The 53572-nt window shown below is 50.2% G+C and carries 67 protein-coding genes (2 of these 67 running past the window's edge); 37 read left to right on the top strand and 30 right to left on the bottom strand.

The genetic code is table 11. From position 1 onward, the window contains the following. The 9 genes from dnaX to CWI70_RS04125 all read left to right on the top strand — a co-directional run. Positions 1 to 1223 carry the 3' portion of a DNA polymerase III subunit gamma/tau gene (gene dnaX / locus CWI70_RS04165; protein ID WP_126770827.1) on the top strand. The gene continues 703 nt to the left of window position 1, outside the view, so the window shows 1223 of its 1926 coding nt (coding positions 704-1926); its start codon lies beyond the left edge, outside the window; its stop codon occupies positions 1221 to 1223. Between the two features lie 19 nt (positions 1224 to 1242). Beyond that, complete coding sequence (locus CWI70_RS04160; protein ID WP_126770825.1) at positions 1243 to 1572, top strand: YbaB/EbfC family nucleoid-associated protein; 330 nt, start codon at positions 1243 to 1245, stop codon at positions 1570 to 1572. A gap of 11 nt (positions 1573 to 1583) precedes the next feature. Further along, positions 1584 to 2192, top strand: a complete 609-nt coding sequence (gene recR / locus CWI70_RS04155) for a recombination mediator RecR (protein ID WP_126770823.1) — start codon at positions 1584 to 1586, stop codon at positions 2190 to 2192. A gap of 75 nt (positions 2193 to 2267) precedes the next feature. Next, positions 2268 to 4169: a molecular chaperone HtpG gene (gene htpG / locus CWI70_RS04150; RefSeq protein ID WP_126770822.1), complete on the top strand. Its 1902-nt coding sequence runs from the start codon at positions 2268 to 2270 to the stop codon at positions 4167 to 4169. Positions 4170 to 4287: 118 nt separating this feature from the next. Next, positions 4288 to 4932, top strand: a complete 645-nt coding sequence (gene adk / locus CWI70_RS04145) for an adenylate kinase (protein ID WP_126770820.1) — start codon at positions 4288 to 4290, stop codon at positions 4930 to 4932. Positions 4933 to 5008: 76 nt separating this feature from the next. Beyond that, the gene (locus CWI70_RS04140; RefSeq protein ID WP_126770818.1) at positions 5009 to 5413 is read left to right on the top strand and encodes an MAPEG family protein; all 405 of its coding nucleotides are present in this window, start codon (positions 5009 to 5011) and stop codon (positions 5411 to 5413) included. Next, the gene (locus tag CWI70_RS04135) at positions 5410 to 6237 is read left to right on the top strand and encodes an alpha/beta fold hydrolase (protein ID WP_126770817.1); all 828 of its coding nucleotides are present in this window, start codon (positions 5410 to 5412) and stop codon (positions 6235 to 6237) included. The genes CWI70_RS04140 and CWI70_RS04135 overlap by 4 nt, the downstream gene beginning before the upstream one ends. After that, complete coding sequence (locus CWI70_RS04130; RefSeq protein WP_157980861.1) at positions 6230 to 7465, top strand: aminotransferase class V-fold PLP-dependent enzyme; 1236 nt, start codon at positions 6230 to 6232, stop codon at positions 7463 to 7465. Before CWI70_RS04135 ends, CWI70_RS04130 begins: the two co-directional genes overlap by 8 nt. 23 nt (positions 7466 to 7488) lie before the next feature. Continuing rightward, positions 7489 to 8901, top strand: coding sequence for an MATE family efflux transporter (locus CWI70_RS04125; protein ID WP_126770813.1), 1413 nt, complete (start codon positions 7489 to 7491; stop codon positions 8899 to 8901). Here CWI70_RS04125 and hisIE read toward each other — a convergent pair. The 8 genes from hisIE to hisG are packed head-to-tail and all read right to left on the bottom strand — an operon-like array spanning position 8898 to position 16020. Beyond that, positions 8898 to 9515 carry a bifunctional phosphoribosyl-AMP cyclohydrolase/phosphoribosyl-ATP diphosphatase HisIE gene (gene hisIE, locus CWI70_RS04120; RefSeq protein WP_126770811.1) on the bottom strand — a complete coding sequence of 206 codons (618 nt, stop codon included), beginning with the start codon at positions 9513 to 9515 and terminating at the stop codon, positions 8898 to 8900. The genes CWI70_RS04125 and hisIE overlap by 4 nt on opposite strands. Before the next feature lie 14 nt (positions 9516 to 9529). Further along, positions 9530 to 10303 carry an imidazole glycerol phosphate synthase subunit HisF gene (gene hisF / locus CWI70_RS04115; protein ID WP_126770810.1) on the bottom strand — a complete coding sequence of 258 codons (774 nt, stop codon included), beginning with the start codon at positions 10301 to 10303 and terminating at the stop codon, positions 9530 to 9532. After that, positions 10285 to 11022 (bottom strand): 1-(5-phosphoribosyl)-5-[(5-phosphoribosylamino)methylideneamino]imidazole-4-carboxamide isomerase, encoded by a 738-nt coding sequence (gene hisA / locus CWI70_RS04110; RefSeq protein ID WP_126770808.1) that lies wholly within the window; start codon positions 11020 to 11022, stop codon positions 10285 to 10287. The genes hisF and hisA overlap by 19 nt, the downstream gene beginning before the upstream one ends. Next, positions 11003 to 11611, bottom strand: coding sequence for an imidazole glycerol phosphate synthase subunit HisH (gene hisH / locus CWI70_RS04105; RefSeq protein WP_126770806.1), 609 nt, complete (start codon positions 11609 to 11611; stop codon positions 11003 to 11005). Before hisH ends, hisA begins: the two co-directional genes overlap by 20 nt. Beyond that, positions 11608 to 12684 (bottom strand): bifunctional histidinol-phosphatase/imidazoleglycerol-phosphate dehydratase HisB, encoded by a 1077-nt coding sequence (hisB, locus tag CWI70_RS04100; RefSeq protein WP_126770804.1) that lies wholly within the window; start codon positions 12682 to 12684, stop codon positions 11608 to 11610. Before hisB ends, hisH begins: the two co-directional genes overlap by 4 nt. Beyond that, a complete protein-coding gene (gene hisC / locus CWI70_RS04095; RefSeq protein ID WP_126770802.1) occupies positions 12681 to 13781 on the bottom strand; it encodes a histidinol-phosphate transaminase in 1101 nt (366 codons plus the stop codon). The genes hisB and hisC overlap by 4 nt, the downstream gene beginning before the upstream one ends. Then, the gene (gene hisD / locus CWI70_RS04090) at positions 13778 to 15106 is read right to left on the bottom strand and encodes a histidinol dehydrogenase (protein ID WP_126770800.1); all 1329 of its coding nucleotides are present in this window, start codon (positions 15104 to 15106) and stop codon (positions 13778 to 13780) included. Before hisD ends, hisC begins: the two co-directional genes overlap by 4 nt. 5 nt (positions 15107 to 15111) lie before the next feature. Continuing rightward, positions 15112 to 16020 carry an ATP phosphoribosyltransferase gene (gene hisG, locus CWI70_RS04085; RefSeq protein WP_126770799.1) on the bottom strand — a complete coding sequence of 303 codons (909 nt, stop codon included), beginning with the start codon at positions 16018 to 16020 and terminating at the stop codon, positions 15112 to 15114. 365 nt (positions 16021 to 16385) lie between these two features. On the opposite strand from hisG, the gene CWI70_RS04080 reads away from it, so the two are divergent. The 10 genes from CWI70_RS04080 (at position 16386) to CWI70_RS04035 (ending at position 25804) form a co-directional block, all read left to right on the top strand. Beyond that, positions 16386 to 18320, top strand: a complete 1935-nt coding sequence (locus CWI70_RS04080; protein ID WP_126770797.1) for a DNA repair helicase YoaA — start codon at positions 16386 to 16388, stop codon at positions 18318 to 18320. After that, positions 18317 to 19039 (top strand): tRNA (adenosine(37)-N6)-threonylcarbamoyltransferase complex dimerization subunit type 1 TsaB, encoded by a 723-nt coding sequence (gene tsaB, locus CWI70_RS04075; RefSeq protein WP_126770796.1) that lies wholly within the window; start codon positions 18317 to 18319, stop codon positions 19037 to 19039. Before CWI70_RS04080 ends, tsaB begins: the two co-directional genes overlap by 4 nt. 14 nt (positions 19040 to 19053) lie before the next feature. Further along, positions 19054 to 19620 (top strand): Slp family lipoprotein, encoded by a 567-nt coding sequence (locus CWI70_RS04070; protein ID WP_126770794.1) that lies wholly within the window; start codon positions 19054 to 19056, stop codon positions 19618 to 19620. A 2-nt stretch (positions 19621 to 19622) separates the two neighbouring features. Next, positions 19623 to 20528 (top strand): alpha/beta fold hydrolase, encoded by a 906-nt coding sequence (locus tag CWI70_RS04065; RefSeq protein WP_126770792.1) that lies wholly within the window; start codon positions 19623 to 19625, stop codon positions 20526 to 20528. 61 nt (positions 20529 to 20589) lie between these two features. Then, positions 20590 to 22284, top strand: coding sequence for a long-chain-fatty-acid--CoA ligase FadD (gene fadD, locus CWI70_RS04060; RefSeq protein ID WP_126770790.1), 1695 nt, complete (start codon positions 20590 to 20592; stop codon positions 22282 to 22284). Then, positions 22281 to 23438: a ribonuclease D gene (gene rnd, locus CWI70_RS04055; RefSeq protein ID WP_126770788.1), complete on the top strand. Its 1158-nt coding sequence runs from the start codon at positions 22281 to 22283 to the stop codon at positions 23436 to 23438. Before fadD ends, rnd begins: the two co-directional genes overlap by 4 nt. A gap of 3 nt (positions 23439 to 23441) precedes the next feature. Then, complete coding sequence (locus tag CWI70_RS04050; RefSeq protein WP_126770787.1) at positions 23442 to 23705, top strand: YcgL domain-containing protein; 264 nt, start codon at positions 23442 to 23444, stop codon at positions 23703 to 23705. Further along, the gene (locus CWI70_RS04045; RefSeq protein WP_126770785.1) at positions 23702 to 24685 is read left to right on the top strand and encodes a lytic murein transglycosylase; all 984 of its coding nucleotides are present in this window, start codon (positions 23702 to 23704) and stop codon (positions 24683 to 24685) included. The genes CWI70_RS04050 and CWI70_RS04045 overlap by 4 nt, the downstream gene beginning before the upstream one ends. Before the next feature lie 11 nt (positions 24686 to 24696). Beyond that, on the top strand, positions 24697 to 25350 hold the full coding sequence (locus CWI70_RS04040; RefSeq protein WP_126770783.1) for a fumarylacetoacetate hydrolase family protein: 654 nt from the start codon (positions 24697 to 24699) through the stop codon (positions 25348 to 25350). Then, a complete protein-coding gene (locus tag CWI70_RS04035; protein WP_126770781.1) occupies positions 25343 to 25804 on the top strand; it encodes a YcgN family cysteine cluster protein in 462 nt (153 codons plus the stop codon). The genes CWI70_RS04040 and CWI70_RS04035 overlap by 8 nt, the downstream gene beginning before the upstream one ends. On the opposite strand, the gene dsbB is transcribed toward CWI70_RS04035, so the two are convergent. Further along, the gene (dsbB, locus tag CWI70_RS04030) at positions 25801 to 26319 is read right to left on the bottom strand and encodes a disulfide bond formation protein DsbB (RefSeq protein WP_126770779.1); all 519 of its coding nucleotides are present in this window, start codon (positions 26317 to 26319) and stop codon (positions 25801 to 25803) included. The genes CWI70_RS04035 and dsbB overlap by 4 nt on opposite strands. A gap of 166 nt (positions 26320 to 26485) precedes the next feature. On the opposite strand from dsbB, the gene fadR reads away from it, so the two are divergent. Continuing rightward, a complete protein-coding gene (gene fadR / locus CWI70_RS04025) occupies positions 26486 to 27196 on the top strand; it encodes a fatty acid metabolism transcriptional regulator FadR (RefSeq protein ID WP_126770778.1) in 711 nt (236 codons plus the stop codon). Between the two features lie 64 nt (positions 27197 to 27260). Here fadR and sodB read toward each other — a convergent pair whose 3' ends face one another. Further along, positions 27261 to 27842: a superoxide dismutase [Fe] gene (gene sodB, locus CWI70_RS04020; RefSeq protein ID WP_126770776.1), complete on the bottom strand. Its 582-nt coding sequence runs from the start codon at positions 27840 to 27842 to the stop codon at positions 27261 to 27263. Positions 27843 to 28106: 264 nt separating this feature from the next. Between sodB and CWI70_RS04015 the strand changes: the two genes are divergently transcribed. Beyond that, positions 28107 to 28445: a Grx4 family monothiol glutaredoxin gene (locus tag CWI70_RS04015; protein ID WP_126770774.1), complete on the top strand. Its 339-nt coding sequence runs from the start codon at positions 28107 to 28109 to the stop codon at positions 28443 to 28445. A 52-nt stretch (positions 28446 to 28497) separates the two neighbouring features. Continuing rightward, a complete protein-coding gene (locus tag CWI70_RS04010; RefSeq protein WP_126770773.1) occupies positions 28498 to 29103 on the top strand; it encodes a peroxiredoxin in 606 nt (201 codons plus the stop codon). Between the two features lie 78 nt (positions 29104 to 29181). On the opposite strand, the gene CWI70_RS04005 is transcribed toward CWI70_RS04010, so the two are convergent. Continuing rightward, a complete protein-coding gene (locus CWI70_RS04005) occupies positions 29182 to 29871 on the bottom strand; it encodes an aspartate/glutamate racemase family protein (RefSeq protein WP_126770771.1) in 690 nt (229 codons plus the stop codon). Positions 29872 to 29960: 89 nt separating this feature from the next. On the opposite strand from CWI70_RS04005, the gene CWI70_RS04000 reads away from it, so the two are divergent. The 3 genes from CWI70_RS04000 (at position 29961) to CWI70_RS03990 (ending at position 32139) form a co-directional block, all read left to right on the top strand. Next, positions 29961 to 30479: a GNAT family N-acetyltransferase gene (locus tag CWI70_RS04000; protein ID WP_126770769.1), complete on the top strand. Its 519-nt coding sequence runs from the start codon at positions 29961 to 29963 to the stop codon at positions 30477 to 30479. A gap of 17 nt (positions 30480 to 30496) precedes the next feature. Next, complete coding sequence (locus CWI70_RS03995; protein ID WP_126770767.1) at positions 30497 to 30958, top strand: GNAT family N-acetyltransferase; 462 nt, start codon at positions 30497 to 30499, stop codon at positions 30956 to 30958. Between the two features lie 62 nt (positions 30959 to 31020). Next, positions 31021 to 32139, top strand: coding sequence for a serine hydrolase domain-containing protein (locus CWI70_RS03990; protein WP_157980860.1), 1119 nt, complete (start codon positions 31021 to 31023; stop codon positions 32137 to 32139). On the opposite strand, the gene soxR is transcribed toward CWI70_RS03990, so the two are convergent. Continuing rightward, positions 32120 to 32551 carry a redox-sensitive transcriptional activator SoxR gene (gene soxR, locus CWI70_RS03985; protein ID WP_126770763.1) on the bottom strand — a complete coding sequence of 144 codons (432 nt, stop codon included), beginning with the start codon at positions 32549 to 32551 and terminating at the stop codon, positions 32120 to 32122. The two genes, CWI70_RS03990 and soxR, sit on opposite strands and share 20 nt — an antisense overlap. 205 nt (positions 32552 to 32756) lie before the next feature. Further along, complete coding sequence (locus tag CWI70_RS03980) at positions 32757 to 33104, bottom strand: VOC family protein (protein ID WP_126770761.1); 348 nt, start codon at positions 33102 to 33104, stop codon at positions 32757 to 32759. Positions 33105 to 33185: 81 nt separating this feature from the next. On the opposite strand from CWI70_RS03980, the gene rluF reads away from it, so the two are divergent. After that, the gene (rluF, locus tag CWI70_RS03975) at positions 33186 to 34118 is read left to right on the top strand and encodes a 23S rRNA pseudouridine(2604) synthase RluF (RefSeq protein ID WP_126770759.1); all 933 of its coding nucleotides are present in this window, start codon (positions 33186 to 33188) and stop codon (positions 34116 to 34118) included. 13 nt (positions 34119 to 34131) lie between these two features. On the opposite strand, the gene dbpA is transcribed toward rluF, so the two are convergent. Next, complete coding sequence (dbpA, locus tag CWI70_RS03970; RefSeq protein ID WP_126770757.1) at positions 34132 to 35547, bottom strand: ATP-dependent RNA helicase DbpA; 1416 nt, start codon at positions 35545 to 35547, stop codon at positions 34132 to 34134. A 147-nt stretch (positions 35548 to 35694) separates the two neighbouring features. Here dbpA and CWI70_RS03965 point away from each other — a divergent pair, with 147 nt between their 5' ends. From CWI70_RS03965 to CWI70_RS03955, 3 genes are read left to right on the top strand one after another with little or no spacing between them, the layout of a single operon-like run. Continuing rightward, positions 35695 to 36312, top strand: a complete 618-nt coding sequence (locus CWI70_RS03965; protein WP_126770755.1) for an FMN-binding negative transcriptional regulator — start codon at positions 35695 to 35697, stop codon at positions 36310 to 36312. Between the two features lie 33 nt (positions 36313 to 36345). Further along, positions 36346 to 36783: a nucleoside deaminase gene (locus tag CWI70_RS03960; protein WP_126770753.1), complete on the top strand. Its 438-nt coding sequence runs from the start codon at positions 36346 to 36348 to the stop codon at positions 36781 to 36783. A gap of 16 nt (positions 36784 to 36799) precedes the next feature. Further along, positions 36800 to 37132: a YnfA family protein gene (locus CWI70_RS03955; RefSeq protein WP_126770751.1), complete on the top strand. Its 333-nt coding sequence runs from the start codon at positions 36800 to 36802 to the stop codon at positions 37130 to 37132. A gap of 12 nt (positions 37133 to 37144) precedes the next feature. Here CWI70_RS03955 and CWI70_RS03950 read toward each other — a convergent pair whose 3' ends face one another. From CWI70_RS03950 to CWI70_RS03930, 5 genes are all read right to left on the bottom strand, one after another. Beyond that, a complete protein-coding gene (locus CWI70_RS03950) occupies positions 37145 to 37837 on the bottom strand; it encodes a hypothetical protein (protein WP_126770749.1) in 693 nt (230 codons plus the stop codon). Positions 37838 to 37972: 135 nt separating this feature from the next. Continuing rightward, positions 37973 to 38821 (bottom strand): acyl-CoA thioester hydrolase/BAAT C-terminal domain-containing protein, encoded by an 849-nt coding sequence (locus CWI70_RS03945; RefSeq protein ID WP_126770748.1) that lies wholly within the window; start codon positions 38819 to 38821, stop codon positions 37973 to 37975. Between the two features lie 38 nt (positions 38822 to 38859). After that, positions 38860 to 39573: a LytR/AlgR family response regulator transcription factor gene (locus CWI70_RS03940; protein ID WP_126770746.1), complete on the bottom strand. Its 714-nt coding sequence runs from the start codon at positions 39571 to 39573 to the stop codon at positions 38860 to 38862. Further along, entirely contained in the window at positions 39566 to 40561 is a 996-nt protein-coding gene (locus CWI70_RS03935; protein WP_126770744.1) for a sensor histidine kinase, read from the bottom strand. Before CWI70_RS03935 ends, CWI70_RS03940 begins: the two co-directional genes overlap by 8 nt. A 102-nt stretch (positions 40562 to 40663) precedes the next feature. Continuing rightward, positions 40664 to 41272: a Kelch repeat-containing protein gene (locus CWI70_RS03930; RefSeq protein ID WP_157980859.1), complete on the bottom strand. Its 609-nt coding sequence runs from the start codon at positions 41270 to 41272 to the stop codon at positions 40664 to 40666. A gap of 128 nt (positions 41273 to 41400) precedes the next feature. Here CWI70_RS03930 and CWI70_RS03925 point away from each other — a divergent pair, with 128 nt between their 5' ends. Beyond that, a complete protein-coding gene (locus CWI70_RS03925; protein ID WP_126770740.1) occupies positions 41401 to 42006 on the top strand; it encodes an HAD family hydrolase in 606 nt (201 codons plus the stop codon). On the opposite strand, the gene CWI70_RS03920 is transcribed toward CWI70_RS03925, so the two are convergent. Genes CWI70_RS03920 through CWI70_RS03910 form a run of 3 tightly spaced genes read right to left on the bottom strand, consistent with a single transcriptional unit; the run spans position 41990 to position 43334 of the window. Next, positions 41990 to 42283, bottom strand: coding sequence for an addiction module antidote protein (locus tag CWI70_RS03920; protein ID WP_126770738.1), 294 nt, complete (start codon positions 42281 to 42283; stop codon positions 41990 to 41992). The two genes, CWI70_RS03925 and CWI70_RS03920, sit on opposite strands and share 17 nt — an antisense overlap. Beyond that, a complete protein-coding gene (locus CWI70_RS03915) occupies positions 42273 to 42581 on the bottom strand; it encodes a type II toxin-antitoxin system RelE/ParE family toxin (RefSeq protein ID WP_126770736.1) in 309 nt (102 codons plus the stop codon). The genes CWI70_RS03920 and CWI70_RS03915 overlap by 11 nt, the downstream gene beginning before the upstream one ends. Before the next feature lie 54 nt (positions 42582 to 42635). Next, positions 42636 to 43334 (bottom strand): CPBP family intramembrane glutamic endopeptidase, encoded by a 699-nt coding sequence (locus CWI70_RS03910; RefSeq protein WP_126770734.1) that lies wholly within the window; start codon positions 43332 to 43334, stop codon positions 42636 to 42638. Between the two features lie 105 nt (positions 43335 to 43439). Between CWI70_RS03910 and CWI70_RS03905 the strand changes: the two genes are divergently transcribed. The 6 genes from CWI70_RS03905 (at position 43440) to CWI70_RS03880 (ending at position 48131) form a co-directional block, all read left to right on the top strand. Next, a complete protein-coding gene (locus tag CWI70_RS03905; protein ID WP_126770732.1) occupies positions 43440 to 44348 on the top strand; it encodes a LysR family transcriptional regulator in 909 nt (302 codons plus the stop codon). 148 nt (positions 44349 to 44496) lie between these two features. Then, positions 44497 to 45303: an alpha/beta fold hydrolase gene (locus CWI70_RS03900; RefSeq protein ID WP_126770730.1), complete on the top strand. Its 807-nt coding sequence runs from the start codon at positions 44497 to 44499 to the stop codon at positions 45301 to 45303. Positions 45304 to 45451: 148 nt separating this feature from the next. Further along, positions 45452 to 45793, top strand: a complete 342-nt coding sequence (locus CWI70_RS03895) for a DUF4258 domain-containing protein (protein ID WP_126770729.1) — start codon at positions 45452 to 45454, stop codon at positions 45791 to 45793. A 9-nt stretch (positions 45794 to 45802) separates the two neighbouring features. Then, positions 45803 to 46243, top strand: a complete 441-nt coding sequence (locus CWI70_RS03890) for a helix-turn-helix domain-containing protein (RefSeq protein ID WP_126770727.1) — start codon at positions 45803 to 45805, stop codon at positions 46241 to 46243. Positions 46244 to 46347: 104 nt separating this feature from the next. After that, positions 46348 to 46755 (top strand): GFA family protein, encoded by a 408-nt coding sequence (locus tag CWI70_RS03885; RefSeq protein ID WP_126770725.1) that lies wholly within the window; start codon positions 46348 to 46350, stop codon positions 46753 to 46755. Between the two features lie 110 nt (positions 46756 to 46865). Next, positions 46866 to 48131, top strand: coding sequence for an MFS transporter (locus CWI70_RS03880; protein WP_126770723.1), 1266 nt, complete (start codon positions 46866 to 46868; stop codon positions 48129 to 48131). A gap of 11 nt (positions 48132 to 48142) precedes the next feature. Here the strand turns inward: CWI70_RS03880 and CWI70_RS03875 are convergent, their stop codons facing one another. Both CWI70_RS03875 and CWI70_RS03870 read right to left on the bottom strand, forming a co-directional pair. Continuing rightward, entirely contained in the window at positions 48143 to 48460 is a 318-nt protein-coding gene (locus tag CWI70_RS03875; protein WP_126770721.1) for a DUF1330 domain-containing protein, read from the bottom strand. 154 nt (positions 48461 to 48614) lie between these two features. Continuing rightward, on the bottom strand, positions 48615 to 50057 hold the full coding sequence (locus CWI70_RS03870; RefSeq protein WP_126770720.1) for a serine hydrolase domain-containing protein: 1443 nt from the start codon (positions 50055 to 50057) through the stop codon (positions 48615 to 48617). 162 nt (positions 50058 to 50219) lie between these two features. Here CWI70_RS03870 and CWI70_RS03865 point away from each other — a divergent pair, with 162 nt between their 5' ends. Then, positions 50220 to 50396 (top strand): DUF6435 family protein, encoded by a 177-nt coding sequence (locus CWI70_RS03865; protein WP_126770719.1) that lies wholly within the window; start codon positions 50220 to 50222, stop codon positions 50394 to 50396. Positions 50397 to 50413: 17 nt separating this feature from the next. Here CWI70_RS03865 and CWI70_RS03860 read toward each other — a convergent pair whose 3' ends face one another. The 6 genes in view from CWI70_RS03860 to CWI70_RS03835 are tightly spaced (at most 32 nt apart) and all read right to left on the bottom strand, a layout consistent with a single transcriptional unit that may run on beyond the window. Continuing rightward, positions 50414 to 51031: a DUF2238 domain-containing protein gene (locus tag CWI70_RS03860; protein ID WP_126770718.1), complete on the bottom strand. Its 618-nt coding sequence runs from the start codon at positions 51029 to 51031 to the stop codon at positions 50414 to 50416. Positions 51032 to 51063: 32 nt separating this feature from the next. Then, positions 51064 to 51762, bottom strand: a complete 699-nt coding sequence (locus tag CWI70_RS03855; RefSeq protein WP_241967816.1) for an ion channel protein Tsx — start codon at positions 51760 to 51762, stop codon at positions 51064 to 51066. A gap of 1 nt (position 51763) precedes the next feature. After that, positions 51764 to 52426, bottom strand: a complete 663-nt coding sequence (gene rnt / locus CWI70_RS03850; protein WP_126770717.1) for a ribonuclease T — start codon at positions 52424 to 52426, stop codon at positions 51764 to 51766. Further along, positions 52423 to 52821 carry a lactoylglutathione lyase gene (gloA, locus tag CWI70_RS03845; protein ID WP_126770716.1) on the bottom strand — a complete coding sequence of 133 codons (399 nt, stop codon included), beginning with the start codon at positions 52819 to 52821 and terminating at the stop codon, positions 52423 to 52425. Before gloA ends, rnt begins: the two co-directional genes overlap by 4 nt. Before the next feature lie 11 nt (positions 52822 to 52832). Then, positions 52833 to 53471 (bottom strand): endonuclease III, encoded by a 639-nt coding sequence (gene nth / locus CWI70_RS03840; protein ID WP_126770714.1) that lies wholly within the window; start codon positions 53469 to 53471, stop codon positions 52833 to 52835. Positions 53472 to 53493: 22 nt separating this feature from the next. Then, positions 53494 to 53572, bottom strand: partial view of an electron transport complex subunit E gene (locus CWI70_RS03835; protein ID WP_126770713.1) — the 3' end only. 608 nt of this gene lie beyond the right edge of the window; 79 of the gene's 687 nt are visible here — the last part of the coding sequence; its start codon lies beyond the right edge, outside the window; it ends in the stop codon at positions 53494 to 53496.

The following is a 53572-nucleotide window of genomic DNA, read 5'->3' as shown; positions in this document are numbered from 1 at the left end:
CTGGCGTGCAACAGATGCTGGGTGCGGTACCTAGCTTCGAATTAGCGACGTTGTTGGAACAAGTTCTCACCGGTCAAGGTGCTGAGCTATTGACGACATTAGCGCGCATTGCTGGACAGGTACCAGATTTAAGTAACTTGTTAGGCGAGCTACAAAACTACGTGCACCAATTGGCACTTTATCAGGCGGTACCAGAAGTTGCTGAAACCTTGGGACTGACAGTTGAAGATCAGCACTTGGCGCAACAGTTACCCGCCGAGTTGCTCCAAGTCTATTACGATATATTGATTCAAGGTCGGCGAGATTTGAATTTTGCCGCTGATGTTCGTAGTGGTGTTGAGATGACCTTACTGCGCATGCTGGCATTCCGTCCCGAGCGTGTGGAGCTTATTGAGCGCACCCCAGCCGATAGCACTGAGGTGACGATGCGATCAGCGCCAGCGCCGGTATCAAAGCCTGTGGCGCAATCGGAGCAGCAACCTGAGGCGCCGCCGGAGCTAGAACCTGAAACTAAACCAGAGCCAGAACCGGAACCTCAGTTAGAGCGAGCATCACAGCCGGAGCGTCAGGAAGCGCCGCAGCATTCAACAGCAAGCTCGCAAGATAGTTTGGCTTCGTTGCTGGAAACTCGGGCGATGTTGCAGCAAAAAAAAAATTCTGAAAAGCTAGCGCAGTCCGAACCAGCGCCAAAGCCAGAACCAAAGCCGGAGCCAGAACCGCAACCTGAGCCATCGAGTTCGACGAGCAATAGCAGTGTCTCGAATGTGAGTAACAGTGAAGTTACGCAAGCCACAGTGCCGCCGCAGGCGCATGAAACGCTAGAAATTCCCGACGATACACGCAGCGCTGCTGAAATTGATCGCTGGTCGGCGTTGATTGATAATCTAGATTTGAATGGGTTAGCTCGGCAATTGGCACGTAACAGCGTGCTTGAGAAGCAAAACAGCGGTTACATTTTGTGGGTTCGAGAAGCGTGGCAGCACCTATTGAACGAGTCGGTCGCACAAACGATTACGCAAGCATTGCAGGACAATTTAGACCTGCAATTAACCGAAGTCGCCTTGAAAAACACTGCGCAGCCCACACCTTTTGAGATTCAGCAAGCGATTGATGCGAAACGACTGGCAACTGCTAAGCAAATATTGGCGGAAGACCCGCTAGCGCAAGCGCTGCAACAACATTTTGGTGCCGAGTTGATTGACGACTCGGTACAACCGCTTTAAGAAACGAGACGAGGTAGATATGTTTAAAGGTGGAATGGGAAACATGATGAAGCAGGCGCAGCAAATGCAAGAGCGCATGCAGAAAGCCCAAGAAGAAATTGCTAACCTTGAAGTCACCGGTGAAGCTGGTGCAGGTATGGTTAAAGTTACCATGTTAGGTAATCACAACGTTCGTCGCGTGCACATTGACCCAAGTTTGATGGAAGACGAAGACCAAGAAATGCTGGAAGATTTGATTGCTGCGGCAATTAATGACGCTGTTCGTCGGGTCGAGCAAACGACCAAAGAACGCATGGCGGAAGTCACTGGCGGCATGAACTTGCCACCAGGTATGAAGTTACCTTTCTAAAGGTTAATGGAATGCGACTGAGTCCTGCGATCAATGAGCTGATCCGAGCGTTGCGAATGTTGCCTGGTGTTGGGCCTAAATCGGCCCAACGAATGGCCTTTCAAATATTGGAACGCCAGCGCGATGGCGGTTTACAACTCTCACAGGCGTTGGCTCAAGCGATTGAACGTGTTGGCCATTGTGACGTGTGCAGAACGCTCACAGAAGCGCCGACGTGCGAATTATGCAGTGATGAAGCGCGCCGTAATAGCGGGTTATTATGCATCGTGGAAACCCCTGCGGATGTGTTAGCGATCGAGCAAACAGGTCAGTATCAAGGCTGCTATTTCGTGCTTATGGGGCATCTTTCGCCTCTCGACGGCATTGGCCCAGAAGATATTGGCCTTGATCGTTTTGCCGCACGCTTGGCGCGTGAGCCCATCAGTGAAATCATTCTGGCCACCAATCCAACGATTGAAGGCGAAGCTACCGCTCATTATATTGCTGAGCTTGCGCGTCAACATGATGTGTCCACTTCACGGATTGCCCACGGAGTTCCAGTGGGTGGCGAATTGGAATACGTCGATCAAGCCACTCTTGGGCATGCCTTCAGCGGACGTAAACGTGTCGAATTCGATTAATTTTTCCCTTGAAAACCCGCCAGGTGCCCCCATCTCTGCCTAAGTGTTAGCAACAATAGTGCAGGAGAGATCACTATGGCGGAGACCCGTCAAGCCGAAACCCATGGCTTTCAGACCGAAGTGAAGCAACTGCTTCATTTGATGATTCATTCGCTTTATTCGAACAAGGAAATCTTCTTACGCGAGTTGGTATCTAATGCCTCAGATGCTGCGGATAAACTGCGTTTCAAAGCGCTCAGTGACAGCAATTTGCTAGCTGACGACGCTGAACTACGCGTTCGTGTGAGTGCTGATAAAGATGCCGGTACCATTACCATTAGCGATAACGGTATTGGTATGACCCGCGACGAGGTGATGAGTAACCTCGGTACTATCGCCAAATCAGGCACTGCAGACTTCTTTAGCCAGCTTTCTGGTGACCAAGCCAAAGACAGCCGTTTGATTGGCCAGTTTGGTGTAGGTTTCTACTCTGCGTTTATCGTCGCCGACAGTGTTACGGTGCGCACCCGTGCCGCAGGCGCAGCTGCCGACGAAGCCATTGAGTGGTCTTCGAAAGGTGAGGGGGAATTCGATATTCGAGTGATCGAAAAAGCACAACGCGGCACCGATATTATTTTGCATGTGCGCGAAGACGCTAACGAGTTTATCGATGAAGGCCGCTTGCGCGGCATCATCACCAAGTATTCTGATCATCTGAGTATTCCAGTTGAAATGCCAGACCGTGATGACGACGGCAAACTCAAAGAATGGCAAGCAGTCAATTCAGGCCAAGCTTTGTGGACCCGCGAAAAGTCTGAGATCAACGACGACGAGTACAAAGAATTTTATAAAACCATCGCGCATGACTTTGAAGATCCTCTGTTGTGGAGTCACAACAAAGTTGAAGGTACGCAGGAATACACCAGCTTGCTGTACATTCCGAAGCGCGCACCTTGGGACTTGTGGAATCGTGAGCAGCAACACGGTATTAAACTCTACGTGAAGCGTGTCTTTATTATGGACGACGCAGAGCAACTCATGCCGACGTACTTACGGTTTGTCCGTGGTTTGATGGACTCAAACGATCTCCCGCTTAATGTCTCGCGTGAAATCTTGCAAGACAACAAAATCACCCGAGCCATGCGTAGTGGTAGCACCAAGAAAGTATTGGGCATGCTTAGCAAGCTCGCCAAAGACCAGCCAGAACAGTATCAAGAGTTCTGGAATACGTTTGGTACGGTGTTGAAAGAAGGGCCAGCTGAAGATCACGCGAACCAAGAGAAAATTGCCAGCTTATTACGCTTTGCTTCAACGCATGAAGACAAGTCAGAAGCGACGGTAAGCTTGGACGCCTATCTAGAGCGCATGGCCGACAAGCAGGATAAGATTTACTACATCGTTGCGGACAGCTACGAAGCGGCGCGCGATAATCCAGCGTTGGAAATCTTCCGCAAGAAGGGCATCGAAGTTCTGCTGTTGTCAGAACGTATTGACGAGTGGTTGATGAGCCATCTGAGTGAGTACAAAGAGAAGCAATTCCAAAGTGTAACTCGCGGCGATCTTGATCTCGGTGACCTTGATGATGCTGAAGATAAAAAGCAGCAAGAGGAACTAGAAGCGTCATTCAAAGAACAAGTTGAGCGTTTTGAAAAAGCGCTTGGCGACAAAGTGAAGTCAGTACGTGTGACCCATCGCTTAACGCAATCACCTGCTTGCATCGTGACAGACGATAATGACATGAGCACGCAAATGGCCAAGCTCATGGAAGCTGCAGGGCAAAAAGTGCCGGAAACCAAGTATATTTTCGAGCTTAACCCGGAGCACAATTTGGTACAGCAAGTCGTCGCCTTGGAAAGTGATGACAAGTTTGCCGAGTGGGCAAATCTGCTCTTGGATCAAGCAACCCTTGCGGAGCGCGGTAGCTTGAAAGATCCAGCGCAATTTGTCACGCGTTTAAACCGTCTGATGATGGAATTGAGTGCTGGCAAATTAAGCTAGAACATCGGGCATTGTCGACGAAAGTCGGCAATGCTCGGACTTGTATTGCACGCCGCTAGGCGGTAAAGTTCGACCTTAATCCAACGCACACCAACAAAACTAGGAAAGAGGGTTGTAAATGCGCATTATCCTGTTGGGCGCACCTGGCGCCGGGAAAGGTACTCAAGCGCAGTTCTTGATGAAAACTTTTGGGATTCCGCAAATCTCCACGGGTGACATGTTACGAGCTGCAATTAAGGCCGGTACTGAATTAGGGCAACAAGCGAAAGCAGTCATGGATGCTGGTAAGCTGGTCTCTGATGACATTATGATTGGCCTTGTGAAAGAGCGTATTGCGCAACCTGATTGCCAAAACGGCTTCCTTCTCGACGGTTTTCCGCGCACGATTCCGCAAGCGGATGCCATGCAAGAAGCCGGTATTGACGTTGATGTTGTACTCGAGTTCGCTGTACCTGATGATGTGATTGTTGCGCGTATGGGTGGTCGTCGCGTTCACCCTGGTTCAGGTCGTGTTTATCACGTTGAGCATAATCCCCCGCAACAAGCAGGCAAGGACGACGTTACTGGCGAAGACCTGATTATTCGTGATGATGATAAAGAAGAAACAGTGCGTAAGCGCTTGGCAATTTATCATGAACAAACCGAGCCATTAGTGGCGTATTATCGTACACTAGCGGAGCAGGGCAAGACGGCGTTCCACAAAGTTGATGGAACTCGTGATGTTGAAACGATTAGCAAAGAGCTTGGCGAACTGCTCGGTTAAGCAGCCCCGTCACCAAGTAAGTTTCGAAGCCCACCTTGTGTGGGCTTTTTTGTAGTCGACCATAAGGAGAAGAAAAATGGCTGTCGAATTACAAATTAGTATGATTTATGCAGGTCTTCTGACCTTACTTTATTTTGCACTTTCGGTCGCAGTAATACGTCTGCGTTGGCGTGACCGTGTGGGCATTGGTACCGGCGACTCGAAAGACTTGGAAGTAGCCACTCGGATACATGCCAATTTCGCGGAATATGTGCCCTTAATGTTGCTACTACTAGTGTTGATGGAACTCAGTGGTGCACCGACCATGTTGTTACATGCAATGGGTGGTTTATTGTTCGTTGCCCGTATTTGTCATGCCTTAGGCTTGCGCATGAGCATTGGCCCATCTTGGGCGCGTACCGTTGGCGTATTAGGTACTTTCATTGTGTTACTCGTTCAAGCTGGCTACATGCTGGGCTACGCGTTCGGGATGGCGGTATGAGTGAGGCGTTGCCGCAAGGCTTTCAGCGCTTTGGCAACCCCAACGGGCCGAGCTTGGTGTTGCTGCATAGCTCGCAAAGTAACACCAGTCAATGGCGTGCGTTGATCCAGCAATTACAGGCTGAGTACGACATTATTGGCGTGGACTTATTGGGCTACGGTAAGGCCCCTAAGGCTGATGTTGAGCAGGTTGAGGCCTTTCGTTTCAGTGATGAAGTGCCGCGTATTGTTGAAGGGGTTCAGGGACTAGTAGGAGCTGAGCCGCTCTGCTTGATAGGACACTCTTATGGCGGTGCCTTAGCACTGAAATTAGCGCTCGAGAAGCTCTTAAATGTGCAGGCGCTGGCAGTTTTTGAGCCAGTCGCCTTTCATGTGCTTGAAGCCAATGAAGCCGCACGCCAAGAAATAGAAGCAATTGCGACGCAGATGGATGCCAATGATCCGGTACAAAGCACTACTACTTTTGTTGATTACTGGAATCAGCCGGGCTTTTTTGCTGCGCTGCCAGCAAAAGTGCAACAGCTTATGGCGAGCCAAGCAGCGAAGGTTGCGATGGACTTTGCTGCATTAATGGGCGAACCGCACAAGCTAGTGGACTACCGCCGCATTGCTCAGCCAGTATTACTGTTAACTGGCAGCCAGACTCAGCAAAGTGCCAAGCGGGTCGCTGAGCAACTGCAGCAGGTATTACCTGATGTACAAGTAAAACAATTAGCCTGTGGCCATATGGGGCCATTAACGCATCCCCAGTTGGTGAATCCTGAATTGCAAAGGTTTATTGCTGAGCATGCGGGGGCACAGAAAGCGGAGTTCGTTCGTGACTAAAGCGTATGTAGCGGCGCGAGAGCAATTTGCTCTGTTTCGCGAGCCAGCGAGCGCTGAGCAGCCACCGCTGGTTTATCTTGATAGTGCCGCCAGTTGCCAAGTACCGGACACGGTGTTGCAAGCGTATTTGACCTATTACCAGCAAGGGCACGCTAATGCCCATCGTGGTAGTTATCCTTTAGCTCGCCACGCGACGGCGCAACTTGAGGGGGCACGTCAGGAATTGGCAGCTTGGATCGGTGCTAGTCCTGAGCACTTGGCCTTTACTGCTGGTGCAACCCATAGTTTGAATTTGCTTGCGCAAGGCCTGCAACTCGACTGGCAAGCGGGTGACGAAATCGTTCTGTCGCGGGCCGAGCATCACTCGAATTTTCTACCTTGGCAACGGTTAGTACAACAGCATCGGCTTCAACTACGATGGCTTGATCTTGATCCTCGCACCGGAGCTCTGGAAGAAAATTGGCGTGCTGCGATTACCGAGCGTTGTAAGTTGGTGGCGGTCACGTTGGCCAGTAATGTCACCGGTCAATGTTTACCGGTGGCCGCAATTGCGGAGCAAGCGCGCAAACAAGGTGCTGTAACCGTCGTTGATGCTGCACAAGCGGTGGGTAGTGTTAGCCTTGATGTACGTCAGCTTGGCTGTGATGCCCTTACGTTTTCGGCGCACAAGATGTATGGCGTGACGGGCTGCGGGGTACTGTACCTTGCCAGTGCGTTGCAAGAAAAGCTCGAACCTTGGTTGTTGGGCGGTGGTATGGTCACCGAGGTAACCGAAGCACAGTCGCAGTGGATGAGTGGCGTGCAACAGTTTGAGGCAGGCACACCCAATACCGCTGCCATCATTGCCTGCGCGGCGGCGGCGCGGTGGCTGACGGCAGAGCGAGCGGCAGGGTTGAGCGATTACTTGCTGGATTTAACCAAGCAACTACGTAGGCAATTACAGCAACGACAGTGGCTACAACTGTTGCCGCCGCAGCCAAGTGACGAAGGCTTACCGCTGCTAAGTTTTTTCAGTGCTGATGTACACGCATTTGACCTCGCGAGTTATTTGGCCGAGCAAAATATCGCGGTGCGGGCGGGAAGCCACTGTGCCCAGCCATTAATGAACTTTTGGCAGCAGTCCGCGGTGGTCAGAGTGTCGCTGGCAGCCTATAATACGGCCGCTGATTGTGAGCGCCTATGCGCCGCATTAGATGAAGCCTATCAGTTGTTTACTGACGCAAATTAAACCCTACCAAAGAGAAGATTGCCATGAGCCGTACAGCGCAGTTGCCTCGCCCCGACCACTGGTGGCGAGAATCGAAAAAACTTGCCCGTTTAACCGGGCCGATTTTGGTTGCGCAACTTACGCAAATGCTGATGGGTGTGGTTGATACCGTGATGGCGGGGCGGGTGAGTGCGACAGACCTTGCCGCAGTGTCAGTAGGCGGGAGTATTTGGTTTCCTTCGACGCTACTGGTGTTTGGTTTAGGTTTAGCGTTGGCACCGATTATTTCGCACTTTGATGGTGCGAATAAGCGCCATAAAGTCGCCAATATGGTGCAGCAAGGTTTTTATGCTTCGTTGATTGGCAGCTTACTGTGCGTGGCCGTGATTCTTTCGGCGCCGCTGATCCTCAATGCTATGGCGGTTGAAGACAACTTTCGTACGATCACGCTCGATTATTTAGGTTACTTAATTTGGGCTGTGCCAGCGCTGGTACTCTATATGGTGTTGCGCAACTTTTGCGAGGGTTTGTCACATACGGTGCCGTCGTTGGTGATTGGTGTCATCGGCTTGTTGGTGAACATTCCGGTCAATTATATCTTGATTTACGGCAAGTTAGGCATGCCAGCACTGGGTGGTGCGGGCTGTGGCTTGGCAACGGCTATTGTGCTGTGGGTGATGGCATTAGGTTTATTGCTTTATGTCTTGTGGGCGAAGCGCTTCAAAGCAATTGGGGTGTTCAGCCAATGGTTTAAGCCAGATTGGGATGATATCTGGTACATAGTGCGTTTAGGTTTTCCTATTGCCACAGCGATGTTTTTTGAAGTAAGCCTGTTTGCCGCTGCAGCATTGGTCATCGCGCCGTTAGGGGCAACTATGGTTGCCAGCCATCAAATCGCGCTGAATATTTCTTCCTTGGTGTATATGGTGCCGTTAAGTTTATCGATGGCGGTGACCTTACGCGTTGGTTTTGCTCTGGGTGCGGGAAATCCAGCGAATGCGATGTTGAGTCATAAACTTGCGACCATCTATGGCATGACATTCGCGGCAGTCAACGGTTTAATTATGTGGCTTGCCGGCGGCTGGTTAGCCAGTTTGTATACGCCAGATAATGCCGTGATCAATCTTGCCGCGACGCTCATGGGCTTAGCAGCAATATTCACCCTCTCTGATACCTTCCAAGCGGTAGCGATGGGGACCCTGCGCGGCTACAAAGACACCAAAGCAGTCATGTTGATCACCTTTGTGTCTTATTGGCCTTTCGGCTTAACGATTGGTATTTTGCTGTCGCGCACCGATCTCATTGTGCCAGCGATGGGCGCCGCCGGGATGTGGATCGGGTTTATCATCGGCTTGTCGATTGCTGCCGTGCTGCTAACCTGGCGATTACGTAAGGTTAGCCAGCGCTACGATCGCAATTTACTCGCAGGTATAAAGCAGGAAAGCGCTGCCGATTAACGGCGGCGCTGAGCTAAAACCTCAAGTACATCGCTGAGTTCAAGTTCTTCACTGTGCAGAACCACCAACAAGTGGTAAAGCAGATCGGCGCTCTCGTTTAATAACTCGTCACGATCGTGAGTCGCGGCAGCAAGAGCGACTTCAACGCCTTCTTCACCAACTTTTTGTGCTGCCCGCTTGGTGCCTGCGGCGAGCAATTGTTCGGTGTAACTCTTACTTTCGGCATTGGCAACGCGTTGCTGCACCACACGCATCAATTGCGCTAAGGTGGGCTGTTCGCTGAAGCCGTCACTGCTAAAACAACTCTCAGTTCCCAAATGGCAGGTTGGTCCAGCGGGCAGAGCACGGATCAATAAGCTATCGGCGTCACAATCACTGTGCACATTAACCAATTTTAGCGTGTTACCTGATGACTCACCTTTGCACCACAAGCGTTGCTTGCTGCGACTGTAAAAGGTCACTAACCCTGTGGTTAACGTTTGCTCAAGTGCTGCTGGATTCATATATCCCTGCATGAGCACGGTGCCGGTGTGTGCATGCTGTACGATGGCGGGCAGCAAATCATCTTGCTTGGCAAAATCGAGCTGTTGCAGGTTGTCTGAAGTCACTTTCATGAATAAATTCCTCGTTAGTACCGCATCGGAATGCCGGCCGCTTGCAATTGCTGTTTCAAATCGGCAATGACCACCGTGTTTTTGTGGAATACTGAGGCTGCCAAGGCGCCATCAACGTTCGCTTGTTCAAACACGTGCTGAAAGTGATCAGCGTTACCGGCGCCACCTGAAGCAATCAGAGGTACTGGGCAGATCGCCCGCATGGTTTGCAATTGGGCAATGTCATAGCCTTTGCGAACACCATCTTGGTTCATACAATTCAGGACAATTTCGCCGGCGCCGCGAGCGACAACTTCTTTAAGCCATTCGGCCGTTTGCCAGCGGGTCCGTTGACTTTTGCTCTCGTCGCCGGTGAATTGATAGACCAAATAACGGCCGCTTTCAGCGTCGAAAAAGCTATCGATACCGATGACAATACACTGTTGACCAAACTCGTCAACAAGGCGATTGATCAGCTCTGGATCTCGCAGCGCTGGCGAGTTTACCGATATTTTATCGGCGCCCATCGCTAACAATTCGCGGGCTTGGTCAATCGAACTGATACCACCGGCAACGGTGAAGGGAATATCAATGCGCCGGGCAATACGCTCGACCCATGACTTATCCACCACACGGGCATCAGACGAGGCGGTAATATCGTAGAAGACCAACTCATCGGCTCCCGCTTGGGCATACCGCTCGGCGAGCGGTTCAATGTCGCCGATAATCTCATGGTTACGAAATTGCACGCCTTTGACGACTAGCCCATCACGAACATCAAGGCAGGGGATTATGCGTTTGGCCAGCATGCGAAAGCCTCCTCTAGGGTGAACTTACCGGTCAGCAATGCTTTACCCAAAATCGCACTGTCACAGCCGAAAGCACGTAATTGGCGCAGGTCTTCAAGCTGGGCAGCGCCGCCCGAAGCCTGAATGACCAGTTGTGGGTAGTTCTTTTTCAAGCCTTGATAGAGTTCAAGGTTGTAACCACCCAGCATGCCGTCTTTGGCGATGTCAGTGCACAAAACGTGACGCAATCCATAGGGTAAAAAGCGTTCGATGGCTTGTTCTAAAGTGAGCTCTGAGGTTTCTTGCCAACCGTGAGTGGCTACGTAAGCGTTGCCATCTTCAGCAATGCTCACATCAAGTGACAACACGATGGCATCGCTACCGAATTCTTCGAGCCATGCGGCAACTAATTCCGGTTGTTTCACTGCTAACGAGCCGATGACCACGCGTTGAATGCCACAGGCAAACAGTTGCTCAAGGTCTTCGCGCTGGCGAATACCGCCACCGACTTGTAGCTTCATCGGCAGTTTTGCGGCTAGCCGTTGCAAAGTGCTGACTTGACGTTGCGCCGGATCACGAGCACCGTCCAAGTCCACCACGTGCAACCATTCAGCGCCGGCCTTGGCGTAGTCCTGGGCGATGGGCAAAGGATCGCTAGCAAAGGTCGTTTGGCGGGCAAAGTCACCTTGCTGCAAACGCACAACTTCGCCTTTGATGAGATCAAGTGCGGGTATCAGCATCACTTAACTCCATAAAATTTTTCAAGATTTGCGCACCTATTGCACCTGAGCGTTCAGGGTGGAATTGCGCACCAAAATAGTTGCCGGCCTGAATCATCGAGGCGAATTGTTGGCCGTAATCGGTACTCGCAATCGTGTTCTCATCAATCGCTACCGCGTAGCTATGCACGAAGTAGCAGTAGGCAGGTGCCGAGATGTTTTTTAACAACGGGTTGGTGCCCACTGCGTTGACGGTATTCCAGCCCATGTGCGGCAACGGTTGTCCGCTGTTTTCAAGGGCCACTGTACGTGCTGGGATTAAGCCTAAACAATCAACATTACCTTCGGCAGACCATTGCGTCATCAGTTGCATACCTAAACATATACCAAGAACCGGTTGTTCTAATTCACGCAACGTGTTGACCAAATCTAATGCCTGCAAATTGCGCATCGCCGCTTTGGCGGTACCAACGCCGGGTAAAACGACACGTTCCGCGCTGCGAATGCGCTCTGGGTCAGCACTAATAAGCGGTTTCACCCCCAAGCGCTCAAAGGCAAACTTAACGGATGACAGATTGGCGCACGAGGTATCGACAATCACCAGACTCATGCCAGCATCCCCTTGCTCGATGGTAGGGCTCCATCCCCTGTGCGGGCGACGGCCTGACGTAAGGCTCGGCCAAACACCTTAAATAAGCTTTCAACTTGGTGATGGCTATTTCCCTCAGTGGTACTGACGTGGAGCGATACTGCCATGGCATCGGCAATCGAGCGGAAAAAGTGTTCGACCATTTCGGTCGATAGCTCACCCACCTGCGGGCGACTAAAATCAGCCGAAAATTGCAAGTAAGGACGCCCTGACAGGTCGATCAAACATTCTGCGCGACACTCGTCCATCGGCAGCGCAAAACCAAAGCGGCCGATACCGCGCTTGTCGCCTAAGGCTTGGCGCAACGCTTGGCCGAGGGCGAGGGCGGTGTCTTCTACCGTGTGGTGCTCGTCGATGTGCAAGTCACCTTGCACTTGAATTTGCATGGCGATGCCCGCGTGCGTTGCGATTTGTTCCAGCATGTGATCAAAGAAGCCAACGCCTGTACTGATTGCGATGGGGCCTTGGGCATCAAGATCGACGTCGATCTGAATCGCCGTTTCTTTGGTGGTACGGTTGACGCTAGCAGTACGTGGTTGATCGAGCAATTGGTGTTGAATCGCTTGCCAGTTCAACTGCTCTCGATCGTAGCGCAAGCCACGTATGCCCATATTTTCGGCCAGTTGAATATCGGTGTCACGATCGCCAATGACGTAGGAATCGGTGAAGTCGATTTTGCCTTGCTGCAAGTAGTCTTTGACGAGGCCTAAATTAGGCTTGCGGCAACTGCAGTTGTCTTCTGGAAAGTGCGGGCAAATCAGCACATCGTCGAATTGAATACCTTGTGAGCTGAAAACCGCCATCATGAGTTCATGCGGGGCGTCAAAGTCGGCCTGCGGAAAGCTGTCGGTGCCCAAGCCATCTTGGTTGGACACCATCACTAAGCGATAGCCAGCGCCTTGCAACGCTAACAGCGCAGGGATGACTTGCGGCTCAAACACCAGCTTGCTAACACTGTCGAGCTGTTTGTCTACCGGTGGCTCTTCGACAAGGGTGCCATCACGGTCGATAAATAAAATACGTTGTGCACTCATGCGGGGAGTACCTCCAATAAGCGGTCCATTTCGGCAGCGTTACCGATACTAATACGAATACATTGGCCAAGGCCACGTTGACTCGATTGATTGCGGATCAACACGCCAGCTTGCTGACACTGTGTGACCAAAGCTGCAGCATCGGGCACATTAACCAAGACGAAGTTCGTCACGCTGGGCCAAATGGAGTTGGCCCAGCTGCGCTCTTGCAACTCAGCCAGCAGTCGTTCTCGTTGCGCAAGGGTTTGCTCCAACTGAGCGTTCATTTGCGCAATTGCAGATGCGCTCAAGGCTGTGGTTGCGCCCGCAATCGTGGGTTCAGGTAGCGGGTAGGGCGCAATGACTTTACGTAAAATGTCGATAAGTTCCGGTTGTGCCAGCGCAAAACCACAACGCAGCGCCGCCAACCCGAACGCTTTTGACAGGGTACGCAAAACGACCAGTTGCGGATACTTGGCAAGCAAGTCGGCAACTTGGCGTTGCGCAGAATCTTCGGCAACGAACTCAATATAGGCTTGGTCGAGCACCACTAGAGCGTCTTCACCGACCTGTTGCAGGAGCTGCTCAATACGTGCAGCGTCAACTTCATTGCCAAGCGGGTTTGATGGGCTGCAGACAAAAATGAGCTTAACTCGACTGGTGCTAGTGTCCCGCACGCGGGCGACCATGGTCTCGACATCGAGTTGCAGACTGCCGTCATCAGCTTTTTGCAACGGGCAGTCGACCACATCAGCACCGTGCGTTGCCGCACTAATGGCATACATGCCATAAGTGGGCGTCGTAATCATCACTGCATCTTCACGGGGTTCGCAGAAGCTGCGAATCAGTAGCTCAATCGCCTCGTCACTACCACGGCAGCTTAATACTTGCTCTAAAGCGACCCCGGCATAATCGGCATAGGCCTGGTTCAATGCTGTACTTTGAAAGCTCGGATAACGATTCCAGCTTTGTTGCTCAGGAAAAGCCGGCGTCTGTGGTGCTTCGTTCGCGTTCAACCATACTGAACCACCGCTCATGCTGCGCCGCGCCGATTGATAAGGCGTGATCGCGGCTAAGTGTGGACGCTGTAATTGGGTAATAAAGCTCGTGTTGCTCATGAGTCCGACTCCTGCAAACGCACGGTGACCGCACGGGCGTGCGCATCTAAGCCCTCGGCCTCAGCTAGGGCAACAATCGCATCGGCAAGGCCTGCTAGGCCCTCACGCGTGGCTTTCTGACTAGTGTAGCGACGGTAGAAGTCGAGCAAGCCGAGACTGCTGACGGTGTCAGCAAAACCGTACGTGGGTAACACGTGATTGGTACCTGTGGCGTAGTCGCCGCCTGACTCAGGGGTAAAGGCGCCAATAAACAATGAGCCGACGTTGGTAAGCTGCTCGGCAAGCTGTTCGGCATTCGCCGTCTGCACTGATAAGTGTTCAGGCGCATAGCTTTGGCTAATGCTCACCGCTTCAGCAAGGTCGCGCACTTGGATCAGCGCACTGTTGGCAAGTGCTTGCGCGGCAGTCGAAGCGCGTGAAAGTTGTGCGAGTTGCTGTGCCAATTGCTGCTGTACAGCGGCTAACTGGGTGTCTGAATCGGTCAGCAGAAGTACTTGAGAATCGGCACCGTGCTCAGCTTGTGAAAGTAAGTCAGCAGCGACATAAGCGGGGTTAGCGCCGCTGTCAGCAATCACCATCAATTCTGATGGTCCGGCAGGCATATCAATGGCGGCACCGGCAGGGTCTTGTGATACTGCTTGCTTGGCTGCCGTGACAAAGCTATTGCCGGGACCAAAGATCTTGTTCACCTTGGCGATACTTTCAGTGCCATAAGCCAGTGCAGCGATGGCTTGCGCGCCGCCACAGCGATAAATCTCGGTAATGCCACACTTTTGCGCGGCATAAAGCAGAGCTGGGGCAAGCTCGCCTTGTTGGTTTGGCGGACTGACTAAAACCACGCGCGGGCAACCCGCCAGCTGCGCAGGAACGCCAAGCATTAGCGCGGTAGAAGGCAACACAGCAGTGCCACCTGGGATGTACAAACCAACTGCATTCATAGGTGTGTAGCGCAATTCGCACTCGATACCCGGAGCCGTTTCTAAACGAATGTTCTGCGGCTGCTGGGCAGCGTGAAATTTACGGATGGTGCCGTAGGCGGTGTCGATAGCTGCTTTGGTCCGCGCATCGAGCTTGGCAAGTTGGGCAGCAATACGTTCACTTGGATAACGCAATGTGGTTAAGTCGGCACAATCAAATTGTTGGGTGTAACGCACGACAGCCGTGTCTCCTTCACTGCGCACTGCCGCAATGATGGCATCGACGGTGGCCTTCAGCTCGCTCGAAACGCTCTGCGTAGGGCGCTGCAACAAGGCTTCGCGTTCATTCGCGTCGAGCGCGGCCCAATTAAAGCACCGTTGGGTTAAACAAAGCTCGGTGGCAGACATGCTCATTACCCCATCATTTTTTCGATTGGCAACACAAGGATTGAGCTACACCCAATCGCTTTCAGTTCTTCCATAGTTTCCCAGAATAGCGTTTCAGTACTGACCACGTGTACGGCCACCAGCTCATCGGTGTGGCTGAGTGGCAAAATTGTTGGGTCTTCGGCACCGGGTAATAACGCTGAGACTTGCTCAAGCGCTTTGCGCGGCGCGTGTAGCATGATGTACTTGCTCTCGCGAGCTTTTTGTACACCATCTAAGCGCGGCAACAACTGATCCACCATGGCTTGCTTGTCGGCGTTCAAAGGCTCCGGTCGTTGAATCAACTGTGCTTGACTGGTAAAGATGACATCTTTTTCGACTAAGCCGTTGGCTTCAAGGGTCGCTCCGGTTGAAACCAGATCACAAATGGCGTCGGCAAGCCCTACACGCGGTGCGACTTCTACGCTACCCGTAAGTATAGCGGTGGAGGCATTGACGCCTTGCTTTTTCAGATAGTCTTGCAACAGGTAAGGGTAGGTCGTGGCGATACGTTTACCCGCAAGGTCTTGCACACCTTGGTAGGCGTCTTCTTTTGGCACCGCTAGTGACAGGCGGCACTGGCCGAACTCAAGGGAGCGCAAACGGGTAACTTCGGCAGGCAGCTCGGTAGCAACGCGCTCAAGGCGAACTTCTTCCAAAACATTTTCGCCAACCAGACCCAAGTCAACCACGCCATCCATGACCAAGCCCGGAATGTCATCATCGCGCACACGAAGCAGGTCAATGGGTTGGTTGTTGCTGTGCGCAAGCAAACGCGACTCGTGTAGTGTGAATTTTACGCCACAGGCTTCGAGTAACTTAATCGACTCTTTGCTTAGTCGGCCTGACTTTTGAATCGCAATGGTTAAGCGTTTTGAGTTGGTATCTACAACCATGAATAAATCTCCTATAAAAAACCCCGAAAGGTTGCCTTTCGGGGTTTCAATGTGATGAAGGCAACCACCAACGTGTTAGCCTTCCGCGTTTACAACGAGGCTAACTCAAATGTCCGAAATGATGGTGGTGCCAAGTTGTATAACGCATAAAATGTTCCTACTTCGTCTACATGACTCAATGTTGATAAGGATTGTATAGTTTTATAAAAAGCCTTTCAACCTTGGTTTTGCTGGTTTTTGTGATTTCTTGTATGGCAAGTTGTATAACTTTGCTACCACCATTTTTAACCATCGCTGCATAGCCATTTTGACATGATTACGCTAACCTAGCGGCTAAAGTTCACCAGTGCCGTAGACACACCTTCATGACCCAGCAAGTAACCTCCTATTTTCAGCCCGATAGCGCCTTGGCGAAAGCCTTACCTGGTTTTGCGCCGCGTCCTGCGCAGACAGAGATGGCGGCAGCAATCGCTGCGACGTTGCGAAAGAAAGGGCAGTTGGTCGTCGAAGCAGAAACCGGTACTGGTAAAACTTACGCTTACTTAGTGCCGATTTTAAAGAGTTCGGGCCGCGCGATGATTTCGACCGGTACGAAAGCTTTGCAAGAACAATTGTTCCACCGCGATTTGCCAGCGTTACGTGACGCTATTGCGCCGGATAAACAAGTTAGCCTATTGAAAGGGCGCAGCAACTACCTTTGTATTCATCGTCTTGAGCAGGCCCAAGCACAGGGCAATGATTTATCGTTGGCAGTGCAAAAACAGGTGATTGAAGTTAAGCGCTGGGCGTTACGCACCGAAGATGGCGATATCGGTGGTTTGAGTAGCTTGCCCGAAGACGCCGAAGTATTGCCGCAGGTTACGAGCACTGTTGATAATTGTTTAGGACGCGATTGTCCTAGCTACGATGACTGTTATCTTGTGAAAGCGCGTAAGCGTGCTCTCGAAGCTGATATTGTGGTGGTTAATCACCACTTATTTTTTGCCGACATGGCGCTTAAAGATGTCGGCTTTGGTGAACTTATTCCTCATGCTGATGCACTGGTGTTTGATGAAGCACATCAACTTCCCGATATCGCGAGCCAGTACTTCGGTGAAGCTCTCGGCAGTCGCCAATTAAGTGAAATGGCGCAAGACGCGAAGACCATCTATCTGACCGAATTAAAGGATTTACGCCAGTTAGATAAAGCGGCGGACAAGTTGCTGGGGAGTTTACGTGATTGGCGTTTGGCATTCCCAATCGATCCGCAGCGTGGCAACTGGCGGCAACAATCGCAAGATGAAAAAATCCAAGCCGCGGCAGCGCAACTCACTGAGAATCTTGAATTCTTTCGCGAGGTGGTCAAAGGCGCTTTAGGTCGCAGTCAGGATCTCGATACGTTGTATGAACGTTGTGTGCAGTTCATCCATATTTGGCAGTTATTGCAAAACACCCAGCGTACTGGGTATAGCTTTTGGTTTGAAACAACGCCAAGGCACGTGGTTTTACATCAAACGCCGCTGCAAGTTGCCGATAAGTTTGGTAGCTATGTCCGTGAGTCCGAAGCCGCATGGATTTTTACCTCGGCGACGTTAGCGATTGGCGATGACTTCGGCCATTTTACCCGTTTATTGGGATTAGAAAGCGCCGATACTTTATGTTTACCAAGTCCATTCGCATTTAGCGAACAAGGTATGTTGTGCGTACCGCGATTCTTACCACAGCCGCAGCAACGTGAAATGCTGGATGCATTAGTGCAAATCACGACACAGGTACTCGATGCCAATCCGCGCGGCGGTACCTTTGTGTTATTTACCAGTCATCGCATGTTGCAATTGGTTGCGCGGCAACTCGAGAATTTGACCGAGCGACCGCTATTTGTGCAGGGCACGACCAATAAACGAGAATTGCTGGCGGACTTCATTACGGCTGGCAATGGTGTGCTGCTGGGCACCTCGTCCTTTTGGGAAGGGGTTGATGTCCGTGGCTCAGCGCTTACCTGTGTGATCATCGATAAATTACCGTTTGGCGCGCCTGATGATCCCTTATTGCAAGCACGGATCGAAGATTGCCGCATGCGTGGAGCAGAGCCTTTTACTCAGGTACAATTACCTCCAGCTGTGATTGCGTTGAAGCAAGGCGCAGGGCGTCTGATTCGCGACAGCGGTGATCGAGGTGTGCTGATCGTTTGTGATCAACGGTTGGTGACGAAACCCTATGGACAACTGTTTGTGGCGAGTCTTCCACCGTTGCGTCGCACCCGTGACTTAGCGCAAGCACTGGATTTTTTGAAAGAAATTAACGGAGAAACTTCTGCATGAGTGCTGTCTTGCTGGCCATTGATACCGCTACTGAACAATGTTCGGTGGCTTTAAAAGTAGATGATCAGGTTTATCAACGCGCCGCGATCACCCCTCGTGAGCACTCGCAACGTGTGCTCGGTTTTGTTGAAGAAGTCATGGCAGAAGCTGGCATTACCTTAGCCGAAGTTGACGGTATTGTTTGTGGTTATGGGCCAGGCAGTTTTACGGGGGTTCGCATTGGTGTTGCGATATGCCAAGGCTTAGCTTTCAGTCACACTTTACCAGTCTATCCCGTCTCTACATTAGCAGCTTTAGCACAGCAAGCAGTACGCAAGCATAATGCTGAACGAGTGCTTTGTGCGATTGATGCACGAATGAACGAAGTCTACTTGGCAGCTTACTCAGTAACAGCTGGCTTAGTGCAGGAGCAAGTGCCACCGCAGATGGCTGCGTTAAGCGCGGTGACTGAGCAAGCTTGGTGGCCAACGGTGGTGGCTGGCAGTGAACTTAGCGCACAGCACAGTATCCAAGTAGTAGGAGCGGGTACCGGTTGGCAAGCTTATGGCGATGCGTTGAATCCGACGAATGAAATTCACGTACTAGATGATGTGACGTTGCCCTTAGCCGAAGACATGTTGGTGTTGGCGGAGCAAACTCACGCAGTATCAGCAGAGCAACTCGAGCCTTTGTATGTGCGTAACGAAGTTACTTGGCAAAAGCTACCGGGGCGTAGCTAAAAGGAGTACGAACAATGTTGAAGTATTGGCTGGCAGCACTTACAGCGTTAACCCTGAGTGCATGTTCGGCAGTGCCCGATGAGTTAGCGGTCGCTGAAAATACCAATTTGGTGAAGTACAGTACAGCCTTGGACAACCCTGAAGCAACGCAAGGTCAAACAGCGCGTTGGGGTGGAGTCATTGCCGAAGTTCGCAACAACAACCAAGGCACGATTATCGAAGTTGTTAATTATGCGCTTAATTCCTACGGGCGTCCGATTGCCGAGGATAGCAGTGATGGACGATTTCGAGCGTTTATTGACGGTTTTATTGACCCTATGGTGTATGAAAAAGGCCGCAGTGTAACCTTTACGGGCACCATCGGCGCACCAGTTGAAGATAAGATTGATGAATATCCTTACTTGTTTCCTACATTAAATGTGAGTGGCAAGTATTTGTGGAAAGAGATTGATAAGAACACCGCTGAAGTCGACTATAGCTCGCTTTGGTATCGGCATTATTGGTACTCTCCGCCGTACCGAGTGTACTACCCAGTACCAGTGCGCTCGCAGCAGAAATCGGATAACGACGGAAGTAATTAAGGATGACAGCACTTTTTTCACAGGCTCGGCACTCTGCCGAGCCTGTTTCATTTCAGCTGGGCTGGGGGCAGGTTAAAGGTCTGCGATGGGGTGCCAGCGATGGTAAAGTTATTCTAGCTTTGCATGGTTGGCTTGATAATGCCCATAGCTTTTTGCCCATCGCTGAAACGTTTCTTGCGAGCGAGTTCGTCAATGATTACCAACTGGTGGCATTGGATTGGCCTGGCCACGGTCATTCGGATCATCGGCCCGCCGGTAATTATTATCCTTTTCTGGATTATGTCTTTGATGCCGTCCAAATTTGTGAACAACAGCAGTGGCATCAGGTCGCGGTGCTGGCCCATTCGATGGGCGCTTTTGTCGGTAATTTGTGGGCTGGGATAGAGCCAGAGCGCATTACACATTTAGTAAGCATCGAAGCCTTCGGTCTGCTAAGTAGCCCAGAAAGCGCTATTCTTGATGATATACGGCAAGGTTTTCGCAGTCGCCTAAAGCAGCAAGGTAAACGCCGCCCGCATTACCCTGACATGGCTTCGGCTGTAGCGGCGCGAGCGCAGGCGGGCGACTTTTCTTTGGAGCTTGCCGAGGTGTTAGTCGAGCGTGGTATCGAACAACTTGCCGCCGACGACTTACGGTTTCGGGCTGATGGGCAGTTGCGGACCAAATCGGTGATGCGCCTGACGCCGCTGCAAATTCGTACGATACTGAGTGAGATAAGCTGCCCGTTTAGTTTGATACTGGGTGAGCATGGGCATAAGGACCGTTTACACATCGCGTTGGCTGAGTGGCGTCAAGCGGTACCGCAACTCAATGTGCTTGAAGTTCCAGGCGGGCATCATGTACACATGGAGCAGCCGAAAGCGGTGTGGCGCTGTTTTACTACGTTATTGGCAGGCCAAAACGGCTAGTCTAAACTGGTCGGATATGCGATGATTGGCAAAAAATAGAATGAGTCAGGAGCACAAGCGCGTGGAAAAAATTTGGTTAAAACGCTATCCGGCAGGGGTCCCTGAAGAGATTGACCCGAATCATTTTAATTCGTTGGTCGACATTTTCGAGCAAAGTGTCAACGCCTACGGTGATCGTACTGCTTACGTGAACATGGACCATGAAATGTCCTTTCACGAGTTGGATGAACAGTCAAAAAAGTTTGCTGCGTACCTACAGGCGAAAGGTTTACAAAAAGGCGACGCCGTTGCTGTGATGATGCCGAACTTATTGCAGTACCCAGTGGCATTATTTGGCATTTTACGCGCTGGTATGGTGGTGGTGAATGTTAACCCTCTGTACACCCCCCGTGAGCTGAAGCACCAGCTCAGCGATGCCAAGGTTAAAGGTATCGTTATCTTAGATAACTTTGCTCATACACTTGAGAAAGTGGCCGATGACTTAAGCGATCTGAAACATATTATTCTCACCAGCATTGGCGATTTACTGCCAGCGCCGAAGCGCTGGTTGGTCAACTTCGTGGTGAAGTATGTCAAGCGCATGGTGCCGAGTTATTCATTAACCGGCACGGTGCAGTTTAACGACGCACTGAGTAAAGGCAGTAAAGTGAAGTATGAACGCCCGACCATGTCTGGCGACGACTTAGCGTTCTTGCAATACACCGGTGGTACTACGGGGTTGGCCAAAGGTGCTATGCTGTCTCACCGTAATATGGTGGCTAACCTTGAGCAGGTTTCAGCAGTTGTTGCACCTTTGGTGAATGACGGTGAAGAAACCATCATCACTGCGTTGCCGCTGTATCATATCTTTGCCTTAACGGCGAACTGTCTCACCTTTATGAAGCACGGTGGTAAGAACATTCTGATCACTAACCCGCGCGATATGGCTGGCTTTGTAAAAGAACTCGGTAAGCACCCGTTTTCAATGATTTCCGGCGTGAACACATTGTTTAATGGCTTACTGAACACCCCTGGTTTTAAAGATCTTGATTTCTCGCACCTGAAGATCGCACTTGGTGGCGGTATGGCGGTGCAACGTTCGGTTGCAGAACATTGGGAGCGTGTGACCAAATCGCGCTTGTTGGAAGGTTACGGATTAACCGAGTGTTCGCCGGTGGTTACCGTCAACCCAACGGATATCGAGCATTATAATGGCACCATTGGCGTGCCGTTACCGTCAACATTAGTGCGTGTGGTCGATGCCGACACCGGTGAAGAAGTAGCGCAAGGTGAAGTCGGTGAGCTACAGGTCCAAGGTCCACAAGTGATGGTGGGCTATTTAAACCGCCCTGATGAAACCGATAAAGTCATGAAAGACGGCTGGTTTATGACTGGCGATATCGGCAAAATGGACGAAGATGGCTTTTTCAAAATCGTCGATCGTAAGAAAGACATGATTTTGGTTTCTGGCTTTAACGTGTACCCGAATGAAATTGAAGACGTTATGGTGGATCACCCGAAAGTGCTGGAAGCTGCAGCGGTGGGCGTGCCACATGACTCGTCGGGTGAAGCCGTAAAAGTTTTCATTGTGCGCAAAGATGATTCGTTGACCGAGCGTGAGCTCATTGATTTTGCGCGCGAGAATATGACCGGTTACAAAGTCCCTAAGTTTGTCGAATTCCGTGACGAACTACCGAAAACGAATGTTGGTAAAATCTTGCGTCGTGAACTACGTGACGAAGAGGAAGCCAAAGCTGGAGCGAGCAAAGACGCGTGAGTCAGTCGTACCAGTTAATTACTAAGCCTGATGACTTGCTGACCTTTTGTCAGCAAGCGCAGCGGGCTGACTTCCTTGCTGTTGATACGGAATTTGTCCGCACCCGTACCTATTATGCCAAACTTGGTCTCGTGCAAGTGCAAGCGGACCATCACATTGCGCTGATTGACCCTGTAGAATTGCATGCTGATAGCAGCGAGGATGGTTTAGCGCCGTTGTGGCAACTCTTCGCAGACCCGCAGAAAACCCTTGTTATTCACGCCGGTGGCGAAGATTACGAGATCCTCAATTTGCACATGGGGAGCTTACCCAACGCCATTTTTGACACGCAAATCGCCTCAGCAATGCTGGGTGAAGGTGATGCGCTCGGCTATGCCGCAATGATTGAACAACGCTTGGGTGTTGAGCTGGACAAATCACAGTCGCGCACGGATTGGATGCAACGACCGTTGGCGCAAGAGCAACTCGATTATGCCGCGGCCGATGTATTGTATTTGTCAGAGGTTTATCCACAATTATTGGCGCAAGCTGAGCAGCAGAAGAAACTTGAATTGATTCTGCAGGAAAGTGCTTGGCAGGCCGAGAAACGCGCGCAACAGATCCCTGACACCTGGCTGTTTTTGTATTTTGGTAATGCCTGGCAATGCACCCCTGAACAACTGAGTGTCTTACGTGAACTTGTTGCTTGGCGCATTCAACGCGCTCGCAGTGCTGATTTACCTTTGGGTTTTATCGCCAAAGATCATGTTTTATTAGACATCGCGCGGCGCATGCCAAGCAGTAAAGGGCAGTTGCACAGCATTAAAGAGTTGTCGTCAGTGACCATACGTTATGCCGGCGACCAAATGCTAGAAGCCATTCGTCAAGGCCAAGAAAATGGCCCGTTACAACTCAAACTGCAGCGTATCAACGACATTCGTGGTTACAAAGTGCTGTTCAACAAAATCAAAGCGCTGGCGCAAGATGTCGCGCAAGAGCTTGCTATCCCAGCAGCACTGGTCGCCTCACGTCGGCAGATCAATGATGTGCTGCATTGGTGTGTACATATTCCATCGCATGCACAACACGAATTACCGCTACCTGACTTGTTTGCAAGCTGGCGTGGAGCTAAGCTTAGAGCATCGATTGAAGCCCTGATTAAAGAGAGCGATTAACACATGTTGTGTGCCGTCTATCGCAGTCCGAAACGTGCGGACACCTATTTGTATTTGGCGCATCCGGCCGATTTTTCGTTGTTGCCCGACACGCTGGCAAAAAGTTTTGGCGAGCCACAGCATGTGATGACGATTGCGCTTAAAGCTGATCGTAAGCTTGCCCGACTGAGCGTTGATGAGTTGAAGCAACACCTCGATGATCCAGGCTTTTACCTACAGATTCCACCCCCGCCAGAAAATTTACTAAAAAAGGAGTTGGCAAAATGAAGAAGCTCATCAGTTTAGTGGTCCTTGTTACGGCCTTTGTGGTCGCGCCTAAAGCTGTATTGGCGGCCGATGAAGCCGGTTTTGCTGACTACGTACAAAAGATCAAAGCTGAAGCGATTGAAAAGGGCTATAGCGAAGCAACGCTCGAGAAAGCTTTTGCTAATGCGAAATTCTACGAGCGTTCAGTAAGTGCAGATAAAAACCAGCCAGAGTTTAAGCTTACGCTCGACACCTACTTACCGCGTGCAGTACCGGAGTGGAAGGCTGAACAAGCGGTAGAGAAATACAATGAACACAAAGAGCTACTTGAAGAAGTTGGCGCTAAATACGGTGTTCAGCCGCGCTTTATCGTTGCACTGTGGGGGATCGAGACAAACTTCGGTGGTTACACTGGTGGTTTCGATGTTGTGTCGGCGTTAACCACGATGGCTTATGAAGGCCGTCGCGAGGAGTTTTTCAAAAACCAATTATGGCAAGCTTTGACCATTATCGAAGAAGGCCATATCGATGTTGAACAGATGCAAGGCTCATGGGCCGGTGCGATGGGCCAAACTCAGTTTATGCCAAGCTCTTTCATGGCGTATGCCGTTGATTACGACGGCGACGGGCGCAAAGACATTTGGAATTCGATGGGTGATGTTTTTGCCTCGGCGGCGAATTACCTGAAGAATGCCGGCTGGCGCGTTGACGTCACTTGGGGTCGCCAGGTGCAATTGCCGGAAGATTTTGATGTGTCGATGGCAGAACTCAAGAACAAAAAGACGCTCGCCGAGTGGCAAGCCCTAGGCGTGCGTAAACTCGATGGTACTGATTTGCCAACGCGGGCGGACATTGAAGCTGCGGTAGTTATTCCTGACGACAAAGAAGGCCGTGTGTACCTAGCTTACGCAAATTATGATGCGTTGATGCGTTGGAATCGGTCACATTACTTCGTCGCTGCGGTCGGTTATTTATCTGACCGTATTCGTTTTCCGCGTTAACCTTACCTTTTATGGCATCACGCCCCTCGAAAATCGTCTGTGTGGGCCGCAATTATGCGGCTCACGCAGCAGAACTGAATAATCCTATCCCTAACGAACCGTTATTATTTATCAAGCCACCGAGTAGTTGGGCTGAGCTCCCGACGGTGCGGATCCCAACCCAACAAGGTGCCTGTCATCACGAACTTGAAATAGCCGTGCGCATTGCCAAGCCACTGCATCGGGTGAGTGTTGCCGAGGCGAGTGCTGCAATTGACGCAACAACCTTAGCGCTCGACCTCACCCTGCGCGATGTGCAGGATAGGCTCAAACAGCAAGGGCATCCGTGGGAACGCGCCAAAGCTTTCGACGGCGCTTGCGTAGTGGCGCCTTGGATTGAGTTAACCAACGCCGGTGTAAACCTTAAACACGTGCAGGAAAGCAGTTTTGAGCTGACTCGGAATGGTGTTATGCAGCAACAAGGTGATGCGCAGCAAATGCTGATGCCCATTGCCGAATTAGTTGCGCATATAAGTCATGTATTTACTCTTGAAGCTGGCGATGTGGTGCTCACTGGCACCCCGGCAGGGGTGGGACCCTTGCAGCCAGATGACGAGCTCGCGTTAAGTTGGCAACTGGGGGAGCAATCCTTGCGCTGGTCAGGACAGGTCATTGGCAATGACTGAAGCACCGTTTTGGGAGCGAAAAAGCTTTGAGGAAATGAGCCACGATGAGTGGGAGTCACTCTGTGACGGTTGCGGCAAATGCTGCTTACACAAGCTGATTGATGCCGACGATGCCGATGAAACCGTGCACTACACCGATGTAAGCTGTGTCTTACTCGATACCGAAACAGCACGCTGCACTAATTATGCCGAGCGCACTAAGCATGTACCTGATTGCGTGGTGATCACTCCGGAAAATGTGCATGACCTTGATTATATGCCGCCGTCGTGTGCGTATCGACGCTTGGCCGAGGGGCGTGGCTTAGCAAGTTGGCACCCGTTGTTGAACGATGGCTCACAGGCGGCGATGGTTGCGGCTGGTATTAGCGCAGCGCAGTGTGTGCAAAACGAAGACGAGGTCCATGAGGACCTCGAGTTGCGCATTGTTACTTGGCCGTTAAACGACCGCGATTAAATAGAGCGGAATTTCAGTAAGCGGCTGAATAGGACCACGATACCGACGCCAGCATAGCTAGCGAAAATAATTCGCATCCACTCCGGCATACTCAAGCCAGCAAACTGCCAATTAATGTCGCCACATAAACCTGTCGCACTAAAGACTTCCGGGAACCAGCGATGCAGAGCGAACCACTTAGGGAAGTTGGGGAAGGTATCGCAGACCGCGAAAAAGGCATTTGCCGACTGTTGCGTCATCACATGTTCGTTGGCAATCAAAAAGCCCCAAATGGCTGCGGTCAACCAACCGGCGAAGCCGACGAGACGCACCAGCCCTAGCTTTGGCGCAATTAGTGGTAATAATGCCGCAACGCCAATCATAAGAATTGCGAAGCGTTGGTAAATACATTTCACACATGGCTCAAGACCCATGCCATACTGCATGTAGAGCGCAGTACCAAAGAGGCCAAAAGCGGTAGCGGCAAGCAACGCCCAAGCGATGCGTTGTTCAGGAAGTTTTGCTAGAAAGCGCATGGTTTATCTCGTTTGTATTTTATGCGTTAAACAATTGGTTGCGTCAAAATAGCTAAGCTGCACACAGAAGTCGATAGATTTCTGTAAACCTGTTGCGACAAAACTTGTCCGACCATTGGAAAGCCTGATAAAATCAGGCGCTATTATCAAGCAAATAGGCGAGTTAATGATCATCAAGGCACAGAGCCCTGCGGGGTTCGCAGAAGAGTATATCGTCAAATCGATCTGGAATGGGCATTTCGCTCCAGGCACGATTTTGCCCGCTGAACGTGAATTATCAGAGCTTATCGGCGTTACCCGAACGACCTTGCGAGAAGTCTTGCAACGTTTGGCACGCGACGGGTGGCTGACCATCCAGCATGGCAAGCCAACGCGGGTGAATAACTTTTGGGAAACGTCTGGTCTAAATATTCTGGAAACCCTTGCACGCCTTGATGAAGACGGTATGCCACAGTTGGTAGACCAGCTGTTATCAGCGCGCACCAATATCAGTGCAATTTATATTCGTGGAGCAGTACGTAACGCACCGGATCGGGTGGCCGAGCTTCTTGAACAGGCTGAAGGTTTAGAAGATACTGCGGACGCTTTCGCCGAATATGATTACCAACTTAACCACGATCTCGCCATGGCATCGGGCAATCCAATTTACGTGCTGGTACTCAATGGCTTTAAAGGCTTGTACTCGCGGATTGGTAATTTCTATTTCTCAAATCCCGAAGCACGCAAGCTGGCGCGTAAGTATTACGCGGATTTAAAAGCTGTTGCGACCGAAGAGAAGCGGGATGAAGCTGCCATGCTCGTGCGTGACTATGGTTATGCCTCCGGCCGTATTTGGCACAGTATGCGCGGTGATATTCCAGCGAACCTTATCGAATAAAGCGTAAAGCCTGAACAAAAAAAGCCTCGCATAAGCGAGGCTTTTTTATTCTAAGGTATCGGAATTAAGCGAAGTTTTTCGCTACGAAATCCCAGTTCACCAAGTTCCAGAATGCGTTCAAGTAGTTTGGACGCGCATTGCGGTAATCGATGTAGTAAGCGTGTTCCCATACATCTACCGTCATGATTGGCGTCACTGACTCGTCAGTAAGCGGAGTTTCGGCGTTGCTGGTGTTGACGATGGCAACAGATCCGTCAGACTTTTTCACCAACCAAGTCCAACCTGAGCCGAAGTTGCCGGCTGCTTGTGCGTTGAACTCTTCTTTGAATTTGTCGAATGAACCGAACGCAGCGTTGATTGCGTCAGCTAATGCGCCAGTTGGCTCGCCGCCGCCATTTGGGCTCAGGCAGTGCCAGTAGAACGTGTGGTTCCAAACTTGCGCAGCGTTGTTGAAGACGCCACCTGAAGAAGATTTGATGATCTCTTCTAGCGACTTGCTTTCCATGTCGGTGCCTTTCACAGCATCGTTAAGCTTGGTAACGTAAGCGTTATGGTGCTTACCGTAATGGTATTCAAGCGTCTCTGCAGAAATGTGCGGTTCTAATGCATTTTTTTCGTAAGGTAATGCTGGTAATTCGAATGCCATGTCTCGACTCTCCATTCGTTGTTCTTGTGAATTTGTTGAATTCGTTCTCATTTTACCATTGAAAACGAATCTTGCAGACTCAATATACTCAGATTGAGGCAGAAAAGATTATTTCAAGGGTAGTAGGCAATTATTTAATTGTCATTACACCAGCCGATTGGCGGCGTGATGTACTGCATTTGCGTTGCTGGCTATGTTAAACTTGCTGTCTTGAAATTCATAACTCGCATTGCCGAGAATGCCTATTGAAGTGAGGATGAAAGCATGGAAACTGTAGAGAAAATTAAGCAGCAGATCGCTGAAAACCCGATTCTGTTGTATATGAAAGGCTCACCTAAATTGCCAAGCTGTGGGTTTTCATCACAAGCTTCGCAAGCTTTGATGAGTTGTGGCCAGGCTTTTGCCTACGTCGACATTCTACAGAATCCGGACATTCGTGCAGAATTGCCAAATTACGCTGATTGGCCAACTTTCCCACAATTGTGGGTAGAGGGTGAGCTTATTGGTGGTTGTGATATTATTCTGGAAATGTTCCAGAAGGGTGAACTGCAAGAACTGATTAATGAAGTTGCAGAGCGTCATCCTGCGCCTTCTGAAGATTAATAGTTTTGACGTTAGATTCTTTTAGTTAAAGCAACAAAAATGGAGAGTTAACATGGGTGTATTAGTAGGCCGTAAAGCTCCTAATTTCACTGCAGCTGCAGTTTTGGGAACTGGTGAAATTGTTGAAGATTTCAACTTGCACGAGCAAATCAAAGGTAAGAAAGCGGTTGTTTTCTTCTACCCACTTGATTTCACTTTCGTGTGCCCATCTGAGTTGATCGCATTCGATCACCGTTTGGAAGAGTTTAAAAAGCGTGGCGTAGAAGTTATCGGTGTTTCTATCGATTCACAATTCACGCACAACGCATGGCGTAACACTGCTGAAGCAGACGGCGGTATCGGTGAAGTTAAATACCCACTGGTTGCTGACGTGAAGCACACTATTTGTAAGTCTTACGACGTTGAGCATCCAGAAGCGGGCGTAGCTTTCCGTGCGTCATTCTTGATCGACGAAGACGGCGTTGTACGTCACCAAATCGTTAACGACCTGCCATTAGGCCGTAACATTGACGAAATGATTCGTTTGGTTGACGCGTTGAACTTCCACCAGAAGCACGGCGACGTATGCCCAGCTGGCTGGAAAGAAGGCGACGAAGGTATGAAAGCTGACGCGAAAGGCGTAGCTGACTACCTTTCTAAAAACGCAGGTAAGCTGTAAAGACGAAAAGCGTTGTTAGCTATTTGCTATTCGCTGTTTGTCTAAAGCATAGAAGGCCGCCCGGTTGGGCGGCCTTTTTTATTTGAGGGCGTAAGTGACGGCGGCGTTGGCGTGCAGTTCGGTGGTGTCGTAGAGGGGCACCGTTGTGTCTGCAGGTTTGATGAGCATGCCGATTTCGGTGCAGCCGAGAATAACCGCTTGTGCACCTTGCTGATGTAAGTCGCTTACGATGTCGAGATAAGCCAGCTTTGACGCTGACGTGGTGACGCCTAAACACAATTCTTTGAAAATCACTTCGTGAACCGAGTTACGTTGAGTTTCGTTAGGAATGATAACTTTTAGGCCTTGGGCCTCTAGGCGTTCACGATAGAACGCTTGTTCCATGGTGAATTTGGTGCCGAGTAAACCAACGGTGGTGATACCGTCGGCTTTTAGTGCTTCTGCCGTGGCATCGACAATGTGTAACAAAGGGATTTTTACGGCTTTTTGCACTTCTGGCGCGACTTTGTGCATGGTATTGGTGCCAATCAGGAAAAAGTCAGCGCCCGCCGCTTCGAGTGATTGAGCGGCTTTCACCAGTATATCGGCGGTGCCTTGCCAATCGCCTTGATGCTGTAAAGGCTCGATTTCAGCAAAATCGACGCTGTTGAGAATAACCTTCGCAGAATGCAAGCCACCCAAGCGCTGCCGCACCTGCTCATTGAGCAAGCGATAGTAGGTTTGCGTAGATTCCCAGCTCATGCCGCCGATTAAACCGATTGTTTTCATCTTGCTCAAACACCTTGTTCTGGTTACATTGCTTGAGCTTAGGGCGCGTGCGGCGCGATTGCAATCACGAAAGAAAGTAGGAGAGTGCATTGTTAGTTCCATTGCAGAAAGATGACTTTGAATTAGTGTCAGGTTGGCTTGCTGATCCGGAAGATCATTTCAAAGTCTGTGGAAATGCTTTTAGCTACCCGCTGAAACGTGAGGTGTTTGAACTCTTTTTTGTTGAGAGTTCGGGCGACCCGGACGTGCGCCTGTGTTTCAAGTACTGTGTTGACGGGAAAGCCGTTGGCATGGTGCACTTTACGCGTATTGATCGGCAGAATGATTTTGGCCATATCGGTGTGGCCATGGTGAACCCGCAGGCGCGCTCAGCGGGGCATGGCCGAGCAATGTTTGCGGCGTTGTTGAAGCTTGGGTTTGACCAACTAAACTTTCATCGCATTGATCTGAACGTGTTTGAGTTTAATCAACGCGCGCTGAAGTTCTACCAGAACGCGTTCGCTTTTCAGGTGGAAGGCTTGGCGCGCGATACGATTAAAAAAGATGGTGCCTATTTCGGCTGGTTCACGCTAAGTCTGTTGCGCTCTGAGTGGTTGACGCAACAGTGAACACCAAGGCTATCAAGGTGAAATTGCGCCGCTTTCAGACGACCGATGCTGAGGCCCTTCGCGAACTGTTCAACGAGACCGTGCGGCACGTGAATAAGCGTGACTACACTGCGGCACAGATCGCGGCATGGGCGCCTGATGGCTATGATCGCGAAGCATGGCTCGAACGCTTGCAGCGGAATCAGCCTTATATCGCCGAGATAGACGGCAGCATCGTTGGCTTTGCGGATGTGCAAGCCGACGGTTATATCGACCATTTCTTCTGCAGTGCCTCAAGCCAGGGCCAAGGCGTGGGCCGAGCTTTAATGAGCAAACTCCTTGCACATAACTATCCGCGCTTTTACGCCAACGTAAGCATTACCGCTCGACCTTTTTTTGAGCACTTTGGTTTTCGTCTTGTTCGCGAGCAGCAGGTTATCGTTCGCGGCGAAACGCTAACTAATTACCTCATGGAAAAATTAACTCACGCTGGTGAATGAACTTTTTTCGTTCGTCGCTCGACTTTAAGGGTACGAATGGAGTGACGAAAAGAGAAGAACACATGCTAAAAACCACATTTTTGAGCTTAGCCATACTGCTGAGCCCAGTTTTATTTGCTTCTGAACCTGCGTCGAACACTATTGAGGAACAGACGCAGGCGTTCGAAAGCTTTTTACTTGAATTGAAAAAAGAGAAACATATTCCCGGGCTTTCCGTTGCGGTCGTGAAAGACGGTGAAATCGTCTACGAAGAAGCGCACGGCATTTCGCATTTAGAGGGACAGGTGCCGGTGACGACCGAAACGCCGTTTTGGATTGCATCGGTGAGTAAGTTTTTTGTCGGCGCAACGTTTTTGAAGCTGATCGAAAATGGCGAGCTTAGTTTTGATGATACCTTGAACTCAACGCCGGGCTTCGAGGACTACTGCACGTGGTTGGCAGGCTCAGGTATTGTGTTTGGCAAAAACCTTCAGTGTGACCAAACCTTTAAACTCAAACATGCTTTGAACCACGTAGTGAACGGCCAAGTCGACAGTAACTTTTTCTACAATTCGATTTTCTACTCGCGTTTATCGCGGTTTCTTGAAGCGAAGCGGGGTAATCCTATCTCCATGGCGGAAGGTCGCCATAACGAGCTCGCGCAGGCCATCAACACAGAGATATTTGAGCCAGCAGGCATGAAGGACTCCATGGCAGGTTTATGGGACGAGCAGCGCATGGACGTATTTTTCCGTCGTTCGCGCGGCTACGGTATTGAAGACAACCACTACGTTTACCGTCGGAGCCCAGAACGCCATATGGCCGGTGGTGCTGGCGTCAGCTCGACCGCAGGTGATATTGCACGTTTTGATATTGCTTTAGATTCGGGCAAAATCTTGTCGCCTGAGTTTATGGCGCACACCACCACCGAATACATCACCGCCGAAGGTAAAAAGATCCCTTACGCCTATGGTCGATATATTCAGTGGGTTGATGGTGAAAAAATCATTTGGCACTCAGGCTGGGACGAAGAAATCGGCTTCACCGCAGCCTACATTAAGTTCCCTGAGCGCGGCATCACCGTTGTTGTTTTAGCGAACAACGAAGGCTTGTGGTGGGGCAATCCGCTCGATCGACCCGCCATCGAGGAATCGGTTGTGTTCCAAAAAGCCAGCGCGATTTTTACGAGCGCTCCAAAATAACTGGGCCGGGGCCTTGCTGGGCGAGCTTGTCGTCCGCGTTATAAAGCGGGCACGCAGTCATGGAGAGGCAGCCACAACCAATACAGCCCGTGAGCGAATCTTTGAGCCGCTGAAGTTTTGCGATGCGTTGTTGTAAGCGTTGCTGCCATTGCTCAGCAACGCTTTGCCAATCTGCTTTGCTCGGTGCGCCAAATTTCGGTAATGGCTCGAAGACTTCTGCGACCTCTTCCAAACTGATCCCAAGCTGCTGCGCGACTTTAATAATAGATACTCGGCGAATAGCCTCGCGGCCAAAGCGCCGCTGATTACCAGTGCTGCGCGAGCTATGAATAAGCCCCTTGCGCTCGTAAAAGTGAATCGCTGAGACATTGACCCCGCAACGCTCGGCAATCTGACCTACTGATAAATCCATAAAAAACTCTTTACCTAAACCTTGGTTTAGGTTTTAGCATGCTCCTTGTTATTAATCAAAGATGTTAAGCAAATCATCTATCAAAAGGAGACATGCCATGAAAAAACTGCATTCAACTCAGCAAGAAACGCAACCCGATATGAAAAAGAAAGCGGCGTTTTACCGTTACTTTAATGCGCTGATGGCGCACAAGTAATTGTGGTGCTTATTCTGACCAGACGGCGTATTCGTTGCCGCTGGGGCAAGTGAAGTGAAAGCGGCGGCCACCAGGGAACTCAAAAATCGGCTTAATCACGGTGCCGCCAGCTTCTTCAACTGATTGCTGCGCTTGTTCTAGCTTCGGGCTGTAGAGCACGACGAGCACGCTGCCTTGGGCGGTGGTGGCACTAAGTTCTGAGGTGTAGAAGCCCCCATCGAGACCGGCGCCCAGAAACGATGCATAGTCAGGGCCATAATCGACAAAACGCCAATCAAAAGCTTCACTGAAGAACTTTTTCGTGGCTGCGATGTTTGTTGCTGGTAGCTCTACGTAATTAATTGATACACTAGCCATCGGTTTTATTCCTTCTTGCGTGTATTTAGAAGTTGAGTATAGCCATGGTTTCTTATTCTTAGCAGCACAAACAGAGGTTTTATGCCTGAGTCGGCAGGAAAGCGGTTAAACAAATTTATCAGCGAAAGCGGTTTTTGTTCGCGGCGTGAAGCGGATCGCTTTATCGAGCAAGGTGTGGTCAAAATCAACGGCAAACCTGCGGTGCTAGGTGATCAAGTGATGCCTGGCGATGAAGTTCTGGTGAACGGTCGCAATATTAAGCCGACCGATAAAGAAAAGTTTGTCTTTATTGCGCTCAACAAACCCGTTGGCATTGTTAGTACCACCGACTCTTCCGAGCCGAAAAATATGGTCGATTTTGTCGGGCATAAGAGCCGTATTTTTCCGATTGGGCGGTTAGATAAAGACTCATCGGGGCTGATTTTTCTAACCAGTAACGGCGATTTGGTCAACAAAATATTGCGTGCCGGGAATCGACACGAAAAAGAGTACGTGGTGACGGTCGATAGGCCGATTACGCCTGACTTTATCAAAGGTATGGCTGGTGGCGTGCCAATTCTTGGGACTAAAACGAAAAGGTGTAAGGTACGCCAAGAGTCACAGTTCACCTTCCGCATGATTTTGATCGAAGGTATGAACCGCCAGATCCGCCGCATGTGCGAATACTTTGGCTACGAAGTCCGTAAGCTTGAGCGCGTGCGGATTATGAATGTCAGTCTTGGGCGCTTGCAGCCGGGCCAGTGGCGTAACCTAACTGACAGCGAAATGAGCGAGCTGATGAAGTCGATAGAGCACTCATCTTCGGAAGCGCCAGAAGGCCATCGTCGCCGTAAGCCTCCGCAGAAAGTTAAACAAAAAAATGTGGGTAAAGATGGCCTCAAGCCTGCGCCGCGTGGTAAGCGAGCTGAAACCAAAGCAGAGTCGCCTTGGGCACAATCTCGACACGCTAAAAAGCCTCAAGAAGCTGGCGCAAGCCGTCGTAAGCTAAAGCTGAACAAGCCCGCCGAAGATTAAAGTGACGGGCGTGTTACAACGCCCATGCCCGAAAACGCTTCGCTTTAATCTTGTCATTGTTGATTAAGGCCAGGGCATGATTCACCTTGGCCGACTTGACCGCCACGTAAGCCCACTGCGCTTGCACCTTGATTTTACCAATGTCATCAACGCTCAGTTTCTTATCACGGGTTAACGCACCGACGATATCGCCTGGGCGAAGCTTGTGCTTTTTGCCGCCATTCAGTTGCAAGGTCACAAACTCTGCGGTTAATGGCGCTGTACTGGTGTTTAGCGCAGGCAGTTCGCGTAATTTGATCGGCGCTGACAGCGTATCTTCAAGTAAGCGCATCTTGAAGTCGTCTTTACCACCAATCAGCGTCACCGCCAGACCTTCAGCTCCAGCTCGCCCGGTACGACCGATACGGTGGGTATGCGTGGCGATGTCGTGCGCCATACCAACGTTGATGACGAGGTCGAGCTCAGCAATATCTAAACCACGCGCGGCCACGTCGGTGGCAACTAATACACGACCACTGCCGTTGGCGAATTGCACCATGGTTTGGTCGCGGTCTTTTTGTTCCATATCGCCGTGCAACGTAAGGATGCTGAAGCCTTTGCTTTTTAACGCATCAGCAATGTTCTGGGTCTCGACCTTGGTGTTGCAGAACACCATACAGTTGCCGGGTTGCAGCTCGAGCAATAGAGCCCGCACGGCTTGCGCAGGCACCACGTCATCGAGCTGATAAAAGCGTTGCTGAATTGAAATTTGCGTTTGGCTAGCCGCAACTTTAATGATCTCAGCATCATTGCAAACTTGTTTCGTCAATTGACGAATGCCTTGCGGGTAGGTTGCGCTAAACAACAAGGTTTGGCGAATGCTTGGCGTTTTCGCAATAATGCCCGCAAGTTCGTCCTGAAAGCCCATTTCAAGCATACGATCGGCTTCATCGAGGACCAAGGTTTGCAACCGCGCCAGATCTAAACGCTGCGCTTGCAAGTGATCAAGCACGCGGCCAGGCGTACCCACCAATACGTGCGCACCATGTTCGAGCGACGCCGCTTGCACTTTCGACGGCGCACCGCCGCACAAGGTCAACACTTTGACGTTGCCCATAACCTTGGCCAGCTTGCGAATCGCCTCGGCGACTTGCTCGGCCAGCTCGCGGGTCGGGCAGAGCACCAACGCTTGCGGTGCAAAAGATTCGGTATCGAGTTTGCTCAATAACCCCAAAGCAAAGGCCACCGTTTTGCCTGAACCGGTTTCGGCCTGAACCACTACGTCTTCACCACGCAAAATTTTCGGCAAACTGTAGGCTTGCACCTGCGTCATTTCAGTAAACTTCGCTTCGTTCAAGCTGCTCAGTAGAGCGTCGCTAAGCTTTAATTCTGCGAACTCGCGTACGCTTGGCGCCGTTTCTGGCGTGTTTGGAGGTGTTGTTTCAGACATGGTGTTAGTTCACTTCTTCGGCGGGCGCATCGTCAGGCGCAAATTGCGCACAATGCGCAAAAAATAGCGTGCTAGTATAGCAGAGCACCACTCATAATGCTGTTAATTCATTTAAAGTTTCGTCGAGTCAAATTAAAAAAGGTAGCTATGTATATTCCGACAAAAATGGCAATGACGGACGCACAAGCCATCGCTGAATTTATTTCAAAATTTGGTTTTGGCGCGCTTGTATCCGATAACTTAAACGCCACGCATCTTCCCTTTATTTTGGCGCCCGACGAGGGCGCGTTTGGCTGTTTGTACGGGCACTTTGCGCGCGCAAATCCACACTGGGAAGTTGCCGAGGGAAAGCGGGTGATGGTGCTATTCAACGGACCTCATTCCTACATTTCGCCGACATGGTACAGCTCACGACCTGCGGTCCCGACGTGGAACTATGCGGCGGTGCATTGTTATGGCGTGCTGACTCTGTTAAATGAGAGCGAAAATGCACAAGCAATGCAGCAGCTTGTGCGCAAGTATGAGCCTGAGCTCTTGGAAGCCAACGATGTTATGCCAGAAGACTACCAAGCGAGGCTACGTAAAGCTGTCGTTGGCTTTAAAATCGAGATCGATGACATTCATGCCAAAGAAAAGCTCGGACAACACCGTAAAAAAGAGGATCAACAGGGTGTTTATGCTGCGCTTTGTAGTAGTGACCATGCCGATGATCGAGCACTGGCGGCTTATATGAAAAAGCGAAAGCTTGGCTTAGGTAATAATTGATACGCTTTATTTGAAACTATAAAAGGAATGACTATGGACAAATTCATGCAAGCGGCGATTGAAGAAGCGCAGAAAGGACTCGCAGAGGGCGGGGTACCGATTGGTTCGGTGTTAGTGCATAACGGTAAGATCATTGGCCGCGGCCATAATCGCCGCGTGCAAAGTGGTAGCCCTATCTTGCATGGCGAAATGGATGCTTTTGCTGATGCCGGACGTCAGCCTGCATCGGTTTACAAAGAATGTGTGATTTATACGACGTTATCACCGTGTTGCATGTGCTCGGGCGCGATTGAGCTGTACGGAATTCCGCACGTTATAGTGGGTGAGAACCAAACCTTCATGGGCGCGGAAGAGCGACTGCGCATGGCCGGTGTTAAGGTTGACGTGCTTCAAGATCCAACCTGTATTGAGCTGATGACGACCTTTATTGCAGAGAAGCCCGAACTTTGGTTTGAAGATATCGGCGAATAAGCCACGGAGAACCTAAGTGCTTCTACTGAAAACGGGTTTGTTATTTATCATTACCGCACTGGCCGAAATTGTCGGCTGTTATTTGCCGTACCTTTGGTTGAAGAAAGGGTACTCGGCATGGTTGTTGATCCCCGCAGCCTTTAGCCTAGCTTTATTTGTTTGGTTACTCAGCCTTCACCCTACAGCAAGCGGCCGTGTATATGCGGCTTACGGCGGAGTCTATGTCGCCACTGCATTAGTCTGGCTCTACGCCGTCGACAAGCAAACCTTGACGTTTTATGACTGGCTCGGCGGCAGCGTTGCGCTGGCTGGCATGGCGATTATTGTGTTGGGTAGTTTTAGGGCGTGAGTTTTATATGGTTTAAGTCGATAGACTGCGCCGTTGTTTGGCTAACGGGCTTTTTCTCACCCAACGGAATAAATACATGATCACCAATTTAGTTATAGCACTGGTGATAGCTAAAACGAGTAGCGGCCAACCATCTGCAAAACCCATTGTTAGCGCAAATGCGATCGTCGATACATCCATCAATAAAATGAATTGGCTCATTCGAATGTTAACTGCGCCGGTGTTGCCAGAGTTATAAATCAATTTGATTTGGTGGTAGTAACCTTGGGCGATCATCACCGAAATAACAATAATAAGCGTGGTTGAAATGTAACGCCCCTGATCTGCAATCGTTTTACCAAGCAGTAAGCCTATGGTCGCCAGACACACTAACGCTAAAGCTACTGTAAAGGTTACAAACGACGCCTTAGTCTTGCGATCTCGCCATATTTCAAAAAGAATCATGCCCACGAGCAAGGCGGCCGTTAAGCGGGGCCATACAATGTAATGGTTAAATGGATAAATCGAGTAGCCGTAAACAAAAAATGAGAGATAGGCGAGGAAACTAACGGAAAACTGATTTAGCGATAATAGCGAAGTCGCCTCGCCGGTGGAGGTGTTTTGCTGTTTTCGAACCCAGATCGTTTTCAGCTGAGCATATACGCCAATAAGGCTAACGACGATAAGGATGGAATTGAGTAAGCCGGTAAGAGTGTAGAGGTTCATACGGGTTGTCCGTTGTTTGTTTGTCGACAATATACAGTTTAACCAATTAAAAATTTAATTAAAAAGCCTTATGTCCGTTATAATTGTCGACAATTAACGTTCCGCGTAGCATGTCATCAAGGCGAGCCAGTGAAACTATCCGCAGTCAGGATTCATCACCTCTTTTAGCTGCGATAACACCTTATGCATGGTGTCGCGATCATAACTGTAATGGTCACCTTCAAGGGCAATGTGTAAGGTCGGCTGGGAATAATCGTGTTGCTTGAGGTGTTCTTCGATTTGCAAAGCCATGTCGTACGAAGGCCATATCTGGTCTTGCTTACTTGAAACCAACGTGACCGATCCTTGAATCTGCTCAACCGGAATCCGGGCTGCGTCGATGTCGGCGGGTGAAGCTTCAGCCAGGGCATCGTTGAAGGCGTCGACGTACTCGCCGGTGATCATGCCCGAAAGCATGTCAAAGGAGACTAACGGCGCGTCGATATAGGCTAAGGGCTCACCGTTTAAACGCCACCCTGATTGGCTGGACGGGCTTTTCACCGCATTCCAAGCAACGTGGCTAGGGAAGGCTGCGACGATATGATTGGCGGTATCAAAGTGACTACCTAGCAGTAACGCCAGCTCGGCGCCTTTGGAAAAGCCGAGAAGAACAACGCATTCATCTTTAACTGCCGGGTCAGCTGCCAGTAGGGCAATCCTCTCATTAATCGCCTCTAACGAAAGCTCTCGCGGTTTATCGGGCGTATTTTCTGTGCCGAAATAGCCAAGTGAAGCGACCGAAAAGCCGTAATCATGATAACGCTCGAGCAAGGGCTTCATTTGTGGTGCAGCAAAATAATTTCCACCGTCGCTGCCACCAAGCAGCACCACCAACGGGTGCGCTTGCTCATCGTTGATATAGAGCTTGTGTAAATCGGGAGATGGCGCCTGACTACAGGCCGTAAGAAGCCCCACCAATAGGGTTGGTGTAATTAACTTTTTCATGGTTGTTCCTCAGTTTTTTGAGTTTTTCGGGGGATGCACTACATCTTTAAGTGCCGTTTGAGTTCGCGGGCGCCGTTACGACTGGTGAGCACCTCTAAGTTCGAATGTAAAAAGCGCAGTAGCAAACGGCCATTGAGCCAGCGTTCGACTTCGCTTAGCCGATAACGATTGACGATGGCTCCTCGATGGACGCGCAAGAAATGGGGCGGAAGTTGGCTCTCTAACTCTTTGAGTGTGTGCTCGAGCGGGTAGACCTGCGAACCGCTATGCGCAAGTTGTATGCCGTCTTGGGTGACAATGGCATCAATAGATTCGACTTTAAGCGGCCGCGCACGTTGGCCTACGTGACTGATGAGTTCTTGCTGCGCCTGCTGTAGTTGTTTTACATGTAGCTTTTGTGCGGCGCGATCGAGGGCTAACTGCAAACGACTTGCGTCGAGGGGTTTCAGCACATAATCGGCGGCGGCTCCAGTAAAGGCATCGACCGCATAACGGCTGTGTGCAGTGGTAAAAATGACCTCGCCATTAAAACCTTGTGCGTTCAGCGTCGTGAGCACCTCGATACCGTTCATGCCTGGCATATTGATGTCGAGCAGAACGACGTCGATGGCAGACGTGTTTAGGGTTTCTAGGAGTGCTCGCCCCGAATTTAACTCGGCGACGATCTGCCATTCCGAGAGGCTGGCAAGTAACTGTCGCAGTTTCAGGCGAGCCGCTTCTTCATCGTCGACAATCACAATGCGCTTAGTCATGGTCGGCCTCCAGCACAATAGAAATCACTGCCCCGTGGTTATTCGTTAGCTGGTACTCTGCATTGCCGAGCAAACGTAAACGTTGCAGCGTTGTGGTTAAACCGACACCTATGCCAGATGGGTGCTCCTGAGTGCGAAGCAGCTGGTCGGGAAAACCCGGTCCATTATCGCTCACGCGTAGGTAAAGCTTATCTTCACTTGTCGTACAGTTGATACCTATGGTGATAGGGAGTTGCTGGGCATGCTTAATCGAGTTTTCAATAAGTGGTTGCAGTAAAAACGGCGGCAACTGCCAATTCAATGCGTCGTCATCAACATTGAGCTCAATGCGGAGATCATCCCCCAAGCGGGCCTGCTCAATGTTAAGCCATTTTTGCAGCACCAAAAGTTCACGCTTCAAGCGGATGGTTGCTTGGTTGTCGGTATCCAAACTATGCCGCAGCACACTGGCAAGATCTTGGGTCAGTTGCTCAGCTTTCTGTGGATCAGCCACAATAAAGGCCGAGAGCGTGTTTAGGCTGTTGAACAAGAAGTGCGGGTGCAAGGTTTGCTTTAACTGATTAAGCTCCGCTTGCTTGCGTAATAAGCGTTCCGCTTGCAGCGTCTTATAGGTGATGTAAGCACGATAAATGACGTAGGTTCCAACGGCCCAAGGTAGCGACATGAAAAAGGTATCGAGCCAGCCCAGTTGCATGGATGGATAGATCAGCGACAGGGCAAAGCCCCAGCAACGGAACCCGAAATAAAAACAAAGCAACCACACTGGTAGCGCCTGCACGGTTTTATGCAATTTAAGTTTTTTTAGTGAGTAGAGGGCGACTGATAAGGGCAGCCAAAATAGCAACAAAATAGCTATGCCGCCGGCTAGCAGCGCTTCGCTTACGCCGCCTTGACCGCGCTGCCACCAGTCGACAAAGGTGATGCTGGCGCTAAGAAAAGCGAGACCACCAAGGGCAATAAAATAGTCTTTTCGAGTCAGTTGTTGCATAAAGCTTCGCGGTTGTCCGAATCAATAGTGCCATTATTGAAAGGACAACCGTAACTGTCACTGACTTTCTGTGTGAATGGTCGAAATGGGTGGTTGAATGGGCTATTCACCCACAGCAAAGACCTGGGTGTCGCGCGCGTCTGGCAAGTCGGCCAAGCGGTTTAACTGTTCATTGTTGAAGTTATAAGCGGTCACGAGCGGGCTTGTGCGGAAGCCACTGTCGGCATCGAAGGTTGAGCCACCGACGACATAAATCTGTTCACCTAACCGTGCGGCGCTGTTCAGACGGCGCGGCAGGTGCATCTTGGTACGGCTTACTTTGCGTGTGCGGGTATTAAAAATCTCAATCGTTGGCTCGACATGGTAATTGCCTTGCTGAAAACCGTCGCCACCAAAGATATAAATTAACTCGCCGCCATCCCAAACAGCGGACGCATAGCGACGCGGCATTATGCGTACAGGCAGCACAGTCGAAGTTTTGGTGACCGGGTCAATGCGCTCGATGTTACCAATAAAACCACGTTCGTTGGTGCCACCGAACACATAAATCGCTTCGTCATCTGCCACTGCGGTGTGACCGAAGCGGGCGTGTTTAAGCGTGAAAGATTCTGCTTTGGGTGCTGGTGCTTCAGGTGCACTTGCGCAACCCGCGACGACTAAAGTTAGGGCTACAGCGAATAGGCGCTTGAATGAAAGTGCGGCGGCAAACATGGTGCATCCTCGTTGATTTGTATGGCTTTCCATAAGTTGTTTGAGATTACGCACAGGTCTCTCAGTTGTAAATGAAAAGTTGTAAACGAAAAGTTGTAAATCAATGCCGGGTTGTTTACATTTTGCCAATGAATTTAGCTTTGTTCGACTTTGACGGCACCATTACTCATTCCGACACCTTCACAGCTTTCGTTAAAGGTGCCGTTTCTGCACGTCGGCAAAGTTGGGGGCGTTTTGTATTAGCTCCATCGGTCATGGGTTACCGAATGGGCCTAGTAAAGGCCACAACGATTCGCCAGCGCCTCATTAAGTTTGCTTTCAAAAACGTAACGAGCGCGAGGCTTGAGGCGCTTGGACGAGACCATGCTGAGAACTACCTTCCGACAGTGTTGCGCGCTGAAGCGGCCGAGCGCATTCAGTGGCACAAGCAGCGCGGCGACCGAATTGTTGTCGTTTCGGCGTCCCTCGAGGTGTATTTGAAACCTTGGTGCGAAGCCGTGGGCGTTGAGCTCATTGGCGTTCAACTGGAGACTGTCGACGGGCGCCTAACTGGTAATTATGTCGACGGTGATTGCACAGGTTTAGCGAAAGCTGAGCGCGTGAAAAGCTATCTCGACCTCAATGACTACGGCACAGTTTTCGCCTACGGCGACACCGCTGAAGACCACGCGTTACTTGACTTGGCGGACCGAAAGTTTTATCGCGGACGCGAACTGACTAAGCTGCGGGCTTAATCTCAAAGCGCATGCCAAGCGCTTTCGCTACTTTAAGTACCGTACTGAATTTAGGGTTGCCATTTTTTGAAAGCGCTTTATAAAGGCTTTCACGACCAAGCCCAGTTTTTTGTGACAATTCAGACATGCCTTGTGCGCGTGCTATATCACCAAGCGCACTTGCGATAAATGCGGCATCGCCGTCGCTTTCTTCAATAGCTGCTTCGAGGTAAGCCGCCATTTCTTCGCGTGTACGCAGATGGTCAGCTACATCATAGTCATAAGTTTTAGTTGTCATTTGAAGACTCCAAGCCTTTTACTAAATTGTAGGCTCGCTTGATATCATCTTGTTGGCTGTTTTTATCGCCGCCGCAAAGCAGGACAATCAGAAGGTTATCGCGCTCCGTGTAATAGACTCTATAACCTGGTCCAACGTTAACTTTTAACTCTGACACCCCGTGTTTCAAATTTCTATGTGTGCCGGGATTGCCCATAGCTAGACGCTGAATTCGGGTTTGCACCCGAGCTCTTCCACTTAAGTCCTTTAAGCGATCCAGCCACTGCGTGAACTGGATGGTCGTCTGAATCCTTTTCATGCCTCAAGTGTATCCCAAAAGATACATTTTGCAAGTTTAGTTTTAATACGCAATTTACTTTTCAGGTTGCTGAAAAAGATAACCGACAATCCCACCGTAGATGTCTACGAGTGCGTGCAGGGCAATGACCACCCAAAGCGATTCCGTGAGAATAAAAATGACACCGAGGACCAAGCCGATGATGCCGGTGCGCAGGACGTTCATCCAGCCCTGATAGACATGGCACAAACCAAATAAAAGGCTGCTCAGAATTAAGCTGACAACAACACCTAGACTGTCGCCTAAGGCGCCGATGATAAAGCCTCGGAATAGAAGCTCCTCGCAAACGCCGGCGGACACCGATAAACCTAGGGTGAACCAGCGTAGTTCGCTTTTGTTGACCGGCATCATCCAATCATGATTTTGCGAAACGTCACGAAACTTTTGGCGCGCCGAAGCATTGTGCATCAGCGTATAAGCGGAGTAGGCGAAGTAACCCGCAATAGCGACAACGAATACCGTACCTATCCAGTTGCCAAGGTTACCCAGCCACAGCAAGCTAAAATCGCTAGGCGCAAATGCGCCATAAGCCATGAGAGCGAGCAACACTAGGGTCGGCAACCACATGAAGAGCATGGCGTCTTGGTAAGCGCGGATCTTGGTTTTCCTCCCCGCAAGAATGGCGATTTTGACTTTATCGGCTTCCCACAAGCTATACACTGGCATTAAAACAATGATAAACAGCATGAGCCATTCGGTAGGTTGAATCGTCATTGGTATTCCGTCTTCTGTACTTTTGCGAATACGTAAAGATTAATGACTTGTGGTGTGTAAATAAATGTATTAATAGTATAGAAAAACTAAATTAAAGGTTTGCAAGTGATTCATCCCCGAGATCTAAGGGCATTTTGTAAGGTTGCCGAGACCGGCAATATGTCGCGCGTTGCTGAAGCTGAGTCGAAGACGGTGATGGCGATCAGCAAGCAAATTCAGCGCCTTGAAACAGAACTCAACCAAGCGTTATTCATTCGCACACGACGCCAATTAGTACTCACCGAATTTGGCGCGAAGTTTAAGAAGAAATCCGAAGCTTTTTTGGAACATTACCAAGAACTTGTGCAGTTTGGCGAAACGAACGAAACCACGGTTACCGGTGAACTGCGCGTGGTTTGTCAGTCCAATGACATCGTCGATGAAACGCTCGTGCCGTGGCTTGCAGAGTTTACTGAGCATTATCCTGAGTTGGGCATCTCGATTGACGTCAAAGAATCGATTATTGACGTTCTTGACGACGATTTTGACGTATTTTGGGCTGTCGGACCTTACCTTGGCCAACGGTTTCCGGGCTTAAAGCGCAAAACGCTGTGGTCATCGGCCTATGGCATATTTGCCTCGCCCGAGTATTTGGCTGCAAAGGGCACGCCCAAAACACTTGCAGATCTCGAACTCCATAAGGTTATAGGCTACTTGCACAACCAACCCAGTAATGTGCTGGTTGCCAAGGGTGACGACAGCCAAGCACACTACGTGACGCCAGAGTGCCAAATTAAAACCGTGGCAGGGCACGTTGAACTCGCAGTGGCAGGCCTTGGACTGACTAACGCGCCGGCAAATACCACCGCTATCCAAGACTTAATCAAGCAAGGCAAGCTGTGCCCAGTTCTCCAAGAGCATTGGTGGGAGGGCGCGGAGGTCTACGCTTACTACCACCCCTCACGCCCGGTGCAGGCAAAGGTGCGGGCCTTTCTTGATTTCTTTGTCGCCAAACGCGAGGAGTGGGCGCTCTAGCTGTTTCTAGGTAGTGATTTCGTAGTGGGCTTTGCCACCTTTAGTTGACGTGAAGCTGCCGCTTCTGCAATCTGCAAGTAGACCAGCTCGCTGTGAGCACCCATCTATCATCGCAGATGATGACGAATAAAAATTCTAAGGAAAAATAATGAAGTCTCGTTGCTTGTTATTCGTTCTGTTGTTTCCTGTGGTCGCTTTCGCGAATCCCGACTTTGTGAAAGTTAAGGGCTATGATCTTGAATACGAGATTGCCGGAAGTGGCAGTGAAATTATTCTTTTAGAGGCTGGCGGGGGCGCTGGCATGTCTGATTGGGACCCGGTTTTTCAACGCCTCTCAGAGCACGCAAAAGTCATTCGTTATTCTCGCGTGGGAAACGGTAACTCTACTGCGATTCAGCAGCATTTCACGTCGCGAGATTACGCTGACCAAGCGAGTACTTTGCTCATTGAATTAGGCATTCAACAACCCGTTATCTTGATCGCTCACTCCTACGGCGGAAGCGTTGCGCGAGATTTTGCAGCAGGTTATCCCGAACAACTAAAAGCGCTGTTGATGTTAGATCCCTCGTCCGAGCATGACGTTGATATTTTGCGCGCAATAGACTTAGAAAAGGGCAACGAAGAAATTGCGCAAATCAAACTCGATGACATGAAAAACGGCATGTCTAACCAATACCTAGACTTTTGGAGTAAGCGGCCGTTACCCGATTACCCACAAATTAAAGATATACCTGTAACCGTCATCACTTCGATAAAGAAAATGGAGAACCCGCCGAACTTGTTCTTCACCGACCGAGGACGAAAAATGTGGGGCGAACTTTGGCAAGAGTGGACAGCCGCGTTCCCGCAAGGCAGATCGGTTTTAACTGAGAACAGCGGTCACTTCGTGCAATTTGATGAGCCTGAACTTGTGGTTAGCGAGCTTTTGTTGTTGATGGAGAAGCTGGGGAATTAAGGGTGTTGAAGTCTGCTAAGAGCGAAGAGCGGAAATAAAAAAACCTGCCTAATGCATTGCATATTATCGCACCAAAAGGTCAGCCAACACTCTCTTGACATTTTCTAAGTTCCAACTCAAAATAACCTATCAAAATGATAGGTGGCTCATGGACGAGAACACTCCAAAGGGAATAGTTGAATTCCCTTTAACTGAGATGACGGCGCGTTACATCGTTAATGATCTTGCGGAGAATTTTACTTCTCGAATACGCTGGAGTCGGCATGTGAAACAACGAATGCTTGAGCGGGGAGTTACCTCGCGCCAAATTCTCACACTGTTAAAAAGTAAGCATTCAGTGTTTAGAGAGGGACCTTACCAAGAGCTGAATGGCGATTGGAAATTTAACCTTAAAGGACTTGCCGCGGGAAAAATAATCGAGTTGGCGGTAGTACTAAAAAATCACCAAGACTCGCCGAGTTCGGTGCTTGTTACAGTTTGGGTAGATTAGGAGATGACCATGTACCAATACATTGAAAGCGGTTTGCCTAATGTGTACCTGAAAAATGGCTATTCGATAGATGTGATAGATGATGAAGAATATACCAGTATCGATGATCTGGAGGGACTCCATCGCGTTCTGGCTAAAACAATAGCGAGTAAAGCAATGCCGCTAACCAACTTCGAATTTAAATTTTTACGAATTGAACTAAACCTTTCACAACGTATTTTGGGCAAACGGTTTGGTGTTTCTGAGCAAACAATTGCTCGTTATGAGAAAGGCCAGTCAGATATTCCACGTACGACAGATGCTGCACTACGGTCTTTATACATGGAAAGTATCAAGCAAAATAATTCGGTCAGTTATTTCTTAGATTTACTTGCCAACCACGAGGCCGAGCAGGCAGCACAAGAAATTTTACTTGAGGAAATTGATCGGCAGTGGGAACTCGCTGGTTAGCATTAATTCAAGAATTAATTGCGCTAGGGCTAACGCCCGCACTTGGCACAAAGCGGAAGCACGGTTTGATACCCCCACAGCAAAAACGGAGCATGCGACCAAATATGACGATAAACCTAAAACAAGTAGATGGCGTCCCCATTCAAGCCAAGCACAAAGCCACGTGTCACTGCGGCGCGGTAGAGATTGAGCTGAGCTTACCCGACGGTCTTGTCGACGTGCGGCGTTGCGATTGCTCGATGTGCCGTCGAAGAGGCGCCATAGCTGCGTCAGTGCCACTTTCAGGTATCAACATAGTTAAAGGCGCGGAATTGCTGACGTTGTATCAATTCAACACTCGGACCGCAAAGCATTACTTTTGCTCTAAATGCGGCATTTACACGCATCATCAGCGTCGCTCCAATCCGAGCCAATATGGCTTTAATGTGGCCTGTTTGGAAGGCATTAATCCGTTAAAAATTGACGGTGTTCCGACCTATGATGGCGTGAATCACCCTGCGGACCGCAGTTAGCGAACAGACGCTTTTCTTTCGAAATCCGAGAATGCCTCCTAGACTTGCAAGTACGACTCGAGACGATGAAACGAGTTTAAATCCGCCGCCCATTGACGGGAGACGAAACGATGCAGCACGTCTCAGGAATGCGTTTTGCGCTGACTGGTGCCATGCTAATTGCGATAAGCTTTGGCTTGGCGCGGTTTACCTTTGGTTTGTTTGTACCGCAAATTCGAGCTGATCTTGAACTGAGTGCGAACACAATTGGTACCATCGCGGCGCTTCCCCTAATCAGCTTTGTCCTTGTCAGTTTAGTTGCGCCTCTCGTTACTAAATATTTTGGTGCGCGTAATACCACCGTTTTATCTGCAGCATTTGCTGTTGTAGGGTTGGCGCTGATGAGCCAAGCCCGAGGGCCAATTCTCCTCGGCGTCGGAATCGTCGCCTGTGGTATCTGCACGGGCTTAATGATGCCGGCGCTCACAGCCGCCATGCAGGCATTGGTCGACCGCTCCATCCACGGACGTGTCAGTTCAGTTATGAACGCCGGGACCAGCATCGGTATCGCGCTCTCGGTTCCTGCTGTGCTATTGCTCGTTGGTGCCTGGCGCTACGCCTATGTATCGTTCACCTTATTTGCCATTATGGGTGTTTTTCTGGCTTGGTATCTGATTCCCTCGGTTTCGCGTTTTAGACCTACAGATGCTGCGCCGCCGCCCAAGATTACGACGAGACAATGTCGGCGCTTGTTAAGTCTGTTTCTGTTTGCCTTTGCCATGGGCTTTATTGCCTCTGCGTACTGGACGTTTGGGCCAGACTTAGCCATCAACTTGGGTTCACTCTCTTCGCAGCAGAGTGGTTGGCTCTGGTTAGCTTTAGGTATTGCCGGACTGGGTGGGGCGATTATTAGTGACTTGGCCGATCGAAATAACCCCGCTATCACGCACGCATTGATGTTGATGATGCTGACAACCAGCTTAACGTTGTTGGCCGCGAGCCCGGGTCAGATTTATCTCGCTGTATTTTCAGCTTTGGTTTTCGGCCTAGCCTACATGAGTTTGACGGGACTCTACTTGATGACCGGCATTCGCTTATTGCCGGGGCGCCTATCAATGGGACCTGTATTAGCCTTCGTGGCTTGCGCCTTAGGTCAAGCCGTAGGCTCGCCCATTATCGGTTTGCTCGTCGGGAAGTTTGGTTATGCGGATAGCTTTTCGATGTTCGCCGCGGCAGGGGTTCTTGTTTCTCTGCTATCACCATTTTATCCTGGGCGCACTGATGACGACACCGCGATACCTGAAGATGAAACCGGCCTGCAAGCTGCGTATGACTATCAGTTACAGAACGATGAGGGCGAGCCCCTGCAGACGAACCAGCCAGAACAAGTCGAGTAGAACGCGAAGCATCACTTCAACAGCGGCCGCAAGTCATCCAATTTATCAAACAGGTGCCAGATGTAGTTGCTGGTGCCGTTCTCGCGATGTGGATGCAAATCGGCAAGGGCAGGGTCGTTGCAGTAGCTGTCGAAGGCGGCTTTGGATTCCCATTCCACCAAAATGAGCACGGTGCGCGGCGTGATGTCGCCCTGTGCCGCTTCTTTGAATTTGCCAAGTGAGATGACTTTGCCGCCGTGGGCGGTGACTTCTTTCACCGAGCGACCCGCGTAAGCAAGGTATTCGTCTTTGTCGGCGATGTCGAAAAGGTTGAGCGCATAGACGGGCATTTCAACGTCCTCTGTGGGTTTGTTGCGGTGAATCCGTTCTCATGAAGCTACACGTAACCCACGCAGTTCACAAGCGCGATGAACCTGATCGGGTTGTCGCCGAGGTTCATCGTTTGGTGAAGAGACTCACTGCAACGACACGGTAAGTGTCTGACTACATGCGTTGCGCGGTGTCTCTGTCACCATTGGCTTTCCAAATAGTGACTTGATCAAGGTTTTCTTCATTAAAGATAACCTTGATAGATTTCTCTTGCGCTAAGAATTCATTGGCAGCGATGGGCGTTAATAAGAAACGCTCATTGTTGATCTGCATGTAAAAGCCGGTCTTTTCTTCACTGAAATTCACGTACTGGCCGTTCCAATCGTACTGCAGCGAGGCTTTGCGGCGATCAATGGTTTCGCCTTTATAAACGTCGAACACTTCAGAGCGGAAGTAATCCCACTGGTAGGTGTCGGCGACGGCGCGTTGCAAGTGATCGAAAAGGTCCTGAGTATTATCACTGTTGGTCATCACGATGAGAGCTTGTTGCTTATCGACCGAACCAAAAACAAACGAGGTGAAGCCAGGGTTATGCCCAGTGTGGCGGAATACGATGTCGTCTTTCCACGCCCATAGAGAGAAAATAAGACGATCGCCTTGTTCGTTAAAGACTTGCTGGGTGAGCTTTTGTGAAAGCAGGGTGGCGTCGCCAGTATGATGGTCATTGAGTAAGGTAATGAGCCAGCGGCCAAGGTCATTTGGCGTGGTCCACAGGCCGCCGAGTGCTTTGAAGGCATACGCAGCATAGGGGTAGGGATTGCCATTGGCGGAATAGCCAGTCGCTTTGCGCTCTGCTAAGTCACCGGTGATAGGCTGAGCGAACGAGCTACTTTGCATGCCCGCGGGTTGCAACACTCGTTCATCTAAGACTTTTTCAAATGGTTGGTCGGTAACATCGGTAATGAGTTCCTCAACTACCAAGTAACCTGGATTCGAATATTTGTAGCCCGAACCAGGTTCATAGATCATCTTGGCGCCACGGTCTTTCGACGGTGCTTCGCCGCGGAGCATCTGCTCGACGGTGGGGCGCTGCACACCTGGCGCATAACGCGAATGGAAATAGCGGTCAAAGCCAGCCGTGTGGCTCAATAAGCGCCGCAAAGTAACTTTTTCGTCTTGCGTATACTCATTTTCAGGCACCTGCCAGCCTTCTAAATAACTATTCACATCGGTATCTATATCCATGACGCCCTGATCAACCAACGCAAGAGCTGCTGTAGCGGAAACAGGCTTACTGACAGACGCTGCGGTAAAAACTGTGTCCGTTGTCACCGGCACCTGCGCTGCAATATCGGCGTAGCCATACGTGCGCGACCACGCAATGCGACCGCTATCAATAAACGTAATACTTACGCCCGGAATGTTATCCCGCGCCATGAAGTCTTGGATGCTGTGCTTTGGCGTTTCGCCTTTTATCGAATAAATTGGGGTAAGTCCCTTTTCGATGGTATCGGCTTTAAGTTGATGCTCATCGCTTGAGCTGTTTACCTGTACTGCGTTCGCTGCGTATACCGGAGCAAGCAAGGGGAGTGCTATGAGTGCGAAACGTAGCTTCATCGTGGTGCCTATTTTCTTGTTAGTTTGAGACTTTGACGCATTTCGGTACGCAAAGGTTTACAACAGGGCTGACTATCAAGCTTAGTTAGCAATCTACTCGATTTGAAACCGTTTTAGTGTCTTACACGTACCACACTCAAACCCCAAAATTGAGTGACCCAGATGTTTGGATTATTTAAGTCGAGTCCGACCAAGAAGATGCGTAAAGAGTTAGAGCAATTACAAAAGAAAGCGATGGAAATGCAGCGCAACGGTGACATCCGCGGCAGTTCGCACATCAGTCAAGAAGCGGACGAGCTGTGGAAGAAGATTCAGGAAATTGAGGCCGCTGAGAAGTAAACAACGGCCTTGAACGACTAACCTCGGTTCCAGCGAGAGAAGGCGAACAGCACCAAGGCGACGATAGCGCCGAGGGTGTCGGCGAGCATGTCTTTTTGCGCGTCCCAGATGTCGCCTTGTGAACCTAAAAATTCAATGCCTGCGTTACCACCTTCAATGACGGCGAATTGCCATTCGATCATCTCGTAGGCTGCAGCGACCGACATAATGAAAAACAGGCCGAAAAACATTGCCGTGACAGGGCGCGCCCATTGTTTGCGTACCAGTAATTCGGCGGCACCGTAGGCATAAAAACCAACACTAAAATGAGCGATGCGGTCGTAGTGATTGCGTTCGAAATCGAAGGTGTTGGTAACCCAGTCAAAGGGCACATTGGCAAAAGTATAATGCGCGCCGATGGTGTGCATAACCAACAATACGCTCATAAGCACATAAGCGGTGTTACTGAAGCGAAAGACCCGATAGGTGGCTAACAAACCGGCAAAAATGGCCATGATGGGGATCATTTCCGCCCACCACACGGTCACATCTGCCGGATTGATGTAGGACCACACCATGGTGGCAACGATAACAATGGCGAGAAAGTGCGGTACACGTGCTTGCCAACCTGAATAATTCGGTGCCGTTGCGTCCATGGGGTGTCCTTATTGTTTTTGTGTAATGAACGTTAGAAATGAAGCTTCAACAACAAATTTAAGTTACGTTCATCGATGCCGTCAATGCCAAATTTATTGTTCCAATGCGCGTACTCAACACCCACATAGAAACGATTGTTGTAACCCAGCATTGGGCCGAGGTTGTACTTCAATTGCGAGGTGAAGTTCATTTCGGCAGCGTGACCGGTGCTGGCCGATGACCAATCCATAAAGCCGTCATAGTAGAATTCGCCACCTAACGGCAAGCCCCAGACTGCGGTAAGCTGGTAATTGCTTTCGTAAAAGTCATTGCTGCGACGGTAACCGTTCAATTGAAAGTAATCGAAGCCTGGTAAACGCAAGTCGGTGCCTAGACCAACTAGGTAATTGTCAAAACCATCGCCGATTTCCCAAGTGGTGGCAAGGTAGACGCCGCTAAAGAAGCTATCATCGCTAAAGTTCATCACGCTGAAACGCGGTGATAATTCGGCGTAGGTTTCGGTGAAACCGTCATCAGAGTCTAAGCGGTCGACAAACAGGAACGAGTCGCCCCAACTATGGCCCGCGGCGTGCTCGAAGGTCAGCACTTGGCGGTCGCTATCGCCGACTTCGTAGTTGCTGCCATTCAAGTAGGTCAGGCTGACGTCTTGCCATAGGATTTCTGCTTGTGCGCTAGGCGCAAAACCAACAACGGCTGCCATCGCGGCAGCAAGGCTTACTGGGTATTTCAACTTAGTCTTCCTTTAATGGTGATTCAATAGATGAAGAAGAAAGCGGCCAGCCACCAAGGTTTTTGTAGCGGTTGACCATCCAACAAAAGAGTTCGGCGGTGCGTTCGGTATCGTACACCGCTGAGTGCGCTTCTTTGCTATCAAAGGCTATGCCAGCAGCTTGGCAGGCCTTGATCAGCACCGTTTGGCCGAGTGTTAACGCAGCGAGGGCCGCGGTATCGAAAGTCACAAACGGGTGAAACGGATTACGCTTTAAATTAGCTCGCTCGGCAGCAGCCATCACAAAGCCATGATCAAAAGTGGCGTTATGGCCAACGAGCACCGAGCGCTGACAACCTGCGTCTTTTTGCGCTTTGCGGATCGGCTTGAAGATTTCTTTTAAGGCTTCTTCTTCGGGCACCGCACCGCGCAGCGGCGAATCAGGGTCAATGCCATTGAAATCAAGCGCGGCTTGTTCAATGTTCGCCCCCTCAAACGGATCAACGTGATAGTGGAAGGTCTGGTCGGGATGCAACCAGCCTTCATCGTCAAACCTTAAGGTTACGGCGGCGATTTCTAATAACGCATCGGTTTTCGCGTTAAAGCCGGCGGTCTCAACGTCGATGACTACCGGCAAATAGCCGCGAAAACGTTGTTTCATTAGACTTGCGTCTGAATCACTCATAAATCGTCGCTTGGTTTGCGGTCGATAAGTTCAATGGCATAACCATCGGGATCACGCACGAAGGCAATCACGGTTTTGCCGCCTTTGACTGGACCAGGCTTGCGATACACGTCAGCGCCTTTGGCCTCGAGTTGCTCGCATAAGCCGTAAATGTCTTCAACGCCAATAGCAATGTGACCGTAAGCGTCACCCATGTCGTATTCACTTTTGCCCCAGTTATAGGTCAGTTCCAGCACGGTATGATCTTTCTCGTCGCCATAGCCGACAAAAGCAAGGGTATACTTGTATTCTTCGTTGTCGGCTTGGCGTAGCAGTTTCATACCGAGGAGTTCGGTATAAAACTTGATCGAGCGCTCCAAATCACCAACGCGTAGCATTGTATGTAACATTCTCATGGTCGTACTCCTTACTCGTCTGAGGTCTTTTCTTTAAATTCGCACAAATCTTCAATAATGCAACTGCCGCAACGCGGTTTGCGGGCAATGCAGGTGTAGCGGCCGTGCAAAATAAACCAATGGTGAGCGTCGACTTTAAATTCCGCTGGAATCACTTTTTCCAGTTTATCTTCAACGGCGCGCACGGTTTTGCCGGGGGCGAACTTGGTGCGGTTCGAGACGCGAAAAATATGCGTGTCGACGGCAATCGTGGGCCAGCCAAAAGCGGTATTGAGCACGACATTAGCGGTCTTGCGACCAACGCCGGGCAGGGCTTCTAGCGCGTCCCGATCTTCAGGCACTTCACCGTTATATTGATTGACCAAGATCTCACAGGTTTTGATGACGTTCTCGGCCTTAGAATTAAATAAACCGATGGTTTTGATGTACTCTTTAACGCCATCAACGCCGAGCTTGAGCATGGCTGCTGGGGTATTGGCTGCTGGAAATAATTTGCGCGTCGCTTTATTCACGCCAACATCGGTTGCCTGTGCTGACAGTAGCACCGCAATTAAAAGCTCAAAGCTCGAGTTGTACTCGAGCTCTGTGGTTGGATTCGGATTATTTTCACGTAGACGCGTTAATATCTCGATGCGTTTTTGTTTGTTCATAACCTTTTCTTATTTTGCTTTCTTACTGAGAGGTAACGCGCGCACGAGTGACTTCTTTTACCGGCTTAGCTTCACGTTGCTCGCGGTAATGGTCGATCCAA

The sequence above is a fragment of the Pseudidiomarina homiensis genome (assembly GCF_003987225.1).
Classification (GTDB): Bacteria; Pseudomonadota; Gammaproteobacteria; order Enterobacterales; family Alteromonadaceae; genus Pseudidiomarina; species Pseudidiomarina homiensis.
This window is presented reverse-complemented; position numbering and strand designations above follow the sequence as displayed.

Bases quoted from the DNA above. Each gene is read 5' to 3' on its own strand.
- hisB (WP_126770804.1), bottom strand. From the start codon at position 12,684: ATGAGTGCACAACGTATTTTATTTATCGACCGTGATGGCACCCTTGTC.
- CWI70_RS03910 (WP_126770734.1), bottom strand. From the start codon at position 43,334: ATGACGATTCAACCTACCGAATGGCTCATGCTGTTTATCATTGTTTTA.
- rnt (WP_126770717.1), bottom strand. From the start codon at position 52,426: ATGAGTGATTCAGACGCAAGTCTAATGAAACAACGTTTTCGCGGCTAT.
- hisG (WP_126770799.1), bottom strand. From the start codon at position 16,020: ATGGTTGTAGATACCAACTCAAAACGCTTAACCATTGCGATTCAAAAG.
- CWI70_RS03980 (WP_126770761.1), bottom strand. From the start codon at position 33,104: ATGGCTAGTGTATCAATTAATTACGTAGAGCTACCAGCAACAAACATC.
- CWI70_RS04070 (WP_126770794.1), top strand. From the start codon at position 19,054: ATGTTGAAGTATTGGCTGGCAGCACTTACAGCGTTAACCCTGAGTGCA.
- CWI70_RS04125 (WP_126770813.1), top strand. From the start codon at position 7,489: ATGAGCCGTACAGCGCAGTTGCCTCGCCCCGACCACTGGTGGCGAGAA.
- soxR (WP_126770763.1), bottom strand. From the start codon at position 32,551: ATGGATTTATCAGTAGGTCAGATTGCCGAGCGTTGCGGGGTCAATGTC.
- CWI70_RS03880 (WP_126770723.1), top strand. From the start codon at position 46,866: ATGCAGCACGTCTCAGGAATGCGTTTTGCGCTGACTGGTGCCATGCTA.
- CWI70_RS03890 (WP_126770727.1), top strand. From the start codon at position 45,803: ATGTACCAATACATTGAAAGCGGTTTGCCTAATGTGTACCTGAAAAAT.
- CWI70_RS03930 (WP_157980859.1), bottom strand. From the start codon at position 41,272: ATGTTTGCCGCCGCACTTTCATTCAAGCGCCTATTCGCTGTAGCCCTA.
- htpG (WP_126770822.1), top strand. From the start codon at position 2,268: ATGGCGGAGACCCGTCAAGCCGAAACCCATGGCTTTCAGACCGAAGTG.
- hisD (WP_126770800.1), bottom strand. From the start codon at position 15,106: ATGTCTGCCACCGAGCTTTGTTTAACCCAACGGTGCTTTAATTGGGCC.
- dbpA (WP_126770757.1), bottom strand. From the start codon at position 35,547: ATGTCTGAAACAACACCTCCAAACACGCCAGAAACGGCGCCAAGCGTA.
- CWI70_RS03870 (WP_126770720.1), bottom strand. From the start codon at position 50,057: ATGAAGCTACGTTTCGCACTCATAGCACTCCCCTTGCTTGCTCCGGTA.
- CWI70_RS03935 (WP_126770744.1), bottom strand. From the start codon at position 40,561: ATGCAACAACTGACTCGAAAAGACTATTTTATTGCCCTTGGTGGTCTC.
- hisC (WP_126770802.1), bottom strand. From the start codon at position 13,781: ATGAGCAACACGAGCTTTATTACCCAATTACAGCGTCCACACTTAGCC.
- recR (WP_126770823.1), top strand. From the start codon at position 1,584: ATGCGACTGAGTCCTGCGATCAATGAGCTGATCCGAGCGTTGCGAATG.
- CWI70_RS03865 (WP_126770719.1), top strand. From the start codon at position 50,220: ATGTTTGGATTATTTAAGTCGAGTCCGACCAAGAAGATGCGTAAAGAG.
- hisF (WP_126770810.1), bottom strand. From the start codon at position 10,303: ATGCTGGCCAAACGCATAATCCCCTGCCTTGATGTTCGTGATGGGCTA.
- adk (WP_126770820.1), top strand. From the start codon at position 4,288: ATGCGCATTATCCTGTTGGGCGCACCTGGCGCCGGGAAAGGTACTCAA.
- CWI70_RS03960 (WP_126770753.1), top strand. From the start codon at position 36,346: ATGGACAAATTCATGCAAGCGGCGATTGAAGAAGCGCAGAAAGGACTC.
- CWI70_RS04160 (WP_126770825.1), top strand. From the start codon at position 1,243: ATGTTTAAAGGTGGAATGGGAAACATGATGAAGCAGGCGCAGCAAATG.
- CWI70_RS03945 (WP_126770748.1), bottom strand. From the start codon at position 38,821: ATGAAAAAGTTAATTACACCAACCCTATTGGTGGGGCTTCTTACGGCC.
- CWI70_RS04050 (WP_126770787.1), top strand. From the start codon at position 23,442: ATGTTGTGTGCCGTCTATCGCAGTCCGAAACGTGCGGACACCTATTTG.
- CWI70_RS03950 (WP_126770749.1), bottom strand. From the start codon at position 37,837: ATGAACCTCTACACTCTTACCGGCTTACTCAATTCCATCCTTATCGTC.
- CWI70_RS03925 (WP_126770740.1), top strand. From the start codon at position 41,401: ATGAATTTAGCTTTGTTCGACTTTGACGGCACCATTACTCATTCCGAC.
- nth (WP_126770714.1), bottom strand. From the start codon at position 53,471: ATGAACAAACAAAAACGCATCGAGATATTAACGCGTCTACGTGAAAAT.
- CWI70_RS04045 (WP_126770785.1), top strand. From the start codon at position 23,702: ATGAAGAAGCTCATCAGTTTAGTGGTCCTTGTTACGGCCTTTGTGGTC.
- CWI70_RS03900 (WP_126770730.1), top strand. From the start codon at position 44,497: ATGAAGTCTCGTTGCTTGTTATTCGTTCTGTTGTTTCCTGTGGTCGCT.
- fadR (WP_126770778.1), top strand. From the start codon at position 26,486: ATGATCATCAAGGCACAGAGCCCTGCGGGGTTCGCAGAAGAGTATATC.
- CWI70_RS03990 (WP_157980860.1), top strand. From the start codon at position 31,021: ATGCTAAAAACCACATTTTTGAGCTTAGCCATACTGCTGAGCCCAGTT.
- CWI70_RS04035 (WP_126770781.1), top strand. From the start codon at position 25,343: ATGACTGAAGCACCGTTTTGGGAGCGAAAAAGCTTTGAGGAAATGAGC.
- sodB (WP_126770776.1), bottom strand. From the start codon at position 27,842: ATGGCATTCGAATTACCAGCATTACCTTACGAAAAAAATGCATTAGAA.
- CWI70_RS03860 (WP_126770718.1), bottom strand. From the start codon at position 51,031: ATGGACGCAACGGCACCGAATTATTCAGGTTGGCAAGCACGTGTACCG.
- CWI70_RS04005 (WP_126770771.1), bottom strand. From the start codon at position 29,871: ATGAAAACAATCGGTTTAATCGGCGGCATGAGCTGGGAATCTACGCAA.
- CWI70_RS04140 (WP_126770818.1), top strand. From the start codon at position 5,009: ATGGCTGTCGAATTACAAATTAGTATGATTTATGCAGGTCTTCTGACC.
- CWI70_RS03940 (WP_126770746.1), bottom strand. From the start codon at position 39,573: ATGACTAAGCGCATTGTGATTGTCGACGATGAAGAAGCGGCTCGCCTG.
- rluF (WP_126770759.1), top strand. From the start codon at position 33,186: ATGCCTGAGTCGGCAGGAAAGCGGTTAAACAAATTTATCAGCGAAAGC.
- hisIE (WP_126770811.1), bottom strand. From the start codon at position 9,515: ATGAAAGTGACTTCAGACAACCTGCAACAGCTCGATTTTGCCAAGCAA.
- CWI70_RS04135 (WP_126770817.1), top strand. From the start codon at position 5,410: ATGAGTGAGGCGTTGCCGCAAGGCTTTCAGCGCTTTGGCAACCCCAAC.
- hisA (WP_126770808.1), bottom strand. From the start codon at position 11,022: ATGCTGATACCCGCACTTGATCTCATCAAAGGCGAAGTTGTGCGTTTG.
- CWI70_RS04065 (WP_126770792.1), top strand. From the start codon at position 19,623: ATGACAGCACTTTTTTCACAGGCTCGGCACTCTGCCGAGCCTGTTTCA.
- dsbB (WP_126770779.1), bottom strand. From the start codon at position 26,319: ATGCGCTTTCTAGCAAAACTTCCTGAACAACGCATCGCTTGGGCGTTG.
- gloA (WP_126770716.1), bottom strand. From the start codon at position 52,821: ATGAGAATGTTACATACAATGCTACGCGTTGGTGATTTGGAGCGCTCG.
- CWI70_RS04010 (WP_126770773.1), top strand. From the start codon at position 28,498: ATGGGTGTATTAGTAGGCCGTAAAGCTCCTAATTTCACTGCAGCTGCA.
- hisH (WP_126770806.1), bottom strand. From the start codon at position 11,611: ATGAGTCTGGTGATTGTCGATACCTCGTGCGCCAATCTGTCATCCGTT.
- CWI70_RS03875 (WP_126770721.1), bottom strand. From the start codon at position 48,460: ATGCCCGTCTATGCGCTCAACCTTTTCGACATCGCCGACAAAGACGAA.
- CWI70_RS03895 (WP_126770729.1), top strand. From the start codon at position 45,452: ATGGACGAGAACACTCCAAAGGGAATAGTTGAATTCCCTTTAACTGAG.
- CWI70_RS03920 (WP_126770738.1), bottom strand. From the start codon at position 42,283: ATGACAACTAAAACTTATGACTATGATGTAGCTGACCATCTGCGTACA.
- CWI70_RS03915 (WP_126770736.1), bottom strand. From the start codon at position 42,581: ATGAAAAGGATTCAGACGACCATCCAGTTCACGCAGTGGCTGGATCGC.
- CWI70_RS04015 (WP_126770774.1), top strand. From the start codon at position 28,107: ATGGAAACTGTAGAGAAAATTAAGCAGCAGATCGCTGAAAACCCGATT.
- tsaB (WP_126770796.1), top strand. From the start codon at position 18,317: ATGAGTGCTGTCTTGCTGGCCATTGATACCGCTACTGAACAATGTTCG.
- CWI70_RS03965 (WP_126770755.1), top strand. From the start codon at position 35,695: ATGTATATTCCGACAAAAATGGCAATGACGGACGCACAAGCCATCGCT.
- CWI70_RS04040 (WP_126770783.1), top strand. From the start codon at position 24,697: ATGGCATCACGCCCCTCGAAAATCGTCTGTGTGGGCCGCAATTATGCG.
- CWI70_RS03885 (WP_126770725.1), top strand. From the start codon at position 46,348: ATGACGATAAACCTAAAACAAGTAGATGGCGTCCCCATTCAAGCCAAG.
- CWI70_RS04080 (WP_126770797.1), top strand. From the start codon at position 16,386: ATGACCCAGCAAGTAACCTCCTATTTTCAGCCCGATAGCGCCTTGGCG.